Source organism: Collimonas rhizosphaerae, assembly GCF_038896935.1.
Taxonomy (GTDB): domain Bacteria; phylum Pseudomonadota; class Gammaproteobacteria; order Burkholderiales; family Burkholderiaceae_D; genus Collimonas; species Collimonas rhizosphaerae.
Map to the genome: position 1 here is coordinate 227,284 of NZ_JBANDC010000002.1, position 57,671 is coordinate 284,954.

43 protein-coding genes (2 of these 43 only partly in view) are annotated in these 57,671 nt (G+C 60.8%); 17 read left to right on the top strand and 26 right to left on the bottom strand.

What is annotated here, in order from left to right; all coding sequences use genetic code 11:
• Together kdpA and kdpF are read right to left on the bottom strand one after the other, a co-directional pair.
• Window positions 1-54, bottom strand: partial view of a potassium-transporting ATPase subunit KdpA gene (gene kdpA / locus V8G57_RS03530; protein ID WP_342828213.1) — the start only. Its footprint begins 1,779 nt before the window's first position; the window shows 54 of its 1,833 coding nt (coding positions 1-54); it begins with the start codon at window positions 52-54; the stop codon falls past the left edge of the window.
• A 1-nt stretch (window position 55) separates the two neighbouring features.
• Window positions 56-145, bottom strand: coding sequence for a K(+)-transporting ATPase subunit F (gene kdpF, locus V8G57_RS03535; protein ID WP_092396424.1), 90 nt, complete (start codon window positions 143-145; stop codon window positions 56-58).
• A gap of 341 nt (window positions 146-486) precedes the next feature.
• Here kdpF and V8G57_RS03540 point away from each other — a divergent pair, with 341 nt between their 5' ends.
• On the top strand, window positions 487-2,679 hold the full coding sequence (locus V8G57_RS03540) for an FUSC family membrane protein (RefSeq protein ID WP_342828215.1): 2,193 nt from the start codon (window positions 487-489) through the stop codon (window positions 2,677-2,679).
• A 165-nt stretch (window positions 2,680-2,844) separates the two neighbouring features.
• The gene (locus tag V8G57_RS03545) at window positions 2,845-3,234 is read left to right on the top strand and encodes a hypothetical protein (RefSeq protein WP_342828216.1); all 390 of its coding nucleotides are present in this window, start codon (window positions 2,845-2,847) and stop codon (window positions 3,232-3,234) included.
• A 2-nt stretch (window positions 3,235-3,236) separates the two neighbouring features.
• Here the strand turns inward: V8G57_RS03545 and V8G57_RS03550 are convergent, their stop codons facing one another.
• Window positions 3,237-4,133: an SMP-30/gluconolactonase/LRE family protein gene (locus V8G57_RS03550; RefSeq protein ID WP_092396418.1), complete on the bottom strand. Its 897-nt coding sequence runs from the start codon at window positions 4,131-4,133 to the stop codon at window positions 3,237-3,239.
• Window positions 4,134-4,221: 88 nt separating this feature from the next.
• Window positions 4,222-5,295 carry a porin gene (locus tag V8G57_RS03555; RefSeq protein ID WP_092396416.1) on the bottom strand — a complete coding sequence of 358 codons (1,074 nt, stop codon included), beginning with the start codon at window positions 5,293-5,295 and terminating at the stop codon, window positions 4,222-4,224.
• A 235-nt stretch (window positions 5,296-5,530) separates the two neighbouring features.
• On the opposite strand from V8G57_RS03555, the gene V8G57_RS03560 reads away from it, so the two are divergent.
• Together V8G57_RS03560 and V8G57_RS03565 are read left to right on the top strand one after the other, a co-directional pair.
• Window positions 5,531-6,472, top strand: coding sequence for a LysR family transcriptional regulator (locus tag V8G57_RS03560; RefSeq protein WP_092396532.1), 942 nt, complete (start codon window positions 5,531-5,533; stop codon window positions 6,470-6,472).
• A gap of 254 nt (window positions 6,473-6,726) precedes the next feature.
• Window positions 6,727-7,389 (top strand): c-type cytochrome, encoded by a 663-nt coding sequence (locus tag V8G57_RS03565; RefSeq protein WP_342828217.1) that lies wholly within the window; start codon window positions 6,727-6,729, stop codon window positions 7,387-7,389.
• 14 nt (window positions 7,390-7,403) lie between these two features.
• On the opposite strand, the gene V8G57_RS03570 is transcribed toward V8G57_RS03565, so the two are convergent.
• The 8 genes from V8G57_RS03570 to V8G57_RS03605 form a co-directional block, all read right to left on the bottom strand.
• Window positions 7,404-8,186, bottom strand: a complete 783-nt coding sequence (locus V8G57_RS03570; RefSeq protein WP_092396412.1) for an SDR family NAD(P)-dependent oxidoreductase — start codon at window positions 8,184-8,186, stop codon at window positions 7,404-7,406.
• A gap of 32 nt (window positions 8,187-8,218) precedes the next feature.
• Complete coding sequence (locus V8G57_RS03575; protein WP_342828218.1) at window positions 8,219-9,796, bottom strand: aldehyde dehydrogenase (NADP(+)); 1,578 nt, start codon at window positions 9,794-9,796, stop codon at window positions 8,219-8,221.
• A 56-nt stretch (window positions 9,797-9,852) separates the two neighbouring features.
• On the bottom strand, window positions 9,853-10,848 hold the full coding sequence (gene araD1 / locus V8G57_RS03580; RefSeq protein ID WP_342828219.1) for an AraD1 family protein: 996 nt from the start codon (window positions 10,846-10,848) through the stop codon (window positions 9,853-9,855).
• Window positions 10,849-10,887: 39 nt separating this feature from the next.
• The gene (locus tag V8G57_RS03585; protein ID WP_342828220.1) at window positions 10,888-12,633 is read right to left on the bottom strand and encodes an IlvD/Edd family dehydratase; all 1,746 of its coding nucleotides are present in this window, start codon (window positions 12,631-12,633) and stop codon (window positions 10,888-10,890) included.
• A gap of 117 nt (window positions 12,634-12,750) precedes the next feature.
• On the bottom strand, window positions 12,751-13,968 hold the full coding sequence (mmsB, locus tag V8G57_RS03590) for a multiple monosaccharide ABC transporter permease (protein WP_092396404.1): 1,218 nt from the start codon (window positions 13,966-13,968) through the stop codon (window positions 12,751-12,753).
• A gap of 1 nt (window position 13,969) precedes the next feature.
• A complete protein-coding gene (mmsA, locus tag V8G57_RS03595; protein ID WP_342828221.1) occupies window positions 13,970-15,508 on the bottom strand; it encodes a multiple monosaccharide ABC transporter ATP-binding protein in 1,539 nt (512 codons plus the stop codon).
• A 292-nt stretch (window positions 15,509-15,800) separates the two neighbouring features.
• Window positions 15,801-16,859 (bottom strand): multiple monosaccharide ABC transporter substrate-binding protein, encoded by a 1,059-nt coding sequence (chvE, locus tag V8G57_RS03600; RefSeq protein ID WP_371326574.1) that lies wholly within the window; start codon window positions 16,857-16,859, stop codon window positions 15,801-15,803.
• 376 nt (window positions 16,860-17,235) lie between these two features.
• Entirely contained in the window at window positions 17,236-18,126 is an 891-nt protein-coding gene (locus tag V8G57_RS03605) for a LysR family transcriptional regulator (RefSeq protein WP_342828222.1), read from the bottom strand.
• A 174-nt stretch (window positions 18,127-18,300) separates the two neighbouring features.
• Here V8G57_RS03605 and V8G57_RS03610 point away from each other — a divergent pair, with 174 nt between their 5' ends.
• Window positions 18,301-19,371, top strand: coding sequence for a YeiH family protein (locus V8G57_RS03610; RefSeq protein ID WP_342828223.1), 1,071 nt, complete (start codon window positions 18,301-18,303; stop codon window positions 19,369-19,371).
• 79 nt (window positions 19,372-19,450) lie between these two features.
• Here the strand turns inward: V8G57_RS03610 and V8G57_RS03615 are convergent, their stop codons facing one another.
• From V8G57_RS03615 to smc, 8 genes are all read right to left on the bottom strand, one after another.
• Window positions 19,451-20,563: a porin gene (locus tag V8G57_RS03615; RefSeq protein WP_092396396.1), complete on the bottom strand. Its 1,113-nt coding sequence runs from the start codon at window positions 20,561-20,563 to the stop codon at window positions 19,451-19,453.
• Between the two features lie 471 nt (window positions 20,564-21,034).
• Window positions 21,035-21,706 carry a ribose-5-phosphate isomerase RpiA gene (rpiA, locus tag V8G57_RS03620; RefSeq protein ID WP_092396528.1) on the bottom strand — a complete coding sequence of 224 codons (672 nt, stop codon included), beginning with the start codon at window positions 21,704-21,706 and terminating at the stop codon, window positions 21,035-21,037.
• Between the two features lie 94 nt (window positions 21,707-21,800).
• Entirely contained in the window at window positions 21,801-23,567 is a 1,767-nt protein-coding gene (locus V8G57_RS03625) for a cation:proton antiporter (RefSeq protein ID WP_342828224.1), read from the bottom strand.
• 220 nt (window positions 23,568-23,787) lie between these two features.
• Window positions 23,788-24,324: a peptide deformylase gene (gene def / locus V8G57_RS03630; protein ID WP_092396392.1), complete on the bottom strand. Its 537-nt coding sequence runs from the start codon at window positions 24,322-24,324 to the stop codon at window positions 23,788-23,790.
• Window positions 24,325-24,361: 37 nt separating this feature from the next.
• Entirely contained in the window at window positions 24,362-25,237 is an 876-nt protein-coding gene (gene galU, locus V8G57_RS03635) for a UTP--glucose-1-phosphate uridylyltransferase GalU (RefSeq protein WP_092396390.1), read from the bottom strand.
• Entirely contained in the window at window positions 25,224-27,305 is a 2,082-nt protein-coding gene (ligA, locus tag V8G57_RS03640; protein WP_342828226.1) for an NAD-dependent DNA ligase LigA, read from the bottom strand. The genes galU and ligA overlap by 14 nt, the downstream gene beginning before the upstream one ends.
• Window positions 27,306-27,307: 2 nt before the next feature.
• A complete protein-coding gene (locus tag V8G57_RS03645) occupies window positions 27,308-28,426 on the bottom strand; it encodes a cell division protein ZipA C-terminal FtsZ-binding domain-containing protein (protein ID WP_144738805.1) in 1,119 nt (372 codons plus the stop codon).
• A 358-nt stretch (window positions 28,427-28,784) separates the two neighbouring features.
• On the bottom strand, window positions 28,785-32,315 hold the full coding sequence (gene smc, locus V8G57_RS03650; RefSeq protein WP_342828227.1) for a chromosome segregation protein SMC: 3,531 nt from the start codon (window positions 32,313-32,315) through the stop codon (window positions 28,785-28,787).
• A 426-nt stretch (window positions 32,316-32,741) separates the two neighbouring features.
• Between smc and dapC the strand changes: the two genes are divergently transcribed.
• The 11 genes from dapC to V8G57_RS03705 all read left to right on the top strand — a co-directional run bounded on the left by dapC (window position 32,742) and on the right by V8G57_RS03705 (window position 43,717).
• On the top strand, window positions 32,742-33,956 hold the full coding sequence (gene dapC / locus V8G57_RS03655) for a succinyldiaminopimelate transaminase (RefSeq protein ID WP_092396382.1): 1,215 nt from the start codon (window positions 32,742-32,744) through the stop codon (window positions 33,954-33,956).
• Between the two features lie 106 nt (window positions 33,957-34,062).
• Window positions 34,063-34,890, top strand: a complete 828-nt coding sequence (dapD, locus tag V8G57_RS03660; protein WP_092396380.1) for a 2,3,4,5-tetrahydropyridine-2,6-dicarboxylate N-succinyltransferase — start codon at window positions 34,063-34,065, stop codon at window positions 34,888-34,890.
• 93 nt (window positions 34,891-34,983) lie between these two features.
• Complete coding sequence (locus V8G57_RS03665) at window positions 34,984-36,129, top strand: PilT/PilU family type 4a pilus ATPase (protein ID WP_342828228.1); 1,146 nt, start codon at window positions 34,984-34,986, stop codon at window positions 36,127-36,129.
• Between the two features lie 23 nt (window positions 36,130-36,152).
• The gene (locus tag V8G57_RS03670; RefSeq protein ID WP_092396376.1) at window positions 36,153-36,506 is read left to right on the top strand and encodes an ArsC family reductase; all 354 of its coding nucleotides are present in this window, start codon (window positions 36,153-36,155) and stop codon (window positions 36,504-36,506) included.
• A gap of 67 nt (window positions 36,507-36,573) precedes the next feature.
• The gene (gene dapE / locus V8G57_RS03675) at window positions 36,574-37,722 is read left to right on the top strand and encodes a succinyl-diaminopimelate desuccinylase (RefSeq protein ID WP_342828229.1); all 1,149 of its coding nucleotides are present in this window, start codon (window positions 36,574-36,576) and stop codon (window positions 37,720-37,722) included.
• Between the two features lie 74 nt (window positions 37,723-37,796).
• Complete coding sequence (locus V8G57_RS26215; protein ID WP_425458225.1) at window positions 37,797-37,946, top strand: hypothetical protein; 150 nt, start codon at window positions 37,797-37,799, stop codon at window positions 37,944-37,946.
• Between the two features lie 136 nt (window positions 37,947-38,082).
• Complete coding sequence (gene prmB, locus V8G57_RS03685) at window positions 38,083-38,967, top strand: 50S ribosomal protein L3 N(5)-glutamine methyltransferase (protein WP_342828231.1); 885 nt, start codon at window positions 38,083-38,085, stop codon at window positions 38,965-38,967.
• Window positions 38,968-39,088: 121 nt separating this feature from the next.
• Window positions 39,089-41,095 carry an ATP-binding cassette domain-containing protein gene (locus V8G57_RS03690; protein ID WP_342828233.1) on the top strand — a complete coding sequence of 669 codons (2,007 nt, stop codon included), beginning with the start codon at window positions 39,089-39,091 and terminating at the stop codon, window positions 41,093-41,095.
• Complete coding sequence (locus tag V8G57_RS03695) at window positions 41,053-41,958, top strand: Rossmann-like and DUF2520 domain-containing protein (RefSeq protein WP_342828234.1); 906 nt, start codon at window positions 41,053-41,055, stop codon at window positions 41,956-41,958. The genes V8G57_RS03690 and V8G57_RS03695 overlap by 43 nt, the downstream gene beginning before the upstream one ends.
• A 156-nt stretch (window positions 41,959-42,114) precedes the next feature.
• Window positions 42,115-42,918: a cystine ABC transporter substrate-binding protein gene (locus V8G57_RS03700; protein WP_092396364.1), complete on the top strand. Its 804-nt coding sequence runs from the start codon at window positions 42,115-42,117 to the stop codon at window positions 42,916-42,918.
• Window positions 42,919-43,054: 136 nt separating this feature from the next.
• On the top strand, window positions 43,055-43,717 hold the full coding sequence (locus V8G57_RS03705) for an amino acid ABC transporter permease (protein WP_092396362.1): 663 nt from the start codon (window positions 43,055-43,057) through the stop codon (window positions 43,715-43,717).
• Window positions 43,718-43,726: 9 nt separating this feature from the next.
• Here the strand turns inward: V8G57_RS03705 and ppk1 are convergent, their stop codons facing one another.
• From ppk1 to V8G57_RS03735, 6 genes are all read right to left on the bottom strand, one after another.
• Window positions 43,727-45,781, bottom strand: a complete 2,055-nt coding sequence (ppk1, locus tag V8G57_RS03710; protein WP_342828235.1) for a polyphosphate kinase 1 — start codon at window positions 45,779-45,781, stop codon at window positions 43,727-43,729.
• 230 nt (window positions 45,782-46,011) lie between these two features.
• Complete coding sequence (locus V8G57_RS03715; RefSeq protein ID WP_342828236.1) at window positions 46,012-51,588, bottom strand: autotransporter domain-containing protein; 5,577 nt, start codon at window positions 51,586-51,588, stop codon at window positions 46,012-46,014.
• Window positions 51,589-52,592: 1,004 nt separating this feature from the next.
• On the bottom strand, window positions 52,593-53,945 hold the full coding sequence (locus V8G57_RS03720) for a GntP family permease (protein ID WP_092396358.1): 1,353 nt from the start codon (window positions 53,943-53,945) through the stop codon (window positions 52,593-52,595).
• A 138-nt stretch (window positions 53,946-54,083) separates the two neighbouring features.
• The gene (locus tag V8G57_RS03725) at window positions 54,084-54,467 is read right to left on the bottom strand and encodes a RidA family protein (protein WP_014005262.1); all 384 of its coding nucleotides are present in this window, start codon (window positions 54,465-54,467) and stop codon (window positions 54,084-54,086) included.
• A gap of 26 nt (window positions 54,468-54,493) precedes the next feature.
• The gene (locus V8G57_RS03730) at window positions 54,494-56,035 is read right to left on the bottom strand and encodes an N-acyl-D-amino-acid deacylase family protein (protein ID WP_342828237.1); all 1,542 of its coding nucleotides are present in this window, start codon (window positions 56,033-56,035) and stop codon (window positions 54,494-54,496) included.
• A 1-nt stretch (window position 56,036) separates the two neighbouring features.
• Entirely contained in the window at window positions 56,037-56,918 is an 882-nt protein-coding gene (locus V8G57_RS03735) for a MurR/RpiR family transcriptional regulator (RefSeq protein ID WP_092396354.1), read from the bottom strand.
• A gap of 174 nt (window positions 56,919-57,092) precedes the next feature.
• Between V8G57_RS03735 and V8G57_RS03740 the strand changes: the two genes are divergently transcribed.
• Window positions 57,093-57,671 carry the 5' portion of an amino acid deaminase gene (locus tag V8G57_RS03740; protein ID WP_342828238.1) on the top strand. 738 nt of this gene lie beyond the right edge of the window, so only the first 579 of its 1,317 coding nucleotides appear in the window; the start codon lies at window positions 57,093-57,095; its stop codon lies beyond the right edge, outside the window.

A 57,671-nucleotide genomic window follows, 5' to 3' on the forward strand; every position in this document is an offset into this window, starting at 1 on the left:
CAACAGCAGCACGGCCAGGAAAGCGACCAGCAACATGGTGGATTGGGAGGTCATGTCAGAAGTCCTCCGCTTTTATCAAGGCCACCACCAGGTACACCAGCAGCGCCACGGTGACCAGCGCACCGAGTACATAAAACGGGTTCATTGCTTATCCTCCAGCTTCTTGCATCCCACCGCCAGCGCCCAGGTGACGACAAACATCGCCACCACCGCGCCGACATAAATTCCATCCATTACCAGCTCCATCATTACCCTCGTTACAGATTAGTTGCGGTACCGACAGGCTATAGAGAAGCTTCTAAAAATGTCGTAAAGAGACGTGGCGGGGGTGTAAACAAAGTGTAAAAAAGCCGTAAAAATCCGCAGGAAAACCCTGGCGCCCGGAGCCCTGCCCGGCCTCATGCCTTTTTTGCACCTTCCGGCCCGATTTCCTGTTGCAAACGCGGTACACTTTCAGCCTTGCCGGCTACCGCAAAGACACTCCTCATGCACTACGCTCTAGATCTGCGCACCTTTATTTTTAGTCATTATTTCTATACGGGTTTGCGGATCGCCACGGGCGTGGTGGGGCTGACCTTGCTGGTGCTGCAGTTCAGCGACCTGCCGACCGCGATGACGGTCTGCATCGGCGCCCTGTCGACCAGCCTGATGGACCTGCCGAGCACGCTGCGCCACAAGTTCAACGAAATGCTGTCCAGCGTGCTGCTGTGCACCGTGGTCACCCTGGTGATCAGCCTGTGCGCGCCGTTCCACTGGCTGCTGAGCCTGATGCTGGTGGTGGTCACCTTCCTCGCCAGCATGATGGTGGTGTATGGCAAAAAAGCCATGCCCCTGCAGTTTTCCGCGCTGTTCGTGATGACCCTGTCGATGGAAAACGCGATGAACGTGGAGCAGGCTTTTTTCCATGCCGGCCTGTTCCTGGGCGGCGGCCTGGCTTACCTGGCTTATTCGATGACCGTGTCGTGGTTCCTGCGCAGCCGCATCAAGCAGCAGGTGCTGGCCGAAGCCTTGTTCGAACTGGCGCGCTATATCAACATCAAGGCCGATTTCTACGACATGCACGTCGACCTCAACAGCCAGTTCAATACGCTGGTGCGCCAGCAGATCGTGCTGGCCGAGAAGCAGCAGGCTTCGCGCGACCTGATCCTGCGCGACCCGAAAAACCAGGAAGATGCGATCCTGGTGCAGGTCCACTTCGGCATGTTCGACCTGTATGAGCACATCCTGTCGACCCATACCGACTACGTCATCCTGCGCCGCCACCTGGCCGACGCCGAAGTCCTGACCTACCTGCGCGACATGGTCAGCAAGGCGGCCAAGGATATCGAAACCATCGCCTACGCCATCACCCGCAAGCGCGCTTCGTTCGCCAGCATCAGCTACAAGGCCGAGATGCGTTCCATCGAAAGCGAACTGCAGCAGCTGCAGCAAGACAGCCTGGCCGGCAAGGTGTCCGAGGAAGCCCTGGATATCCTGCGCGCCACGTATACCAAGATCTGCGATGCGATCGACATGATCGGCCAGCTGCACCACGCCACCCAGAGCGTGCAGGGGCCGCTGCCGGTGCTGATGGGCAAGGACATGACGCCGTTCCTGACCCAGCAGAAATACCAGCTGGGCGTGCTGGTCTCCAACCTGCGCTGGCAATCGCCGACTTTCCGTTTTGCGGTGCGCGCGGCGCTGGCGATTTCTTGCGGCCTGCTGGCGGCGGATGCCTTGCCGTATGCCGGCCACGGCTACTGGATCGTGCTGACCATCGCCATCATCCTCAAGCCCAGCTTCAGCCAGACCAAACAGCGCCGCAGCGACCGCCTGGTTGGTACCCTGATAGGCTGCGTGGCGACCGCGCTGATCCTGCGTTTCGTGCACGAACCGGTAGCCCTGCTCGGCTTCCTGTTCATGGCGACCGTGGCGGCGCCGGCCTTCATCTACGTCAAGTACCGCTACACGGCGATTGCCGCCAGCATGCAGATCCTGCTGCAGATCAACTTGGTGATCCCGAGCAGCGGCCACGTCATCGGCGAGCGCCTGATCGACACCCTGATCGGCGCCGCCATCGCCACCGCGTTCAGCTTCGTCCTGCCGAGCTGGGAATACCGCACGCTGCCGCAGCTGATCCGCAATGTCTTGAAAAGCAACCAGCGCTTCCTGGAAGCCGGCAACAACCTGTTGCAAGGCAAGGTGCGCGACGACTTTATCTACCGCGTCTGCCGCAAGCGTTTCCTCGACAGCATTTCGGAACTGGTGTCGACCCTGGTGCGCATGCTCGACGAGCCGGCCAGCAAGCATCGCGCGGTGGAAAACCTGAACCAGTTCATCGTGCATAACTACCTGGTGATCGCCCACGTCGCGGCGCTGCGGATGCTGTTGCGGCGCAATGCCGAAGGCTTGCCGCAGGCAGCGGTCAACGGTGAACTGGATGCCGCCACCGCGCGCGTCAGCAAGACGCTGGGATTGGCGGAACAGGTGCTCGATCCGAACGCGCCCTTGCCGCCTTCCGAGGCGGCTCCGGCTACCGCACCGGCTACCGCGCCAGCCACTGCGCCGGCAGCGGCCGGCAACCGGGCAGAGCAATGGCCGGCCTGGCAACCGTTGCAGCAGCGGGTGGAACTGCTTTACGAGGACAGTGAAAAAATCGCCGTCAACAGCGCGGCGATCGGGCGCATCCTGGCCGCGTGACGGCAGATGCCGGATGCGGCATTCTTCCGGCAGGGAATTTTCAAGACAAGATTTATTGTTTCTCTCAATAAAGACAAGTTAAACACTGGCAACTGATATTTCCATGTAGTACCATTTCTTCATGGAAATTTATTTGCGGGTTTTACTATCTTTAAAAAGGTAACAATGAACATTCTCCTGTTAAAACTCGCCGCCGCATCCGCCCTGCTGTCCCTGGCCTCAGGCGCCATGGCCAGCGCCAACGGCGGCGTCATCCACTTCACCGGCAACATCGTCGAGCCGCCTTGCAGCACCGGCAGCTTCGATGCCGGAAAACTTGATATTCACTGCGACAAACGCAGCGCCGTCGCGGTGTCATTCCAGCGCGTCGGTCCTGCCGCCAGTTCGGCCGCGGCGATTGTTACCTTGACGCGCGACGGCAAGGTGCTGGGAAGCCAGGAAGCCACCGCCTACCGCATGGCCTTGCAAGGCGACAGCCAACTCGGCCTGCGCGTTGCGCCCCAGGCCGCCGGCGCCATCATCAGCCCGGTGCTCATGACCATCAGCTATCTGTAAAGTCAGCCGCCGAAGCGGGCTTCCGGCAAACCGCGCACACCGGGCAAGCGCAGCTGGAATACGCCGCCCGCTGCCGGCTCGGCCAGCAAGGCTGCCGCCGACAGCGATTCGCGCGCGCTGGTCACGTACAGGGTATCCAGGCCTGCTCCGCCGAACGCCACGCAACTGGGCTGCGCTACCGGGACCCGCACCATGCGCTCAATGCTGCCGTCCGGCGCAAAACGCAGCACACGATGGCCGCCCCATTGGGCATTCCACAGGTAACCCTCGCTATCGACGGTTGAACCGTCAGGCTCGCCCGGCTGCTGGTGCAGGCTGGCGAACTGGCGGTCATTGCTGATCGTGCCGGCCGCGGTGTCGTAGTCGCAGCAGCGTATCGTCTTGCTCGGCGAATCGCAGTAATACATGGTGCGGCCGTCGGGGCTGAAGCATATGCTGTTGCTGATCGCCACCTGCGGCAACGCCAGGCGTTCCAGCGTCAGGTCGGCGTTGAGCCGGTAGAAACTGCAGCAGCGCGCCAGGCCGGGAGCATCGTTCTTAGTGCCGAACACGAAGCGGCCGAAGCGATCGCAGCGGCCGTCGTTCAGCCGCGTGTGCGGCAGGTCGGCTTCGACCGCGCAAATCGGCGTCACTGCATTATTGGAAAAACTGAACCAGGCCAGCTGCGAGGCCAGCCCCAGCAGCAGGCGGTCGTCGTCTTCGGTCAAGGCAAACGTCGCCAGCCGCTCCGGCATCGGCCAGCTGCGGGTGGCGCCTGCGGCCGGATCGTGGCACCACAGGCTGGCGCCGAGGATATCGGTCCAGAACAAGCGTTGCGTGCGGTCGCACCACAGCACGCCCTCTCCCAGCAGATGCTTGCCGTCGAACAGCAGGCTGGCGGCGGCTATCTCGGTGGTCATGTCTCCATCCTCCTTGAAATGCAAACGAGGTCTTGAAGACCTCGTTGCGATACTACGCAGAACCGATAGCTTACCTCAAAGCCGCGCCCTAGAAAGAATGGCTGACGCCCAGGTAGCCGCCATTCTGGCTATGTCCGGCCAGCGGATTGTCGCCGCTCATTTCGACCGAGAAATTGGCGTTGCCCTTGTTGCGCACGGTGCCCACGCTGGCGTACAGCAAGGTGCGCTTGGACAGATTGTAGTTGGCGCCCAGCATGAACAGGTTGCCGCTGCCGCCGTCGTTGTTGAGCTTGGCGTGGAAGGCGCCGCCGATCAGGGTCAGCGCCGGCGTCAGCACGTAGTTGGCGCCGATCCAGTAATGCTGGATCTTGTCGGGACTGCCGGCGACGCTGTCCGGCGCCGAAACGTTTTCGTAGGCAGCGAACAGCTTCAAGGCGTCGATAGTGTAAGTGCCGCCCACGATCAAGTCCTTGGACGCCGCATAGATATCGCTGTACTTGCCATTGACGTCGCGGATCACGTCATAGATGGCGCGCAGTTCCAGCCCGGCGTTGGTGTACACCAGCGACACGCCGTCGCTGCGGCCGTTGCGGGTCGAGCCTGCCTGCTCGCCCAGGCTGGTTTGCACGGTAGCGTTAAAACCGCTCCAGGTCGGGGTCTGGTATTCGATCACATTGTTGGCGCCCGGCCAGTTGCGGCCCTTGACCAGGTTGGCGGTGCCGATGAATTGCTGGCCGGTCGGATCCAGGTACCAGACATCGTTGACGATGAACAGGTTCTTGCCGAACTTGATGGAACCGGCGCTGCCGCTCAGGCCGACGTAGGAACGGCGGTTGAACAATGCGCTGCCGTTGGTCTGCCCGGTCGGCGCATTGAAGCCGGACTCCAGCAGGAAGAAAGCGCCCAGCCCGCCGCCCAGGTCTTCGGTGCCTTTGAAACCGAACATGCTGGTGCCCCATTGGTTGCCGGAGGTGCCGAACTTGCTGCCGGTGGCGCCGGTCTGGTTGCCGTTGGCGTCCTTCAATGCAACGTTGCTCTGGAAATCGAGGCCGGCATCGACGCGCCCGTAAATGGTGACGTTGGTCTGCGCTTGCGCTTGACCGCAGGCGGCGGCGATCAGGCCGAACAGGCCCGCTGCGGCGAGGTTTTTGGAAAGAATCATGTTGTCGTCTCCTTGAAATTATTATGAATTCATCCACTGCCGGCCTGCCCTCCGTATCCGGGAATCGCAGACCTGCGTGAATGTGGCCTCATAGTAAGGATTCGATTGATATCGATCCAATGAATTTTTCCACTACATCAATACTGTATTTGGTATCATTTTGAGAGCTCTGCCAAATCGGGAAAATCCGGTAATGAGCAAGCAGCGTATAAAAAAACAAACCAGCGAGACGACAATGCCCACCAACGACACCAACTGGTTTCTGCGCGCGCGACTGAAAACCCGCCAGCTGCTCTTGCTGATCGCGCTCGACGAAGAACGCAATATCCACCGTGCGGCGGAAGCGCTCAACATGACGCAGCCGGCCGCCTCCAAACAGCTCAAGGACCTGGAAGACATGCTCGATGTGCAGCTGTTCGAACGGCTGCCGCGCGGCATGCGTCCGACCATCTACGGCGAAGCGATGATCCGCCATTCACGCATGGCGCTGACCAGCCTGTCGCACGCGCACGACGACATCACCGCGTTGAAGTCGGGACTCTCGGGCCAGGTCAATGTCGGCGCGATCCTGTCGCCGGGCATGGTGCTGCTGCCGCCTGCGATTGCGCGGCTCAAGCAGCAGGCGCCGATGCTGCGCATCGGGGTCGAGGTCGAGAGCAGCAACATCTTGCTGGAACGGCTGCAGCGCGGCTCGCTCGATTTCCTGGTGGCGCGCATCCTGGACCAGGAAGACAACCGCAACCTCGAATACGAAGAATTGTCGGACGAGCCGGTATGCGCGGTGGCGCGGGTCGACCATCCCTTGCGCCACGTCTCCAGTCTGCAGTTGAAGGATATCGCCGACGCCGGCTGGATCCTGCCGCCCAAGGGCAGCATCCTGCGCCACCGGGTCGACATGATGTTCCACAAGGATGGCCTGGCGCCGCCGGCCAACGTGGTCGACACCACCGCCATCCTGGTGATCAGCAGCCTGCTGCAGCAAACCGATTTCCTGCACGTGATGCCGGCCGAAGTGGCGCGCTTTTACGCCCAGGTCAATGTGCTGGCGATATTGCCGATAGAATTGCCGTGCAAGATGGATGGTTTCGGCATCATCACCCGGCGCTTGCAGATACTTTCCCCGGGCGCGAAAATACTGCAGCAAACGATTCGGGATGTCGCGGCGCAAATCTACTAGCGGACCGTAACCTTGAAGGCGGCAACAAGCATCGTGATTTGCTGCCATCGATAAAAAATCAGAAAAAACGGGGGTGCTCAATGTCAGGCAAATTAAGCAAATTGGAACAATACCGATTTCCGGCGTTTGTCGCAGCCGCCTTCTTTGTTTGTGATGTGGGCGCACAGACGGTCGTGCCAGAGGTACGGCCGCCAGCGGAATCCAGCATTCCGGCCGGCCCCAGGGGCAGCGCGATTCAGGAAGGCCGGAAACTGATGAACGAGACGCATCAGCGCCTCCCCAAAAATGTCGGGAACGGCCTCAATTGCACCAATTGCCATCTGGCCGGCGGCGCCACGGCGAATGCCTCGCCCTGGGTCGGCATCTGGGGAGTTTTCCCGGAATACCGCTCGCGCAGCGGCAAGCTGATCTCCTTGCAGGAACGGATCAACGATTGTTTCGAACGCTCGATGAATGGCAAGCCGCTGCCATATACGTCGACAGAAATGACGAATATCCTGGCATACATGCAGTGGCTGTCGACCGGCGTGCCGACTGGCGTGAGCGTGACGGGACGAGGTTTCGGAGCGATCGACCAGAAGCTCGAGGCGGATGCAAACCATGGCAAGCAGGTGTACGCAGACAAATGCGCCAGCTGTCATGGCGCGGACGGATCTGGCATGAAAAACGGCGAACACGGTTATACCTTCCCGCCGCTATGGGGAGCAGACTCCTTCAACGACGGCGCCGGCATGGCCCGCACCTACACGGCAGCGGCGTTCGTCAAGCACAATATGCCGCTGGGCCAAGGCGGCACCCTGACGGACCAGGAGGCCGTGGATGTATCGGCATTTTTCACCCATCAGCCGCGACCGGTCTACCAAGGAAAATCACATGACTGGCCGCTAGGCGACAAGCCTAAGGATGCGCGCAGCTAGGCACCCGGGCCCACTCAGGCCCAACCCGCATCAACGATGAATTCCTGCGCAGTGCACATCGCACTGTCATCCGCCGCCAGGAACAGCACCATGCGCGCCAGGTGCCAAGGCTGCAGCTTGCCAGGCAGGCACTGGTTGCGCTTGATGTCTTCCTCGCCCGCGGCGTCGAGCCACAAGGCGATCTGTCTTTCCGTCATGACCCAGCCCGGCGACACGGTATTGACGCGGATATTGTGCGGCCCGAGGTCGCGCGCCAGGCCGCGCGTCAGGCCGACCACTGCGGCCTTGGCCGTGGTGTACACCGGATAACCGCCGTTCGACAGATGCCAGCTGATCGAGCTGAGGTTGATGATTGAACCACCGCCTTTTTTCTGCATGCCGGGCGCTACGGCCTGGCAGGTAAAGAACATCGGACGCTGGTTGATGGCGATACGGTCGTTCCAGTAATCGACGGTGACGTCCTGCCACTGGTGGCGCTGGTCGTTGGCCGCATTGTTGACCAGCACATCGAAATCGCCCAGTTCTTGCGCCAGCTCCTGCATGGTCGACTGCAATGCCGCGATGTCGCGGATATCGCAATGGCGGAACAGCGGCCTGGGCAAGCCTGCGGCGGACAGCTGCTCGCACAAGGCTTCGCTGGCCGCGGTCTCGATATCGACGAAAGCCACGCGCGCGCCCTGTCCGGCAAACGCGCTGACAATCGCCGCGCCGATGCCGCTGCCGCCGCCGGTGATGAATATATTCTTGTCTTTCAGGCTGGGAAAATGCGCCAGCTGCGTATCTTTTACTGCGGACATGCCAACTCCTGAGTTATGCCGATGAACCCGGCTTATTTTTTCAATTGACCGTTGATGCGCTGCCAGATCGCCAGCGGATTGCTGTCCTGGACTGCCGCCGGCAACAAGTCTTGCGGCAGGTTCTGGTAGGAAACCGGGCGCAGGAAACGCTGGATCGCCGCCGTGCCGACCGAGGTGGCGCGGCTGTCCGATGTGGCTGGGAACGGTCCGCCGTGGACCATCGAATACGATACCTCGACTCCGGTCGGAAAACCGTTGGCCAGGATCCGGCCGACCTTGCGCTCCAGGACGGGCAGCAACCGGCGCACGGTGTCATGGTCGCCGTCCGCCATCTGCAAGGTCGCGGTCAGCTGTCCTTCCAGGTGCTCCGCCACGGCAAACATCTCGCCCATGTCGCGGCAGGCGACCAGCAACGATGCCGGCCCGAATATCTCTTCCGACAAATGCGGATCGGCCAGGAAATCCTGGGCGCTGGTGCTGAACAAGGCCGGCACGCCGCTGCCGGCGGCATCGCCGGCAACGCCCTGGCTCAGCTGGCGCACCCGGGAATTGGCGGACAGCCGGCTGACGCCATTCTGATATGCATGATGGATGCCGGCCGTCAGCATGGTAGCGGCATTGCGCTGCGCCAACTGTGCTGCGGCCGCGGCGCTGAAGCGTTCAAGATCCGGTCCTTGCAGCGCCAGCACCAGGCCGGGATTGGTGCAGAACTGGCCGACGCCCAGCACCAGCGAATCGACAAACGCCGCAGCCAGCGCTTCAGCCTTGCCGGCCAATGCCTGCGGCAGCAGGAACACGGGATTGATGCTGCTCATTTCGGCGTACACCGGGATCGGCTGCGGCCGTGCGGCGGCGGCGGCCATCAAGGCCAGGCCGCCCTGGCGCGAGCCGGTAAAACCGACTGCCTGGATCGCCGGCTGCTTGACCAGTGCGATGCCGAGTTCGTTGCCGACGCCGGTCAGCAGCGAAAACACGCCTTCCGGCAAACCCGCTGCCGCTACCGCTTGCTGGATCGCGCGGCCAACCAGTTCCGAGGTGCCGGGATGTGCCGGGTGCGCCTTGACCACAACTGGACAGCCTGCCGCCAGCGCTGCTGCGGTATCGCCGCCGGCAACTGAAAACGCCAACGGAAAATTGCTGGCGCCGAACACCGCGACCGGCCCCAGGGCAATCATGCGCAGGCGCAGGTCGACACGCGGCAGAGGCTGGCGCTCCGGCAATGCCGGATCGATGCGCGCATCCTGCCAGGAACCTTCGCGCAGCACTTCGGCAAACAGCTTGAGCTGACCCATGGTGCGGCCGCGTTCGCCTTCCAGCCGGGCGCGCGGCAAGCCGCTTTCACTCATCGCACGTTCAATCAGCTGGTCGCCGAGCGCCAGGATATTGGCAGCGATGCTTTCCAGGAAACGGGCGCGCGTTTCCGGATCGGTGGCACGATAAGAATCGAAAGCGATGCGCGCAAGATCGCAGGCGCAATCGATTTCGGCTTTGCCGGCGGTATGGAACTTCGGTTCGATGTCGCTTGCGGTAGTGGGATTGAAAGCAAAAAAGGCAGCGCCGCCGCCTTTGATGCGAGATGCGCCAATCAGGGATTCGCCTGTAATGTCCATGCTTTTCCTAAAAATGAAAGGCTGCGGTTCCGGGATGCGGAGCCGCAGCGGATAGTCTACAGCTGGCGAATCGATGGCGCCGGCAAGGTCTCGACCGCCAGCCGGTTGCGCAGCGGCGGCCCGAAGGCAGCGACATCGATCTCGAATGTTTCTCCGGGTGCGACCTGGATCCCATCCGAACAGCTCAGGGTCGCGGTGCCGAAGAAATGGATATGCACATCGCCAGGACGGCGGAACAGCGGATATTTGAAATGGTGGTACTCCAGGTTAGCCACCGTGTGCGACATGTTTTCTTCGCCGCTGACAAACGGTTTTTCCCAGCGGACCCGGCCGCTGATGTCACGGATGCGCGACATGCCTTCCACATGCGGCGGCAAATCGCCCAGCAGCAAAGCCGGGCCGACTGCGCACATCCGCAGCTTGGAATGCGCCAGGTACAGGTAATTCTGGCGTTCGGTGACGTGATCGGAAAACTCGTTGCCGATCGCGAAACCGAGCCGGCATGGCGTGCCGTCCGCCGCAATCACATACAGCGCGGCGATCTCCGGCTCTTCGCCGCCGTCCAGCGCAAAATGCGGCATCGCCAGCGCCTGTTCGCCGGCGCAGACGATGCTGCCGTCGCCTTTGTAGAACCATTCCGGCTGCACACCCGCCTGCCCCGGCTGCGGCTTGCCGCCTTCCAGGCCCATGCGGAACATTTTCATGCTGTCGGTGAGGCTGTCGACATCGCTGATTTTCTTGTGCATGGCATCGCGGCCGTCGGCGCTGCCCAGGTGGGTCAGGCCGGTGCCGGTGACGTAGCAGTGGGCGCTGTCGCTGTGGTCCAGCGGCGGCAGCAGGCGCCCCGCTTGCGCTACCTCGGCGTAATCCAGCACGGCGCCGCCAAGCGCGGCAGCGGCAAGCTCTTGCAATGACCGGCCGCCGGCAATCGCCGCTTGCGCCAGCGCATAAGTCGAGGCAAAGCCTTCCACTACATGGATTTTACGGCCGTCGTCTTCCAGTACGCCGATCCGGCGCTGGCCGTCGGCCTGCTTGAATTGAATCAACAACATGTGTTTCTCCGGTGACTGAACTGCACTTGGTGAGAATGCTTAGTGGGAATGCTTAGGTACGGCCGAACCGCGGCAGCCGACCAGGAAATCGAAATCGCAGCCTTCGTCGGCCTGCAATACGCGATCTATGTACAGGCGCTGGTATCCGCTGTGCGCCGTCACCGCTGCGGCGTTCACCGCCTCCCTTGCCACCTGGCGCTGCGCCATTTCAGCATCGCTGATATCGAGATGCAAACGCCCGCCCGCGCAATCCAGTTCTATCCAGTCGCCGTCCTGCACGATCCCCAGCGGGCCGCCGGCAGCGGCTTCCGGCGCCACGTGCAGCACCACGGTGCCGTAGGCGGTGCCGCTCATGCGGGCGTCGGAAATGCGCACCATGTCCTTGATGCCTTGCGCCAGCAGCTTCGGCGGCAAGCCCATGTTGCCGACTTCGGCCATGCCGGGATAACCCTTGGGGCCGCAATTCTTCATCACCAGCACCGAGCTGGCGTCGACCTCCAGTTCGGGATCGTTGATACGCGTCTTGTAATGCGCGAAGTCCTCGAACACCACCGCCTTGCCGCGGTGCTGCATCAGTTCGGGCGTGGCGGCAGAGGGCTTGAGCACGGCGCCGCGCGGCGCCAGGTTGCCGCGCAAGATGCAGATGCCGCCGTCGGCGATCAAAGGCTTGTCGATGACGCGGATCACTTCGTCATTGTAGATAGGCGCATCCTGGTTGTTTTCCCACAGCGACTTGCCGTTCACCGTCAATGCATCCTTGTGCGGCAGCAGGCCGGCTTCGCCCAGGCGGCGCAGCACGCCAGGCAAACCGCCGGCGTAATAAAATTCTTCCATCAGGAAACGGCCGGACGGCTGCAGGTCGACCAGGGTCGGCGTGCCGCGGCCGATGCGGGTCCAGTCCTCCAGTTCCAGCGGCACGCCGATGCGGGCGGCGATAGCCTTCAGATGGATCACAGCGTTGGTCGAGCCGCCGATCGCAGCATTGACCCGTATCGCATTTTCAAATGCCTCGCGGGTCAGGATCTTTGACAACCGCAAGTCTTCCCACACCATGTCGACAATCCGCATGCCCGACATGTGCGCCAGCACGTAACGGCGCGCATCGACCGCCGGAATCGCCGCGTTGTGCGGCAACGATGTGCCCAGCGCTTCGGCCATGCAGGCCATGGTGGAAGCCGTGCCCATGGTGTTGCAGGTGCCGGCGGAGCGCGACATGCCGGCTTCGGCTGCCAGGAACTGGTGCATGCTGATTTCGCCGCCCTTGACTGCTTCGCTCAGTTGCCAGACGGCGGTGCCGGAACCGAGGTCCTTGCCTTCGTGCTTGCCGTTCAGCATAGGGCCGCCGGTCACCACGATCGCCGGGATGTCGCAGCTGGCGGCGCCCATCAGCAAGGCCGGCGTAGTCTTGTCGCAACCGACCAGCAGCACCACCGCATCCATCGGATTGCCGCGGATCGATTCTTCCACATCCATGCTGGCCAGGTTGCGGGTCAGCATGGCGGTCGGCCGCAGGTTCGATTCGCCGTTGGAAAATACAGGGAATTCCACCGGGAACCCGCCCGCTTCCGAAATGCCGCACTTGACGTGTTCCGCGATCTTGCGGAAATGCGCATTGCATGGCGTCAGCTCCGACCAGGTATTGCAGATGCCGATGATGGGCTTGCCCTGGAACTCGTGGTCGGGAATCCCCTGGTTCTTCATCCAGCTGCGGTACATCATGCCGTTCTTGTCGTTGCTGCCGAACCATTCGGCGGAACGGAGTGGACGCTTTTTATCGACAGTCATCTTTGGCTTCCTCTTGAAATTGTCGGGGCGGCATCCATCCGCATCGAGACGGACGCCTGCTATAAAATTGGAATCTGGAAAATCGCCGGCCGCGGTTAATGACCCGCAGCCGCCTTGCTATTTGTTCTTGTTGTAGACGTCGACAAATACCGCGGCCAGCAGCACCAGGCCCTTGATCACCTGCTGGTAGTCGATGCCGATGCCCATGATCGACATGCCGTTGTTCATCACGCCCATCACGAAAGCGCCGATCACCGCTCCCATGACCTTGCCGACGCCGCCGGAAGCTGAAGCGCCGCCGATGAAGCAGGCCGCAATCACGTCCAGCTCAAAACCGGTGCCGGCCTTCGGTGTGGCAGTGTTGAGGCGGGCTGCGAAAATCAATCCTGCCAGCGCAGCCAGCATGCCCATGTTGATGAAAGTGTAGAACGAGACGCGCGAGGTCTTGATGCCGGACAGCTTGGCCGCCTTCTCGTTACCGCCGACCGCATAGATGCGGCGGCCGATCGTGGTGCGGTTGGCGACGAAGGTATACACCACCATCAACAGGAACATGATGATCAGCACATTCGGCATGCCTTTATAGGACGCCAGCAGATAGCTGAAGAAAATGATGACAGCGGCAAACACGGCGTTCTTCAAGATGAAGAACACATAAGGCTCATCCTCCATGCCGTGCTTGGCCTGCTTGTTGCGGGCGCGCACCTTGACGAAAATCATGATGGCCGCGACCACGACGCCTACCAGCAGGGAAGTGATGCGCAAATCGGTGGCGCTGAAAAGATCCGGGATGAAACCCGAGCTCAGCATCTGGAAATCGTCAGGGAACGGTCCAATCGATTGCCCCTGCAACAACGCCAGCGTCAATCCCTTGAACACCAGCATGCCGGCCAGGGTAACGATGAATGACGGGATCTTGAAAAACGCTACCCAATAGCCCTGGGCCGCGCCGATCACGGCGCCGGCCAGGATGCAGAGGATGCTGGCCAGTACGAAATTCATGTGCAGGTTGACGATCAGCACCGCCGCCAGCGCGCCGATGAAGCCGACTACCGACCCCACCGACAAGTCGATATGACCGGCCACGATGACCATCAGCATGCCCAGCGCCATGATGACGATGTAGCTGTTCTGCAGCACCAGGTTGGTCAGGTTCAGCGGCTGCATCAAGGTGCCGCTGGTCATGTACTGGAAAAACGCCATGATCGCGATCAGCGACATCAGCATGCCGTATTCGCGCATATTGTGCTTCAGGAAGCCGTTGTATTCCTTCTTTTCGGCTGCGGGCTGGGGCCGGTTTTCGCTTGCTGCCGGCGCGGTTATATCGTGGTTCATTTCAGTTGTCTCCGTTCTTCACATTCCGCACTATCGCGCGCATGATTTTTTCCTGGGATGCTTCCGCCGCCGTCATTTCGCCGACGAATTTCCCCTCGTTCATGACATAGATGCGGTCGCACATGCCCAGCAGTTCAGGCATTTCCGATGAAATCATGATGATGCATTTTCCTTCGCGGGCCAGCTGGTCGATGATGGTGTAGATCTCGTACTTGGCGCCGACGTCGATGCCGCGCGTCGGTTCGTCCAGGATCAGCACATCGGGATTGGAAAACAGCCATTTGCTGAGCACCACTTTCTGCTGGTTGCCGCCGGACAGGTTCAGCACTTTCTGGAACACGTTCGAGCAGCGGATCTTCAGCTGGCGCCGGTAATCGGCGGCAACCGAATATTCGCGCCCTTCGTCGATCACGGTCTTGTCGGCCACGCCGTCGAGGTTGGCCAGCGTAATGTTCTTCTTGATGTCCTGGTCCAGGATCAGGCCGTAGCCTTTCCGGTCTTCGGTGACATAGGCGATGCCGTTGTCGATGGCTTTCTGCACCGTGCTGACGTCGATTTCCTTGCCGCGCAAGAACACCTTGCCGCTGATGCGCTGGCCGTAGGCGCGGCCGAAAATGCTCATCGCCAATTCGGTGCGGCCGGCGCCCATCAAACCGGCGATGCCGACGATCTCGCCCTTCCTGACATTGAAGTCGACGCCCTTGATGACCTGCCGTTCCGGGTGTATCGGGTGATGCACCTGCCATTGCCTGACCTCGAAAATGGTCTCGCCGATGTCTGGCTGGCGTTTCGGATAACGGTCCGCCATCTCGCGTCCGACCATGTTCTGGATGATGCGGTCTTCGCTGATCACTTCCTTGTGGCAATCCAGGGTATCGACCGTGGAGCCGTCGCGCAGGATCGTGATCGAATCGGCGACCTTGGAAATTTCATTGAGCTTGTGGGAAATCAGGATCGAGGAAATGCCTTGCGCCTTGAGCTCCAGCAGCAAGTCCAGCAAGGCGTCGCTATCGCTTTCGTTCAGGCTTGCGGTCGGCTCGTCGAGGATCAGCAGCTTGACCTGTTTCGACAGCGCCTTGGCGATCTCGATCAGCTGCTGCTTGCCGACGCCGAGGTTGGTGATCAGCGTGCTGGGAGATTCCTTCAGGCCGACCTTGGCCAGCAGTTCCTTGGTCTTGGCGTAGGAGATTTCCCAATCGATCACGCCGTTTGTAGCTTGCTCGTTGCCGAGGAAAATATTCTCTGTAATCGACAGCAGCGGCACCAGCGCCAGCTCCTGGTGGATGATGATGATGCCGATTTTTTCACTGTCGGCGATGCCGTCGAATTGCCGCGCCATGCCCTCGAAGCGGATCTCGCCGGTATAGGAACCGTGCGGATAAACCCCGCTCAGCACTTTCATCAAGGTGGATTTTCCGGCGCCGTTTTCGCCGACCACGGCGTGGATCTCGCCGTTACGGACTGCCAGGTTGACATTGTCTAATGCTTTGACTCCCGGGAATGTCTTCCCGATCCCGCGCATTTCCAGGATGGTTTCCATCTGTTGTTACCTCACTTAGGGTCCGTTAGGGATTAAGTTGGGCATTTGGGCGGCCGTAGCTGGTGCGAAGCAAGGCGCACGACGCGCCGCAGTGCGAGCACTGCAAGCGGTGGGCAACGCAGCAGCGCGCCAGCTACGGCCAGCACAAATGTTCAACTTAATCCCTAACGGGGCCATACTCAAACCTTCGCCAGCGCCTGACTCCGGGACCTTGCAACGCGCTCGCGCGCACTGCAAGGCCCGGCCAAACAAGACTCTTTATCGCTGTGTATCGCTACGTCCCAGCCGACGCTTATTTGATCTGGGCTTCGGTGTAATAACCGCTGCCGACCAGCACCTGCTTCCAGTTGGAGGCATCGACGCTGACTGGCTTCAACAGGTAGGAAGGCACAATCTTGACGCCGTTGTTATACGTCTTGGTATCGTTGATGGCGGGCGTTTTACCGCTCAACATGGCGTCCACCATGCCGACCGTCACCTTGGCCAGTTCACGGGTGTCCTTGAACACGGTCTGGCGCTGTTCGCCGCGCACGATGGATTTCACCGACGGCACTTCAGCGTCCTGCCCGGTCACCACCGGCATCGGCGACTTCGGCGTGCCGTAGCCGACACCCTTGAGCGACGACAGGATGCCGATGCTGATGCCGTCATACGGCGACAGCACTGCATCCACATGGGCGTTGCCGTAGTAGGCGCTGAGCAGGTTGTCCATGCGCGCCTGGGCTACCGCGCCATCCCAGCGCAAGGTCGAGACCTTGTCCATGCCGGTCTGCTTGCTGCGCACCACCAGCTTGCCTTTATCGATATACGGCTGCAGCACCGACATCGCGCCGTTGTAGAAGAAGAAAGCATTGTTGTCATCGGCCGAACCGCCGAACAGTTCGATATTGAACGGTCCTTTGCCTTCCTTCAGGCCCAGTGTCTTTTCGATATAGCCGGCTTGCAGCACGCCGACCTGGAAATTGTCGAAGGTGGCATAGTAGTCGACGTTCTTGGAGCCGCGGATCAGGCGGTCATAAGCGATGACCTTGATGCCCTTGTCGGCGGCTTTTTGCAGAGCGTTGGACAAGGTAGTGCCGTCAATCGCAGCGATCACCAGCACCTTGACGCCCTTGGTCACCATGTTCTCGATCTGCGCCAGCTGGTTTGGAATGTCGTCTTCAGCGTATTGCAGGTCGGTCTTGTAGCCTTTTTCCTTGAACACCTTGACCATATTGTCGCCGTCGGCGATCCAGCGCGCGGAAGATTTGGTCGGCATCGAAATGCCGATCGGACCTTTTTCCTGTGCGCCTGCCTGGGACACCAGGCCGAACGCGCCAATCAACAATCCAACAACCGTTGTTTTAATCAATTTCACAGCTTGTCTCCTTTAGTTATTTTGATCTTGCGCCTAAACATTGTGATGCACCTGCATTGACTGCCTGCGCCGTTGCCGGGTAACAGTCAATATAGACCTTTCCTGATGAAATTCCTCACTATCTTACGAACATCATCGATATCAAACAAATGAATTTTTTCGTATTTTCGATATCGCTTTAGATATTCATACGATGTGGACGAAAATTGTATCGAAGGCTTTCCGCCACCAATCCCAAGAGAATAAATACCGAAGCCAGTGTAAAAACACTTGGCTAGTCTTACTAATCACTTTTTTATCACAACTGATATCCATTTAGATATCAATGACAGGAAGATGGCCGGCAGCGGCAGCGGCAAGCAGTACTTATTCAGGACCAGCTGCGGCAGTAAGCCAGGAACTGCATCAGCCGCAGCGACAGGATCTTGTGCTTGCTGTGGATCAGGTAGAAATGCCGGTGCAATCTCGGCAGCGATGTCTTCAGCTCCACCAATCGTCCGCTTTGCAGGAAATCGGCCACCACGGCATGCGACAGGCAGCTGATGCCGAGGCCGGCGGCGGTTGCGTGCTTGATGGCTTCCGAATTGCCGAATTCATAACTTTGGCGCAAGTAATGCAAATGCGGCAGCAAGGCTTGCTCGACCGCTTCACGCGTGCCGGAGCCCGGCTCGCGCAATAGCCATTCGGCCTCGCGCAACTGCGCCACGCCTGCTTTCTTGTCGCTGACGGCCAAGGCATGCTGCGGCGAAGCGACCACCAGCAATTCATCCACCATCCACGGCTCCACCTGCAGGTCGGCGGCGTGGCTGGGGCCTTCGATCAGGCCGACGTCGACTTCAAAATTGACCACGGCGGCGACGATGTCGGCGGTATTGGCTATCGTCACCCGCACTTGCAACTCGCCATGCTGCTGGCGGTAAGCCGCGACCAGCGAGGGCAGCAGATAACTGCCGATGGTGGTGCTGGAGCCGATCTGCAGGCTGCCGCCCTGCGCCATGCCTGGCGTCAGGAACTGCTGTTCTATGGTCTTGGCGGCATCCACCACCTGCCCCGCCTGCGGCAACAGCAGGCGCCCGTTGTCATTCAGGATCAGGCGTTTGCCGACGCGGTCGAACAGACGGCAGTCCAGCAGGTTTTCCAGCTCGTTCAGGGCGGCGCTGGCCGCCGACTGCGACAACGCGACCTGTTCGGCGGCGGCAGTGGTGCTGCCGGACTGGGCTATCGCCAGGAAAATCTGCAACTGCCTGATGGTGAGGCGCATCTTGGACCAGCCTTTGTCTGGAACAGCGAGTATCGCTGAGGGGAAATATCAACCAATCTATTATCTACTTATAAAACAGGTAGATTATACAAAATTAATCTGTTTTTCTTTTAGATATCAAATCGCTATAGTGGTTTCCATGGCGGCACGGCCGCATCTGAATTGGACATCCTGGTGAATACCCCTACATTAACCGCAACCAGCCCGGTCAAAGCGCCGTTGCCCCTGCTGGCCGGACTGGCCATGAGCGCCCTGATTGCAGCAGCAGCGATCGCCGCCGCCAGGATCGACTGGCTGCAGGCGCACGGCTTCAGCGCATTGACCCTGGCCATCGTGCTCGGCATGCTGGCCGGTAACCTCGGCTATCAACGGATCGCTCGCTCCTGCGCCGCCGGCGTCAATTTTTCCAAGCAAAACCTGCTGCGGCTGGGCATCATCCTGTACGGTTTCCGGCTGACGTTCCAGGATATCGGCCACGTCGGGCTGAGCGGCGTGCTGATCGACGCGATGGTCCTGTGCTCCACCTTCGGCATGGCGCTGCTGCTCGGCACCCGCGTGTTCAAGCTGGATCGCGAGACCGCCATGCTGATCGGCGCCGGCAGCTCGATCTGCGGCGCGGCCGCCGTGATGGCTACCGAGCCGGTGCTGCGAGCCAGGCCGGCCCAGGTGACAGTGGCCGTGGCGACCGTAGTGGTGTTCGGTTCGCTGGCGATCTTTCTTTATCCGCTGCTGTACCAGCTGAATCTGCATTGGCAATTCCTGGCCGCTTCGCCGCAAGCCTACGGCATCTATACCGGCTCGACCGTGCACGAAGTCGCCCAGGTGGTGGCCGCGGCCCGCGCTATCAGCCCCGATGCGGCCAATACGGCGGTGATCACCAAGATGGTGAGGGTGATGATGCTGGCGCCGTTCCTGATGCTGCTGTCGGCCTATCTATCCAGGAAAGGCAAGGCAGGCGGCGCCGCAAAAGGCCGCGGCCTGGCGATTCCCTGGTTTGCCTTCGGCTTTGTGGCGATCGTGGCGTTCAATTCGCTGAGCCTGCTGCCGGCTGCGCTGGTGTCGCATGTCAACGATGCCGACAATGTATTGCTGGCAATGGCGATGGCAGCGCTCGGCATATCCACCCATTTTTCCTCGCTGCGCACCGCAGGAGTGAAGCCGCTGGTTTTCGCGGCGGTATTGTTCGGCTGGCTGATCGCTGGCGGCGCCATGATCAACATGCTGGTGTTGCGCTGGCTGGCCTGATAAAAAAAGGCGGGGAAGCGCACTCGCCTCCCCGCCCATGCTGTCAGCTATTGCTGCTCAGCCGTTCATTTGCCAACGATCAGAACTTGTGGCGCAGGCCCACACGCAATACGTTCTGGCTGCTGTCGTCCGCTGGCGCGCTGCTGTATGCAGCATTGATCACGCCTGGGTTGTTGACATCGTTGGCGCGCTGGTTGGTGTACAAAGCGTACACGTCAGTGCGTTTCGACAGGAAGTAATCCACGCCCAGGTTCAGCTGGGTAGTCTTGCCCTTGGTCGGACCGGTAGTCTTGCGGCTGAGGTCGGCGCGGTCATAGATCACGCTGGCCAGCAGGTGCAGGTTGCCGGTCAGCGAATAATCGACGCCCAGGTCGAAAATGTTGGCCTTGGTCGCGGTAGTGATGTTGACCAGGCCGGTCGCTGCCAGCGCCGAAGCCAGCGGACGCTTGGTTTGCGACCATGCGCCGTAGATCTTGGCCGGGCCGGCCTGGTAGCTGGCGCCGAGGGTGAAAGTCTTGAGGTCGGTATCGCCAGCCTTGCTTGGCAGCGCATCGGCAGCCAGTTTGGTCTGGAAGTAACCGAGGCCGACGCCGAACGGGCCGTTCGCATAGTTGCCTGCCAGGCCGAACGATTGGCCTGCCGAGGTTTGGCCGGCGACTTCGCCGAAACCGTAGAACAGGCTGCCGGTGAAGCCGCTCAGGTTCGCGCTGTCATAGCGGATCGAATTATTGGCGCGGACGCCGCCGACGCGGTCCAGGTTATTGAAATGGCCGGCTTTGATGCCGTTGCTGCCGAATGTCTGCACCGACGTATATTTGCTGCCGATGTCGTCCAGGTAATCGGTCTGGCGGCCGAGGGTGACGGTGCCGAAACTGCCGGACAGGCCGACTACCGCTTTACGGTCAAACAATGTATTGGCGGTTGCGAGCGAGCCGTCGTCCGCATTGAAACCGTTTTCCAGCTGGAAAACCGCTTTCAGGCCGCCGCCCAGGTCTTCCGTCCCCCGGAAGCCGATGCGGGAAGTCGCCATGTCGCCGGAATCCAGGCTGATGCGGCTATCGTTTTTTGGACCGACTTTGCTGGTGTAAGTAAGGCCGGCATCGATCACGCCATAGATGGTGACGTTGGTTTGTGCTTGTGCATTGGCGCCGATCAGGCCGAGGGCGGCCAGTGCAAATACAGTCTTTTTCATTTCTACCCTTTGTAATATGTAAGTTGTCTTATCCCGGTGTCCTGCCTGAATATTTTGGCAACATGTATTAGCAATGTTACTAATTGTTACAAGCTGAACGGCCTAGATAATACCTATTCATACAAAAATTGCATTGATTTCCGAGGGTTTCTTAGAAAGAAAAATAAAATTTAGGTGAAGTTGACGATTTATGTTGTTTTTTAGCAGTTGTTTATGACATTTATGACTCAGCATATGCATTATTTGAGTTTACACAGGGTCATCGCCGGAATCGTGGCGCAGGATGTGGAATGGCCGGTGATGGCGCTGTTACATATATCCATTTGGAAATAAATTATCCATCCAGCATACGGCTTGCAGAATAGCGGTAGCCAGGATATTTATTTCTAAGCAACAAACTTCTGGAATTTTCTCTGCAAAAGAAAAAGGGCCCGAAACTCGGGCCCTTCTCAACACTGCACGACTGCAAGATCAGAATTTCAGCGTCTTTACGCCATCCGGCGTTCCCAGCAAGCAGACATCCGCTCCCTGCTGCGCAAACAAGCCGACCGTCACCACCCCGGTGATCTGGTTGATCTGCCGCTCCAGTTCGATCGGATCGGTGATTTTCAGGTCGACCATGTCGATGATCACGCAGCCATTGTCGGTAATCAGCGGCTTGCCGTCCTTGAAGCGCAAACGCGGTTCGCCGCCCAGCTTGATCAGCTTGCGCGCCACTACCGCCTGCGCCATCGGGATCACTTCGATCGGCAGCGGAAACTTGCCAAGCACCTTGACCAGCTTGGAGCCGTCGGCGATGCATATGAATTTCTCGGCCACCGAGGCCACGATCTTTTCACGCGTCAAGGCCGCACCGCCGCCTTTGATCATGGCGCCCTGCTCGGTGATTTCGTCGGCGCCGTCGATGTAGACGGGCATGGTCGCGACCTGGTTCAGGTCGTACACCTCGATGTCGTGCGCCCGCAGCCGCGCCGCGGTCGCTTCCGAGGAAGCCACCGCCCCCTTGATGCGGTGCTTGATCTTGGCCAGTTCATCAATGAAAAAATTGGCGGTCGAACCGGTGCCGACACCGACAATCTGGCCGTCCACCACGTATTTGATTGCTTCGCGGGCAACAGCTTGCTTGAGTTCGTCCTGGGTCATGGCAGTCATGGCTTTGTCTTGAAAAAGAAGTAAAGGCGCTATTTTAACCAAACGCAGCGGCGGATTCGGAAAACAGCACCCTGGTCCGCCGATCTCAGTGATTTTCGTCGGGCTGCTGTTCCATCGTTTCACGCAGCGCGATTTGCAGTTTCGAGTGCAGTTTCACAAACCGCTGCCATAACATCAGCACCAGCGCCGCCGCTGCCACCAGCACCAGGATCAGCAGGTTGGTCGGCGGCAGGATGCGGCTGCTGAGCGCGGCGATCATCAACATGATACCGATGATGGACACCACCGGGATCACCTCGGCAATCACGCGCCTTACCGCATGGCTGTGGGATCCGGCCCATTCGGGCCTGACGCTGATTTCCGCCAGCAGCATGCTCAGCGCATGCAGCTTGCGATAGGTGGCGATCAGGAAAGGCAATGAAACCAGCAGCGCTCCGCCCCACACTATCGCATTCTGCACCTGCGCGTCCGCCACCCAGGCCGACATGCGGCTGCCGAGCGCCTCGGCAAAATAGCCGCCGATGATGAAAATCGCCACCACCAGCGCCAGGTTCACCACCACCTGCAGCAGGATGCGGCGGATGATGCGCGACAGTTCAGCGCGATCGCCCTGCGGCTGCAAGCTGTCCAGCCAGGTTGAATACATGCCGAATACCGACGCCATTTTCCGCGGCATGGCCTGCGCCAGGCGGGTGGACAGCGGATCGGCCAGCTTGATCAGGTAGGGCGTCAGCAAGGTGGTCACGGCGGAAACCGCGACCACGGTCGGATAGAGGAAATCGCTGGTGACTTTCAGGCTGACGCCAAGCGCCGCAATGATGAAAGAAAATTCGCCGATCTGCGACAGGCCCATGCCGACCCGCATCGAAGTGCGGCCGTCATGGCCCGACAGGAAAGTTGCCAGGCCGCAGCTGACCACCTTGCCCAGCACCACGGCCACCGTGATCACTCCGATCGGCAGCCAGTACTGGGCCAGGATGGAGGGATTGAACAGCAGCCCGATGGCGACGAAAAAGATGGCGCTGAACATGTCGCGCACCGGTTCGATCAGGCGTTCAATCTGGTGCAGGTGGCGCGACTCAGCCATCACCGCGCCGATGATGAAAGCGCCCAGCGCCACGCTGTACTGCATTTTCATGACCAGCAGGCAAAAACCGAAACACAGGCCGAGCACAGTCACCAGCAACATTTCCTTGCTCTTGAAGCGAGCCACGTAATCAAGCAGGCGCGGCACCACCAGGATGCCGGCCACCAGCGACACGATCATGAACAGCACCAGCTTGCCGATGGTGACCGCGGCGTCGCCGGCATCCACCGAACCACTGGTCGCGACGCCCGACAGCAAGGCGATCATGCCGATCGCCAGCACATCCTCGACGATCAGGATGCCGAAAATCAGCTGGGCGAATTTCTCGCGTTTCATGCCCAGTTCATTGAGCGCCTTGACGATGATGGTGGTCGACGACACCGACAGCATGGCGCCGAGGAATACCGCGTCCATCGTTTTCCAGCCGAAATAGATCCCGATCTCGTAACCGACCCACAGCATCAGCGTAATCTCCGCCAGGGCTGCCACAAAAGCCGTGGCGCCGACCTTGCCAAGTTTCTTCAGGCTGAATTCCAGGCCCAGCGAAAACAGCAGGAAGATTACGCCCAGTTCGGCCAGGATCTGGATCGTGCGTTCATCCGTGATCAGGGAAAACGGCGGCGTATGCGGCCCGATGATGACGCCGGCGACGATGTAGCCAAGCACCACCGGCTGCTTGAAACGGTTGAACAGCACTGTCACGACGCCAGCGATCAGCATGATCACGGCCAGGTCCTGGATAAACGTTTCTACCGCATGGTGCATGGATGGGTTTCCGAAGTAAGCGAATTGGGGAGACGCACAGACAGCAGCGGCGGAGATGCGCCGCGATGCAAGGCTGCGATGGACCAGGCACGGCAGGCAGCAACCCCGTCGCGCTTGGTTTTCTTGCAATTATATATTGACGGCAATCGCCCGCGCCGTATCGGATTCCTCGGCATCGGATGCAGGCTTGCCGCTTACCTGTTGCGGTAAAAGCGGCGGCTCAATCGTCGTGGCCGGGATCCAGCTCGGGGAACAGCACTTCGGTGTAACCGAAGCGCGTGAAATCCTTGATCCGCATCGGATACAGGATGCCGTTCAGGTGATCGCACTCATGCTGCACGACACGCGCATGGAAACCGTCGACATCGCGGCTGATGGCGGCGCCAGACTGGTCGAAGCCTTCGTAGTGCAAACTGGTCCAGCGCGGCACCACGCCGCGCAGCCCGGGCACCGACAGGCAACCTTCCCAGCCGTCTTCGATTTCGTCGGAAAGCGGACGCAGCACCGGATTGATCAGCACCGTTTCCGGCACCGCCGGCGCATCCGGGTAGCGCACGTTGTTCTTGAAACCGAAAATCACCAGCTGCAGGTTGACGCCGATCTGCGGCGCCGCCAGGCCGGCGCCGTTGACTGCATGCATGGTGTCGAACATGTCGGCGACCAGCGCCTCCAGCTCAGGCGTGCCGAAAGCGGTGACAGGCTCGGCTTGCCGCAGCAGGCGCGGATCGCCCATTTTCAGGATTTCACGAACGGTCATGATGCAGTCTCTGGTTAGTCTGGAACGGAGGGGGGGGTTATTTAAACTGCTTCAGGTACTCGGCAAATTCGGCGCCGGTTTCCGGATGCTTCAGGCCCATCGCCAGCGTCGCTTTCAGGTAACCCAGCTTGGAGCCGCAATCATAGCGCTGGCCGGCGTAGCGATAGGCCAGCACGCGTTCCTTTTTCATCAGCGCGGCAATGCCGTCGGTCAGCTGGATCTCGCCGCCGGCGCCCTTGCCCAATCCTTCCAGGCAATCGAAAATGCCATTGGTCAGCACGTAGCGTCCGACCACCGCCAGGGTGGATGGCGCCTGGTCAGGCTGCGGTTTTTCAACGATGCTGTTGACCTTTTCCAGGTCCTTTTTATACGCATCGATGCTGACGATCCCGTATTGCTTGGTGTCGGCGCGCGGCACGTCCTGCACGGCCAGCAAGCTCGATTTTTCGGTGGCGAAGATATCGGTCATCTGCGCCAGCACAGGCTTGTGCCCGGCCGCCACGTCCATGAAATCGTCGGCCAGCAACACTGCAAACGGATCATCGCCGACCACCGGACGCGCGCACAGCACCGCGTGTCCCAGGCCCAGCATTTCCGACTGGCGGATGAAAATGCAGTTGATATGCTTGGGAATGACGTTTTGCACCAGTTCCAGCAAGCGTTCCTTGCCGGCCGCCTCCAGTTCGGTTTCCAGTTCGTAGGCTTTGTCGAAGTGATCTTCGATCGCGCGCTTGTTGCGGCCTGTAATGAACACCATGTCGGTGATGCCGGCGGCGACCGCTTCTTCCACCGCATACTGAATCAAGGGCTTGTCGACGATGGGCAGCATTTCTTTAGGCTGGGCCTTGGTGGCCGGCAGGAATCGGCTGCCCAGGCCGGCGACGGGAAATACGGCTTTTCTAATCTTGGTCATGATCGCTTTCTAAAAGAGTGCGGAATCCGTCCTCATCCAGGATAGGGATGTTCAGTTCTTCCGCTTTAGTCAGTTTGCTGCCGGCCTCGGCGCCCGCGACCACATAGCTGGTCTTCTTGGAAACCGAACCTGTCACTTTGCCGCCTGCCGCCTCAATCATGGCAGCGGCGGCATCGCGCGTCAGGGTCGGCAGGCTGCCGGTCAGCACGAAGGTCTTGCCTAACAAGAACTTGGACCCGCCGGCAGCCGGCAAGTTCTCCGGCCAGTGGATACCGGCCGCGCGCAGCTGCTCGACCAGTTCCCGGTTGAGCGGATCGGCAAAGAAAGCGAGCAATGACCGTGCCACCACAGGACCGATATCGGCAACCTCCAGCAACTGCTCTTCGGAAGCCTGCAGCAAGCCGTCGATATTGCCGAAATGCGCCGCCAGCTCTTTCGCCGTCGCCTCGCCGACATGGCGGATGCCGAGCGCATAAACGAAGCGCCCCAGCGTGGTCGACTTCGATTTTTCCAGCGCGGACATGACATTCTGCGCCGACTTGTCGGCCATGCGGTCCAGCGCCGCCAGCTTCACCAGGCCCAGCTTGTACAGGTCGGCCGCAGTATGGATGATATCGCGGTCAACCAGCTGTTCGATCAGCTGGTCGCCCAAGCCTTCGATATCCATCGCCCGGCGCGATGCAAAGTGCTGCAAGCCGCCCTTGCGCTGCGCTGCGCATTTCACCCAGCCTCCGGAACAGCGCGCGATAGCTTCATCCTCCAGCTTGACGATGGCGGAACCGCAAATCGGGCACTCGCTCGGCATGACAAACGGCTGCGCATCCGCCGGCCGCAGTTCCGGCACAAAGGACACCACTTCCGGAATCACGTCGCCGGCACGGCGCACGATCACGGTGTCGCCGATATGGATATCCTTGCGCCGCACCTCGTCTTCATTGTGCAGGGTGGCGTTGGTTACCGTGACGCCGCCGACAAACACCGGCGCCAGGCGCGCCACCGGGGTGACGGCGCCGGTACGGCCGATCTGCACTTCAATGCCTAGCACCTGAGTAGTGGCTTCTTCCGCCGGGAATTTATGCGCCAGCGCAAAACGCGGCGCGCGCGACACGAACCCCAGCGTCTGCTGCTGCAGCAAACGATTCACCTTGTAGACCACGCCGTCGATTTCGTAGGGCAGCTGCGCGCGCTTGCTGCCGATATCGCGGAAGAAGTCCAGCAGGCCGTTGGCGCCTTTGACGATGCCGCGCTCCTTGCACACCGGCAGTCCGAGCTGGCTGTACCAGTCGAGCAGCGCCGAATGCGACGGCGGCATCTCGGCGCCTTCCAGCGCGCCGATGCCGTAGGCGAAAAAGCGCAGGGTGCGTTGCGCGGTGATGCGCGAATCGAGCTGCCGTAAACTGCCGGCTGCGGCGTTGCGCGGATTGGCGAACTCTTTCATCTCCGCTTCGCGCTGGCGGGCGTTGAGTTTGGCGAAATCGTCCTTGAACATCAGCACTTCGCCGCGCACGTCCAGCACCTTCGGCGGATGCTCGGCATGCAGCCGCAGCGGAATCGCACGCACGGTGCGGATGTTGCTGGTGACGTTTTCGCCGGTGGTGCCGTCGCCGCGGGTGGCGGCTTGCACCAGCACGCCGTCTTCGTAGCGCAGGTTGATGGCGAGGCCGTCGAACTTCAGTTCGGCGGCGTACTCGATATCGCTGTCAACCTGGGTGTCGAGGCCATCCCTGACACGGCGGTCGAATTCAACGATATCGTTGTCTTCAAAGCCGTTGCCCAGGGACAGCATGGGTATCGAATGCGTCACCTGCTCAAACAGCGGCAGCGGCGCAGCGCCCACGCGCTGGGTCGGCGAATCCGGCGTATTGAGTTCCGGATGCGCCAGTTCCAGCGCCTGCAGTTCGCGGAACAGCTGGTCGTATTCGGCATCCGGAATCGAGGGATTGTCGAGCACGTAGTAAGAGTGGTTGTGGCGGTTCAGCTCGGCCGCCAGCCAGGCCGCGCGCGCACGCCATTCGGCGGCCTCGGGAGCATTTCCCGGACCGCCTGCTTGTGATGATAGTGAAGACATAGTTAACTGAATAGACGCAAAGCCCGAATCGAGCCGGCTGGAATTTCAGCGGCATCCATTTCACGGTAAAAGGCATCGACCTGGCCGGCAATCTCGGCCAGCTGGACATCGGCCAGGGGCTGGTTGCTGTCGTCGACCAGCACGCCGCCGAGGCGCGCCGCCAACGAACGTGCGCAGGCCACCATGGCGCCGTAGCCGTCGCGGTCAGGCGCAACCCGCGGCACGTCGAGCAGCAAGGTCAGGCGGCTGGTGGTTTCCGCCACCGCGCTGGCATTGGTGGACAAGGAGAACAGCAAGCCGCCCTCGCCGTCCGACATCACCATGCGGCCCTCCGGCCGAGCGTCGAACCCCTGGCGGGTCAGCGCCGCCAGCAAGGTGCTGATGGCCCACGGGGCGCCGTTGGACTGGATATTCACGCCCAGCTGGGCATCGTGTTCCACCACGAACTGATGCAGGGAACGCGCCGTGTGCATCACTTCCGACATGTCCGGCAAATCCGGCTCGGCGCCGAGGTCGTCGGCGATCTGGCGCAAACGGGTGACCAGCTCGGAATATTCGATTTCGTTCAGCGGATTGGTGCGGTTGGCCAGCTGCACGCCGGCCAGCAAGGTGCTGTAGATGCCGCCGTGCGCCACCGGCTCCCACTCGCCGTTGGCGTCTTCGCCGATGAAATGGATAGGCTTGTTGCCGACATGGCGTAGGGTTTGCAGCGCCGGCAAGGCTTTGTCGCCGCGCACCGGCGCTTCCAGCGCCAGCGGAATCGCGCAATCGATCAGTTCGTCCACCGGCAGGTCCTTGCGTGCCGCAGGCGCCGCGGCAGTTGCCGGATTGCCGAGCTGCGGCTCGATGGCCTGCTGCTCCGCGCTCTGCTCCAGGTCATCGCGCGGCAGCGCGTCGGCGTCAAGCTCGCTGTCGAACAATTTCGGTTCATGCCGGGCCGGCGCTTCACCACTGTCTTTCCCGGCGGCTTTGCCGGGGGTCATCAGGACATCGTCATGCGATCCTGAAAACGCCCGCTCGACACTCTTCTTGGCTTTGTATTCCTGCCACTTGTTATAGGAAATGACGCCGACAAGAAACGCGCCTCCGATGATAAACAGGCTTGCTTGTAAATCTGTCATTCTGCTGATGCCTTAATAGCGGACGCTGCCGAGCAAGCGGCGAACGCGCTGTGAATTCGCGATTGAAATCGAGGACTGGTCATTGATTGAATCCGAGGAAAAAACACTTCTAAAATAGTTGTCAGTGACCGCGTATATGGTTATTTCTTATTTAAAACCCAAAGTACTCCCCATCAAAACCATTTTTTCTTATAAAAACAATACAAGTATTACTGTATATACCGCCAACGTAAAAATATTGAGACAATTTTTTACAATATATTGCATTACGACCAGAAATTCAGCTTAGTGGCGTCTAAAAAAGTTGTCAAGCAGGCCAAGCTTCGATGACAGCCCGCCGGCGGCCTTGGTTTTCCGCTTAAGCTGCCACGGCGTCGCTGGCAAAACTCCTCGCCGCTTCCATGTCGACCGCCACAATCCGCGACACGCCCTGCTCCTGCATCGTCACCCCGATCAGCTGCTGCGCCATTTCCATCGCGATCTTGTTATGCGAAATGAACAGGAACTGGGTATTGGCCGACATCCGCTTCACCATGTTGCAGAAACGTTCGGTATTGGCATCGTCGAGCGGCGCATCGACCTCGTCCAGCAGGCAGAACGGCGCCGGATTCAGCTGGAACATCGAAAACACCAGGGCCGTCGCGGTGAGCGCTTTTTCACCGCCGGACAGCAGGTGGATCGTTGCATTCTTCTTGCCCGGCGGCTGCGCCATGACCTGCACGCCGGAGTCGAGGATTTCGTCGCCGGTCATGATCAGCTTGGCCTGGCCGCCGCCGAACAGGATCGGGAACAGCTCGGCGAAATGGTGGTTGACCTTGTCGAACGTATCTTGCAGCAGGTCGCGCGTTTCCTTGTCGATCTTGTGGATTGCATCCTGCAGCGTATTGATGGCTTCGGTCAGGTCGGCGTTTTGCGCATCCAGGAAATTCTTCCGCTCGGACGCCTGCGCCAGCTCATCCAGCGCCGCCAGGTTGACCGCGCCCAGGCTAGCGATGGCATTGGTCAGGCGGGTAACTTCGCCCTGCAGATACGATGGCCGCATTTCGGCGGTCAGCTTCTCGCTCAAGGCGGCTTCGTCGGCCTGCGCTTCGAGCAGCTGCTGCACGTACTGTTCCTGGTTCAGGCGCGCGGCCTGCTCTTTCAGCTGCAATTCCATGATGCGCTCGCGCTGCGGCTGCAGGCTGCGCTCGGCTTGCAAGCGTGTTTCTTCATGCTGGCGCAGGTTCTGCGACACCTGGTCCAGCTCGTGGCGGGTATCGGCCAGCGCGCGTTCCTGTTCGCTGCGCTTGTCCAGCAGATCCTGCAGGCCGGCTTGCGCCGCCTGGTCGTCCAGGCTTTCCAGTTCCAGGTGGCCCTGCTGCATGTTGGCGAACAGCTGCGCCGCCTGCTCCAGCGCGGTGGCGATGCTGCGCTTGAGTTCTTCGATCTTGTTGCGATGGGATTTTTCAGCGAACTCGGCTTCTTGCGCCGCACGCTCCATCTCGCGCAGGCGCTGGCGCGCATCGTTAAGCTGCTGTTCTTTGCCGAGGTAGTCGGTCTGCCCGTCTTCATGCTTTTCCTGCAGCTCCGCCAGTTCCATGTCCAGCTGCTCGAACTTGGCTTCCGATTCCATCTTGACCTGCTGCTGCTCGCTTTCCTGCGCGGCGATTTCAGCCAGGTCGGAAGCAATTTGCGAGCTGCGCTGGTTAAAGCGCTCCTGCAGCTCGGACAATTTCATGACATCGATCTGCAAACCGTGCACGGCCTGCGTCAGGCCGGCATGGCGCTGGCGCATTTCCTGCAAACGCTGGGTGGCTTGCGACAGCGCCGCTTCAGCGCGCACCGAACGCGAGCGGGCTTCGTCGGCCAGCATCTGCTGCGCGCGCAGCTGCTTGGTGATGTTTTCGATTTCCTGCTGGCGCGCCAGCATGCCGTCCTGCTCCGAATCGGAAGCATAGAAACGCACGCCGGTCTTGCTGATGACGTGACCCTGGCGCGTGACGAAGCTGGCTCCCAGCGGCAGTTTGCTGCGCTCGGCAAAGGCGGTCACGGTGTCGTCGGCGGCGTAGAAATTGTGGAGCCAGTCCTGCATCAATACCCGCAAACCCGGATCGTTCAGCTGCAGCAGGTTCAGGAAGGGCTTGAGGCCGGCGGGTGCTTCAATATTGCCGGCCGGCGCCACGCCGTTCGGCGAGAACAGGGCCAGTTTGGCCGGCGGCGCATCGTTGAAGAAGGCTTTGGCCCAATCCAGGTTCGACATCTCCAGCGCCGAAGTACGTTCGCGCAGCACCGATTCCAGCGCGGTTTCCCAGCCGCCGTCGATATGCAGTTTTTGCCACAGGCGCGGCAATCCTGCCAGCTCGTGCTTTTGCAGCCAAGGCTGCACCTTGCCTTCGGTCTGTACGCTTTCCTGCAATTGCTTGAGCGCCGTCAGGCGCGCTTCCAGCTGCGCGTTGTTGGCGCTTTCGGTGTTCACCTGCTGCTGCGCGTCGCGCCGCTCTTCTTCCAGGCGCGGCTGCTGTTCCTGTACTTCTTCCAGCTGCATGCTGACTTCTTCCAGCCCGGCCTGCTTCTCTTCGAGCTGCATGCGCAGGTTGGTCAGGTGCGCATTGTCCGGCAGGTTCAAGCCGTTCTTTTCCTGCGCCAGGCGTTCGCGCCGGCTGCCCAGGCCGTTCAGGATATTCGAGGCGTTGCGCTGGTGGGTGGATTCCAGTTCAATCTGCTGCTGGATCTGCATGATCTGGCCGCGCGACTCGGTGCTCTTCAGCTGCGCCTCGCGCCAGCTCTGCTCCAGCGCCGGCAGCTGGTCGTTGTGCTGCTGCGACGCTACTTGCGATTGCTCGACCCGCGCCGCCAGTTCTTCCAGGTGCATCTCGGCCTCGACCAGGTCGTCCTGGAACTGGCTGCCCTGGCGCTGCCACTGGTCGCGCTGCGCGGTCAGGGAATTGAGCTGGGACTGCAGGCGGTTGCGCGACTCGATGACAAACTTGATCTGCGCTTCCAGGCTGCCGATTTCGGAATTGGTCTGGTACAGATGGCCTTGCGCCTGGTGCATGCGGTCGCCGGCGGCATAGTGCGCCTGGCGCATGTGCTCCAGCTCGGTTTCGACATGGCGCAGCTTGGCGGTCTGCTCTTCCAGGTCGAGCTGGGCTTTTTCAATATCGCGGAAATGTTTTTCCTGCTCGGTCTTGGCCTCGTTCTTGCGCAGCAGCCACAGCAGTTTCTGCTTTTCTTCCTGGTCGCCTTGCAGCTCATGGAATTTCTGGGCGACGGCCGCCTGCGACTGCAGCTTCTCCAGGTTGGCGTTGAGCTCGCGCAGGATGTCTTCGACCCGCACCAGGTTTTCGCGGGTATCGTTGAGCCGGTTCTCGGTTTCGCGGCGGCGTTCCTTGTACTTGGAAACGCCGGCGGCCTCTTCCAGGAAAATCCGCAACTCTTCCGGACGCGCCTCGATGATGCGCGAAATCATGCCCTGGCCGATGATCGCGTAAGCGCGCGGGCCGAGGCCGGTGCCGAGGAAGATATCCTGGATGTCGCGCCGCCGCACCGCCTGGTTGTTGATGTAATAAGTGGACGTGCCGTCCCGCGTCAAGGTGCGCTTGACGGCGATTTCCGCATACTGGCTCCATTGCCCCGCGGCTTTGCCGAGGCCGTTGTCGAACACCAGCTCGACCGATGAACGGCCAGCCGGCTTGCGGTGCGACGAACCGTTGAAAATGACGTCCTGCATCGATTCGCCGCGCAGCTCGGAAGCCTTGGATTCACCCAGGACCCAGCGCACCGCATCGATGATGTTGGACTTGCCGCAGCCATTAGGTCCGACCACGCCGACCAGCTGGCCGGGGACCTGGAAATTGGTGGGATCGACGAAAGACTTGAATCCTGATAATTTAATGGAGGTTAGACGCACGTTATCGACAGTTCTTATCAAAGTCGGCGAAAAAGCAGCCGCCACACTTCACACTATAAAAACGAGGAAAAACCTCGCAGGAGGTCCACATCATAACATTCCGCCCCGCCATATATGCGATCCGATGGCCGTCATGGGCCGGAAATATGATTGTTACTTTAACGGCAAAACCTGTGCCGATTAACAGACCGCCGCACAAGAAGGATGAGTTTCCATTTTGTAGACGCAGCGCCAAAAAAGTTCAAGAAGACAATGGAAAGCCGAAAAAATCATGCGGAATCTGCTTTTCTCATTCGCAAAACCCGGCAATGCCAGCGATCAAAGCCGCACTTCTGTATATAATGCAAACAGCGCAATCCTGCCTTTTGCAGCCGTTTTTCCCTTTCCATTTTTGTTATTCATCCGTCCTTATTTGCCAACCGCCACGTGAATCCATTACTAGACCGGCTGCAGCCGTATCCGTTTGAAAAACTGCGCGCCCTATTCGCCGGCGTCACGCCTAATCCTGCGTACCAGCCCATCAGCCTGGGAATAGGCGAACCCAAGCACCCGACCCCGAAATTCATCCAGCAAGCCCTGGCCGACAACCTGAACGGCCTCGCAAGCTATCCGAGCACCATCGGCGCGGAACCCTTGCGGGCGGCGATTGCCGGCTGGCTGGAGCGCCGCTATGGCTTGCCGCCGCTCGATCCGGCCAGCCAGATTCTGCCGGTTAACGGTTCGCGCGAGGCGCTGTTCGCGCTGGCGCAGACGGTGGTCGATCCGGCCCAGCAGGATGCGCTGGTGATGTGTCCCAATCCGTTTTACCAGATCTATGAAGGCGCGGCTTACCTGGCCGGCGCCCAGCCGTATTTCGTCAATTCCGACCCGGACCGCAACTTCGCCCCGGATTATCGCGGCGTGCCGGACGATGTCTGGCCGCGCGTCAAGCTGCTGTACCTGTGCTCCCCCGGCAATCCGACCGGCGCCGTGCTGTCGCTGGAGGACTGGAAAGAACTGTTTGCGCTGTCGGACCGCCACGGTTTCGTGATCGCCGCCGACGAGTGCTATTCCGAGATTTATTTCAAGCCGGAAGCGCCGCTGGGCGGGCTGCAGGCGGCACACATGCTGGGCCGTGAGGGTTATCCGCGCCTGATCGCCTTTTCCAGCCTGTCGAAACGCTCCAACGTGCCGGGCATGCGCTCCGGTTTCGTCGCCGGCGACGCCGCCATCCTGAAGAAATTCCTGCTGTATCGTACTTATCACGGCGGCGCCATGAGCCCGCCGGTGCAAGCGGCTTCGGTCGCCGCCTGGAACGACGAAACCCACGTCGTCGAAAACCGCGCCAAATACATGGCTAAATTTCAACAAGTCACCCCCGTGCTGCAAACCGTGCTGGATGTGGCGCTGCCGGACGCCGGCTTTTACCTGTGGGCCAAGGTAGGCAGCAAGGACAACAAGTCGGCAGCAATCTCCGATACCGACTTCGCCAAGCGGCTGTATGCCGAATATAATGTAACGGTATTGCCCGGCAGCTATCTGGCGCGCGACGCCCATGGCAGCAATCCGGGCCGGCAACGCATCCGCATGGCGTTGGTGGCGGAAGTCGAGGAGTGCCTGGAGGCGGCGCAACGCATCGCAGCGTTTTGCCGAGGCCTCTAGCCTGCGGCTCTGGGCAGCCTGATCCTGCGTATTGCGCCATGGCGATGTACTTTATGCGCCGTCATGGTCAAATTCATGTTTTTAAACTTTCAATCAACGAATAATCATGACTCAATCCTTGCAAGCATTTATCGACCAAGCCTGGGAACAGCGCACCGAATTCTCGCCTAAGACAGCGCCGGCCGACGTCCGCGAAGCCGTCGCCAAGGTCATCGCCGAACTCAACCAGGGCACATTGCGCGTCGCCGAAAAAACCGACGGCAACTGGGTGGTCAACCAATGGATCAAGAAAGCCGTGCTGCTGTCGTTCCGCCTGGAAGACAACCTGCCGATGCCGGCCGGCGACAACATGCAGTTCTACGACAAGGTGCCCACCAAGTTCGCCAGCTACACCGCGGAAGATTTCGCCAAGGGCGGTTTCCGCGTGGTGCCGCCGGCGGTTGCCCGCCATGGCAGCTTCATCGGTAAGAACGTCGTGCTGATGCCGTCCTATGTCAACATCGGCGCGTATGTCGATGAAGGCACCATGGTCGACACCTGGGCTACGGTCGGATCCTGCGCCCAGATCGGCAAGAACGTCCACCTGTCCGGCGGCGTCGGCATCGGCGGCGTGCTGGAACCGATGCAGGCCAACCCGACCATCATCGAAGACAACTGCTTCATCGGCGCCCGCTCGGAAATCGTCGAAGGCGTGATCGTTGAAGAAAACTCGGTGATCTCGATGGGTGTCTACATCGGCCAGTCGACCAAGATCTATGACCGCGCCACCGGCGAAGTCACTTACGGCCGCATCCCGTCGGGTTCGGTGGTGGTGTCGGGCAGCCTGCCTTCGGCGGACGGCAAATACAGCCTGTATTGCGCGGTTATCGTCAAGCGCGTCGACGCCAAGACGCGCGCCAAGACCGGCATCAACGAACTGCTGCGCGAAGCCTGATTCAGGCAGGCCCGGGCTTGACGTAAAAATACGCAAGCCCGTTGCAATTTCATAATAATAATTTGCACTTTTCTTGCACCGAGGAGTTTTTTGATGGCAATGGATCGCTTGTTTCGTCTGATGCAGGAGAAGGAAGCATCGGACATGTTCTTGGCGCCGGGTTCGCCGATTCATCTCAAGATCAAGGGCCAGATGGTCCCGGTCAACCAGCAGACCATGGACGACAACACGATCCAGATGCTGCTGAAGGAAGTGCTGCCGGCCGACCGCCTGCAGGAACTGGAGCGCAACAACGAACTGAACCTCGGTTTGCCGGTGGCCGGCGTCGGCAGTTTCCGGCTGTCGGCGTTCCGCCAGCGCGGCAGCATCTCGGCCGTGATCCGCTATATTCCGTATGAAATCCCGCCTTTTGAAGAATTGCGCCTGCCGCCTGCCCTGACCGAGCTGATAGGCCGCAAGCGCGGCTTGCTGCTGGTGGTCGGCGCCACCGGTTCCGGCAAGTCGACCACCATCGCATCGATGCTGGACTACCGCAACAAGACCCAGGCGGGCCATATCCTGACCCTGGAAGATCCTATCGAATTCCTGTTCCAGAGCCATCGCTCGATCGTCAACCAGCGTGAAATCGGCAGCGACACCACCGACCTCAACGGCGCCCTGAAGAACGCCTTGCGGCAGGCGCCGGACTGCATCCTGATCGGCGAAATCCGCGACAAGGCCACCATGTCGGCCGCCATGGCCTACGCCCAGTCGGGCCACCTGGTGGTATCAACGCTGCATGCCAACAATACCTATCGCGCGCTGAACCGCATCATCAGTTTTTACCCGCTGGAAAACCGGCCGGCGCTGCTGGAAGACCTGGCCTCGACCCTGGCGGCGATCGTGTCGCAGCGGCTGGTCACCACCGTCACCGGCGAACGCACGCCGGCGGTGGAAATCATGCTCAACACCCGCCACGTTTCCGAACTGATCGAAGAAGACAACATCAGCCAGATCAAGGAAGCGATGGAGAAGAGCCTGGCGCCTGGCTCGCAGACCTTCGAGCAAGCGCTGATGCAACTGATCGACGACGGCATCATCACCCAGGACGAAGCGCTGGCGCACGCCGATTCGCCAAGCAACCTGTACTGGCTGATCAACAACCACACGCCAAGCTCTAAAAAGAACTCAGTGCCGGTGCTGCCGGAACCGGAGCGCGTCGAAGGAGCAACCTTCACCGAATTCACGCTCGACCTGTAAACACTTTCACCCGCACGCAATCCATGGCAATTACTCTGTACGGCATTCCCAACTGCGACACGGTCAAGAAAGCCCGCACCTGGCTCGAAGACCAAGAAATCGCGTACACGTTCCACAATTTCAAGAAAGACGGCGTCAGCGCAGAGCTGGTCGCCACCTGGCTGAAGGACATTCCCTGGGATACCCTGGTCAACCGCAAGGGCACTACCTGGCGCGGCCTGCCGGAACAGCGGCGTAACGGCATCACGGACGGCATCAGCGCCACTCCCTTGATGCTGGAACTGCCGTCCATCATCAAGCGGCCGGTGCTGTTCACCGGCAAGCAAGCGTATGTCGGCTTTTCGGATGCGCTGTACCAAGAGATATTCAGCCAATAAACGCAACGAATAAGTTCGGCCAACAAGCTCCACACAAGACACAACAGAAATGCCGCACACAACCACAATGAGCAAGCATAGCAAAACCCTGGCGCTGGCCGAACAGCTGATCGCCCTGTCGTCCGTCACGCCGCAAGACAAAGGCTGCCAGGCGCTCCTGATCGAACTGCTGGCGCCGCTCGGTTTTGCCTGCGAAACCATCCAGTCGGGCGACGTCACCAACCTGTGGGCGCGCAAGGGCACGACGCGGCCGCTGCTGGTGTTTGCCGGCCATACCGACGTGGTGCCGACCGGCCCGCGCGAACAATGGCAATCCGATCCTTTCCTGCCCAGCCACCGCGACGGCAAGCTGTACGGCCGCGGCGCCGCCGACATGAAAACCTCGATTGCAGCGATGGTGGTGGCAGTGGAAGAATTCACCCAAACCCGTCCAGGCCATTCCGGCTCCATCGCCTTCCTGATCACCAGCGATGAAGAAGGCCCGGCGACCGACGGCACCGTGGTGGTCTGCGAAAAGCTCAAGGCGCGCGGCGAACAGCTCGACTATTGCATCGTCGGCGAACCGACCTCCAGTTCGACGCTCGGCGACATGATCAAGAACGGCCGCCGCGGCACCATGTCCGGCAAGCTCACGGTGAAGGGCATACAGGGCCACATCGCCTATCCGCAGCTGGCAAAGAACCCGATCCACCTGGCGGCTCCGGCCCTGGCGGAACTGGCCGCCGAAAAATGGGACGAAGCCAACGAATATTACCTGCCGACTTCCTGGCAGATGTCGAATATCCACGGCGGCACCGGCGCCTCCAATGTGATCCCGGGCGAAGTGGTGATCGATTTCAACTTCCGCTTTTCCACCGCCAGCACCGTCGAAGGCTTGCAACAAAGAGTGCATGCGATCCTGGACAAGCACGGCCTCGAATACACCCTAGCCTGGACCGTAGGCGGCCGGCCGTTCCTGACGCCGCGCGGCGCGCTGAGCGACGCCATCGCCTCCGCCATCAAGGCCGAAACCGGCATCAATACCGAGCTGTCCACCACCGGCGGCACCTCGGATGGACGTTTCATCGCCCAGATCTGCCCGCAGGTGATCGAATTCGGGCCGCCCAACGCCAGCATCCACAAGATCGACGAACATGTTGAAGTGCAGTTCATCGATCCGCTGAAAAACATCTACCGCCGTACGCTGGAGAACCTGTTGCCGCCAGCCGCGGCATAAGAGCTCGGGCGCACGATCCGGCCCTTCCCAAACTGGACGGCAGCCATGCCCAAGCCCGGCTGGCCGGCTTTATCCTGCAACAAGAACAACAGAAAACGCTCGAATTCAAGGATAAGGACGGCTGGCGCATCGACACTCCCCACGCGCTGCGCACAGAGGCGGCCGATCATGTCCGGAATGCCTTGGACACACTCAGATATAATGCGGTCTTGACCAAATCCTGACAAGATGGCGCCGATACCCGGCTTATTAAGCCGGCCGCGCCCATCCAGCCTGGCATTTCCGTTAGAATCCGCCTGACATTTGCAAAGCGCCACGCCCAGGCGCTGCATCACCAGCCTTACTTTTACTGCCCGTGCCATGACACCACAATCCTTTACCACTATCCGCGACTTGCTGCGCTATGCAGTGACCCGTTTCAATACTGCCGGCCTGTTCTTCGGCCATGGCAGCAGCAACGCGCTGGACGAGGCGGCCTACCTGATCCTGCATACGCTGAAGCTGCCGCTGGACAAGATTGAACCGTTCTTTGACGCCCGCCTGCTGCCGTATGAAATCGACGCCGTGCTGCAGGTCATCGAAAGGCGCAGCACCGATCGCGTTCCTGCCGCCTACATCACCAATGAAGCCTGGCTGGGCGACTACCGGTTCTATGTCGACCAGCGCGTGATCGTGCCGCGCTCGTTCATCGCGGAACTGATTCCCGACCATTTCTCGCCGTGGCTGCAAGACCCCGAGGCGGTCAGCAACATACTGGAACTGTGCACCGGCTCCGGCTGCCTGCCGATCATGCTGGCGGACGCATTCCCGCAAGCGCACGTCGATACCGCGGACATCTCGGCCGATGCGCTGGCCGTGGCGCGCCGCAATGTCGATGACTACGAACTGCAGGATCGCATCACGCTGATCGAATCCGACCTCTACAGCAAGGTGCCGGCCAAAAAATACGACCTGATCGTCACCAATCCGCCGTATGTCAATTCCGATTCGATGGGCAAGCTGCCGCCGGAATACCTGCGTGAACCGCACATTGCCCTGGCCGGCGGCGACGACGGCATGGACCTGGTGCGCAAGATTGTCGCCGGCGCCAGGCAGCGCCTCACCGCAAACGGCGTGCTGGTGGTCGAAATCGGCAACGAGCGCGCCTTCGCCGAAGCGGCATTCCCGGACCTGGAAATGACCTGGGTCTCGACCAGCGCCGGCGACGACATGGTATTCCTGCTGACCGCAGACCAGCTGCCGTAAGCGGCACGGGCGCGGCGCCCCGATAACAGTCAATAAGCAACGCAAGATCATCACGACCTGCATGTCGTTTCAACCACATGCATGGCCACTCATTTAGCAAGATAGTTAGCAGATAGCAGACATGATACGTTTTCAACAAGTTTCCCTGATGCGCGGCATCAAGCCTTTGCTCGACAATGTCGACGTCACCCTCAACCCGGGCGACAAGATCGGCCTGATCGGCGCCAACGGCGCCGGCAAGTCCAGCCTGTTCGGACTGCTGCGCGGGGAACTCCATGCCGACCTGGGCGAGATCGACTTCCCGTCGAAATGGCGCATGGCCTACGTTGCCCAGGAAACCCCGGCGCTGGACCGCTCGGCGATTGAATACGCTATCGACGGCGACGTCACCCTGCGCCGGCTGGAAGAAGAACTGGCGTTCCTTGAAAGCGAACCGGAAAGCACCTCCAACGGCATCCTGATCGGCGAACTGTACAGCGCCCTGGCCGATGCCGATGCCTACACGGTGCGTTCGCGCGCCGAACAGCTGCTGACCGGCCTCGGCTTCTCGCTGGCGCAGATGGACCAGCCGGTAGCCAGCTTCTCCGGCGGCTGGCGCATGCGCCTGAACCTGGCGCAGGCGCTGATGTGCCCATCCGACCTGCTGCTGCTCGATGAACCGACCAACCACTTGGACCTGGACGCCATCATCTGGCTGGAAGACTGGCTCAAGCGCTATCCCGGCACCCTGATCATCATCTCCCATGACCGAGATTTCCTGGACGGCGTGGTGAATGTGATCGTGCATATCGATGAACGCAAGCTGAAACGCTATTCGGGCAACTATTCCTCGTTCGAACGGCAACGTTCCGCGCAGCTGGAACTGGCGGCCGGCACCCTGGAAAAGCAGATGCGCCAGCGCGCCCACCTGGAGTCGTTCATCAACCGCTTCAAGGCCCAGGCCAGCAAGGCGCGCCAGGCGCAAAGCCGGATGAAAGCCCTGGCCAAGATGGAAGAACTGGCGCCGCTGCGCGCGGCGGCCGAGTTCTCTTTTGAATTCCGCGTGCCGCTGAGCGCGCCGAACCCGCTGCTGGTGATGGAAGATGTGAGCGCCGGCTATCGCACCGAAAGCGAGACCAGCCACGACGTCACTGAAAAAGTGATCGTCTCCGGCATCAACTTCTCGCTGCAGATCGGCCAGCGCATCGGCCTGCTGGGCGTCAACGGCGCCGGCAAGTCGACCTTCATCAAGACCATCGCGGAAGAACTCAAGCCGTTGCGCGGCGACGCCCAGTTCGGCAAAGGGCTGTCGATCGGCTACTTTGCCCAGCACCAGGTGGAAATGCTGCGCCATGACGAATCGCCACTGTGGCACATGGGCAAGATCGCGCCGACGGTACGCGAGCAGGAACTGCGCAATTTCCTCGGCAGCTTCAATTTCAACGGCGCCATGGTGACCAGTTCGATCGCACCGTTTTCCGGCGGCGAGAAAGCGCGCCTGGCGCTGGCGCTGATTGTCTGGCAGCGCCCCAACCTGCTGCTGCTGGATGAGCCGACCAACCACCTGGACCTGGAAACCCGCGAGGCCCTGACCATGGCGCTGGCGCAGTTCGAGGGCACGCTGGTGCTGGTGTCGCATGATCGCCACCTGCTGCGCGCCACTACCGACCAGTTCATCATCGTCGCCGACGGCAAGGTAGCGCCGTTCGACGGCGACCTCGACGATTACAAGGACTGGCTGTTCAAGACCAAGCTGGCGGCCAAGAACAGCGCCACCGATGCTGCGCTGCCAAAAGCCAGCAGCAAGGCCACCATCGCCAGTGCGGTAGCGCCGGCAGCCGCGGCTCCCGCCGACAGCGCCGACCGCCGCGAACAGAAACGCGCCGAAGCGGAAGCCCGGCAAAAGCTGGCGGCGCAGAAAAAGCCTATCGAAGCACGCATCAAGCGCCTCGACGAACAGATCGCCAAACGCAGCGCACAGAAGCATACTGTCGATACGCGCCTGGCCGATCCGGAAATCTACGATAAAGACAAGAAAAAGGAATTGGCGACGCTGCTCGCCGATCAGGCGTTTTACACCAAGGAACTGACGCAACTGGAGGCGGAATGGCTGGAACAGCAGGAAGCGCTGGAGCAACTGGGCAGCTAGGCGCAATGCAGGGCGGCAGCGAACGCCGTCCGCCAACCCTGAGCATCATCGGCTGCGGCAAGGTCGGCCGCACCCTGGGCCGGCTATGGCACGACAGCCGCGCTTTTTCCCTGCTCGACATCCTCAACCGCACCGCCGCCAGCGCACAAGAGGCCAGCGCCTTCATCGGCGCCGGCAGCGTAGCGGCTTCCTATGGCAGCCTGCGCAGCGCTGACGTCTACCTGGTCGCCGCCGGCGACGACCAGATCGCCGCTTGCTGCAGCGCCCTCGCCGCAGCCGGAAAATTGCAGCCAGGCAGCATCGTATTCCATTGCAGCGGCGCCCTGTCGTCGCTCGAACTCGCCGCTGCTTCCGACCATGGCGCTGCAGTCGCCAGCATCCACCCCATCCGCAGCTTTGCCGTGCCACAACAGGTAGCCGAGCATTTCACCGGCACCTGGTGCGGCTGCGAAGGCGACGCCGCCGCCCTCGCCGTCCTCGGCCCGGCGTTCAGCGCCATCGGCGCCCAGCTGGTGGATATCCGGCGTGAGCAAAAAACCCTGTACCACGCTGCCGCGGTGTTCGCCTCCAACTACCAGGTGACGCTGATAGACGTGGCGCAACAGGCTTACGTTGCAGCCGGCATTGCGCCTGAACTTGCCTTGCAGCTGATCGCGCCATTGCTGTCCGAAAGTGCGGCCAATGCCTTCAGGCTCGGTCCCGCCGCCGCCCTCACCGGCCCCATCGCGCGCGGCGACATGGCTACTGTCGCCAGGCAATACCAGGCAGTCCAGGAGTGGCGGCCACAGGTTGCCGGGCTGTACCAGCAGTTCGCTGCGTTGACTGCCGACCTGGCCCTGCGCAAGAAAAACGGCAAGCCGTAGCAAGCCAGAAATTGCGCAGACCGCCGATAGCTGATATTTTTCTGAAATGCAAAGACAAAAAATGCATATCGAGCGGCAAAACGGTCATTTCACATTTGCCGGGGAAAGCGCTTAACATAGTCGTCAGCCAATGCCCACCAACCAAAAGGAAAAAAGATGGCCACCACACTGTCCAAACTCAGCAAGATTGCTGCAGCGATACTGATCACCGGCGTCACGCTCAATGCGTTCGCGGCCGACCTGCTGGATACCGTCAAATCCCGCGGCACCCTGAAAGTGGCGATGGAAGGCAACTATCCGCCGTTCAATTTCAAGGATCCGAAAAGCGGCGAACTGACCGGATTTGAAGTCGACGTCGCTAAACTGCTGGCGGCCAAGCTTGGCGTGAAGCCGGAATTCACGACCACCGAATGGAGCGGCATCCTGGCCGGCCTCGGCGCCGGCAAATACGACGTCATCCTGAACCAGGTCGGGATTACCGAAGCGCGCCAGAAAGCCTTCGATTTTTCCCAGCCATACACCCTGTCGACGGCGCAACTGATTGTGCGCAAAGACGAGAAGCGCAGCTTCCCTACTTTGGAATCGCTGAAAGGCTACAAGCTCGGCTTGGGCCAGGGCACCAACTTTGAGCAGAAAGCCAAGGCGGTTCCCGGCATCGACGTCAAGACTTATCCCGGTTCGCCGGAATACCTGGCCGACCTGGCCAGCGGCCGCATCGATGCGGCCTTGAACGACCGGCTGCTGGTCGGCTACCTGCTGAAGAGCTCCAGCCTGCCGCTGAAAGCCGGCGCCACCTTCGGCGACATCGACAAGATCGGCATCCCGTTCCAGAAAGGCAATCCGAAATTCGAAGCCGCGCTGAACAAAGCGCTCGACGAGATCCTGAAAGACGGCAGTTTCAAGCAAGCGTCCTTCAAGTGGTTCGGTTTCGATGTTAGCAAAGCACCATCAGCGCAGTGACAACGGATTGACGGCGCATTGGCAACGCATCGGTAACGCATCGGCAATTTTCGCGCTACACTCCTGACACCCACCATCCCCGCCCGCCGCGGGGATGTTTTTTTAACCTGGGAAGTCCGGATTTAACAGAGACCTTATGGAATTACTGGATTTGCTGCAGCAGGCGGCGCCGACCCTGTTCCGGGGCCTGGGCTACACCCTGGTGTTTGCGGTAGCCTCGATGCTGGGCGGACTGCTGCTCGGTTTTCCTTTGGCGATTGCGCGGATCCTGCCGTCGCGCCTGGCGCGCTGGCCGGCCAGCATATACGTCAGCCTGATGCGCGGCACGCCGCTGCTGGTGCAGATCTTCGTGATTTATTACGGCCTGCCCAGCATCGGCATCAGTTTCTCGCCGCTGACCGCGGGCATCCTGGCCTTGAGCCTGAATGCCGGCGCCTATTTGTCGGAGAGCCTGCGCGGCGCCATTCTTGGGGTGCATGCAGGACAATGGTCGGCCAGCTACAGCATCGGCCTGGACTATTGGCAGACGCTGCGCTACATCGTGATCCCGCAGGCGGTCCGGATTGCGGTGCCGTCGATGAGCAATACGCTGATCAGCCTGATCAAGGATACCTCGCTGGTATCGGTCATCACGGTGACCGAACTGATGCTGGCCACCAAGGAAATCATCGCGGTGACGTTCCGTCCGCTGCCGCTATACCTGGCCGCCGCGGCGATCTACTGGTGCCTGAGCCTGTGCTTCGAACGTTTGCAAAGCCGCCTCGAAAGCAAGCTGGGACAGGCCCACAAATCGAACTAAAAACGCAAATCAAAAACGCGACAGCAGATCGATCTGGCTGACCAGGGGCGTGGCTTCGCCAGGGTCGGCCCTATGGTAGCTGCCGTCGCTGTCCATGTCCCAGGCCGACGCATTGTCCTGCAAATGCACCAGCAAACTCTCTTCGATCACGCGCCGCTTGAGCTTGCCGTCGAGGATAGGGAATGCGGTTTCGATGCGGCGGAACAGGTTGCGGTCCATCCAGTCGGCGCTGGACAGCATCACGTGTTCCTCGCCGTCGGCATAGAAATAGAAAACCCGGTGATGCTCAAGAAAGCGCCCGATGACCGAACGCACCTTGATGTTTTCCGACAAGCCCGGCACGCCGGGCTGCAAGGCGCATACGCCGCGGATCAGCAGCTGGATCTTGACGCCGGCCTGTGACGCCAGGTACAAGGCTTCGATCACCGTCGGCTCCAGCAAGGCATTCATCTTGGCGATGATGTAGCCCTGCTTGCCGGCCTTGGCGGCGTCGACTTCTTTCTGGATCGCATGCAGCACATTCGCGTGCAGGGTGAACGGCGATTGCCACAAGCGCTTGAGCGCTACCTGCTTGCCGAAACCGGTCAGCTGCTGGAACACGTTGTGCACGTCTTCGCAAATCTTGTCGTCGTTGGTCATCAAGCCGAAGTCAGTGTACAGGCGCGCGGTTTTCGGATGGTAGTTGCCGGTGCCGAGATGCACGTAACGCTTCAACCTCATATGCTTGGCGTGGCGCTTGCGGCGCACGATCAGCAGCATCTTGGCATGCGTCTTGTAGCCGAACACGCCATACACCACATGGGCGCCGACAGCTTCCAGCTTGGCCGCCCAGCCGATATTGGTTTCTTCGTCGAAGCGCGCCATCAGTTCCAGCACCACCGTGACTTCCTTGCCGTTCTTGGCCGCCTGCATCAACGCGCTCATCAGCGGTGAATCGTTGCCGGTGCGGTAAATGGTTTGCTTGATGGCCAGCACATCGGGATCGATCGCCGCCTGCTGCAGCAGCTCCAGCACCGGCTGGAAACTTTCGTAGGGATGATGCAGCAGCACGTCCTGCTGGTCGATGATGTCGAACACCGAAGCGCCGGTAACAAAGGCTTTCGGCAGCACCGGCGCATGCGGCGTGAATTTCAGGTCAGGCCGGTCGACCAGGTCCGGCAAGGGCATCAGGCGCACCAGGTTGACCGCACCGTTGACCCGGTAGCAATCGCCAGGCGCCAGGCCGTTCTGGTTGAGCAGGCGCTGCACCAGCGAGGCCGGCGTGCCGTCCGCCACTTCCAGGCGCACCGCATTGCCCAGCTGGCGGGTCGGCAGCTCGCCTTGCAGCGCCAGCCGCAGGTCGGTGACTTCGTCCTCGTCGACAAACAGGTCGCTGTTGCGCGTCACGCGGAATTGATAACAGCCGCCGATGGACAAGCCTGGAAACAGCTCGCCGACAAAACGCTGCATGAAACTGCTCAGCAGCACAAAACCGTAAGCGTGCGCCGATAGATGCTCCGGCATCCGGACCAGGCGCGGCAGCACTCGCGGCGCCTGCACGATAGCCAGTTCGGTCTCGCGGCCGAAGGCGTCCTTGCCGCTCAGCTTGACCGCGAAATTCAGGCTCTTGTTGAGCACCCGCGGGAACGGATGGGCCGGATCGAGGCCGATAGGCGTCAGCACCGGCAACAGCTCAGTCTTGAAAAATTCATGCGCCCAGGCGGTCTGCTCTTCGTTCCACTCGGATTCCTGGTAGAAAGCGATGCCCTCTGCGTTCAGCGCCGGCAGCAGCACATCGTTGAACAAGGCATACTGGCGCGCCACCAGTTTCTGGGCGCGCTCGCTGATGGTGCTGTACGCATGCTGCAGCGACATGCCGTCCGGCGTCACGCCATCCACCGCCACCCGGATCTGCTCCTGCAGGCCGGACATGCGAATCTCGGAAAACTCATCCAGGTTGCTGCTGGTGATACAGACAAAACGCAGCCGTTCCAGTAAAGGGACCGCAGGGTCTTCGGCTTGCGCCAGGACCCGCTCGTTAAAGGCAAGCACGCCGAGTTCGCGATTGAGCAATGGGAAAGTCATGGTCTGGTCAGAAAATGGTCGGGGGAAAGGACACGGGCGGATTTTTCAGCAATTACCAATATGGCAATCCCGATTGTAAGGATGGAATGTGACGCGGGAATGACAAGGAGAAAGCCCGGCAGGCAGGCCTGGAGGCTGGCAGACGATCGCCTTGCAGATGCGGCTGTCCCGGTGTTTCCGAGATGAAGCCGCAAATGCAAGGCTGTTTTCAGCTACGCAAAATCACGCCATCAGAATTTCCATGCGATGTTTGCCTTGATGGCGTTATCCCTTACCTTGTCGCCGAACTGGCCCGAATATCCCAGGCCCAGCGTTGCGCTCTTGCTGATGCTGACGTCGATCCCCGCTTCCACCAGCATGGCGTCGCGCGCTACCGGTACGCCGGTCACCGCGAACGACGCCGCGGCGTTGCTCTTGAACGCCAGGTCCGCGGTCGGCGTTACGCCGCCGAATGCGTGGCGCCAGCCGACCGTGCCGCGCGCAGTGACGCTTGAGCCCGGAGCGCCGAGACGGGTTGCAGCCCTGACGCCCAGCGTGGAGAAGGTCACGTCCTGGCTATCGCTCTTGCCGCTCAAGGCCGCGGCGCCGCCGTTTTCACTGAAGCCGTCGGTATGCAGGTTGACATACGCCAGGCCGGCAAACGGTTCCAGCGCTACCTGGCCTGCCGCGACGGCGTAGCCCAGTTCGCCGAAAACCTGGGTGGTGTGGGCATCGTAGCTGGACTTGGCGCTGTCCGAGAACCCTGGGAATACGATGGTGCGGTCGGTATCCAGCTTGTTCCAGGTATACGCCGTTCCCAGCCGTACGCCGAGTGCGCCGAACTGGGCATCGCCGTATAGCGCCAGGTGGTAGCTGTCGACTGAACCCGAGCCGTTGGAGCGGCTGGTGTCGAACGAGGTGTGGCCGATACCGCCGGCGACGCCGGCCCGCCAGGTATCGTTCAGCGGCGTATCGACGCCGACAATGAAGCCGCCGCTGCTGCGATTCACATTGGCGACGCCGTTTTCTCCATCCAGGTTGCTCTTGGCGCCATACACCTGGCCCCACACAACCCGCGCATTGCGCCGGTCGTCGTTGCACGCATTATCGGCGCGCAGCTGGTCGTTCTGCCGGGTCGCGCTGTCTGCCGTGCAGGTGGCTGAGCCGCCGCCGGAGAGTGCCGACAAGGTGCCTGAACGCGCAGCCGAACCCTGGCGAGCCCGGGCCGTGACCGCGTCCCTGATGTAGCGGCTGTCTTCCAGGAAGACGCTGCGCGCGCTGGCGTGAAGCTCGCCGGACAGGCTGTCGAACGCCGCTTGCGCGGATGCCAGGCCAAGCGAGGTGATGGTGTCGTAAATCGTGTTGCCGCCGCCGAGGATGGTGACGGCGTTTGCCACGCTTTGCTGGTTCGGCGTAGCGGCCGCCTGCTGGAACGACACATTGTTACGCAACAGCTGCAGGAATACATTATTGGCGTCGTAGCTCAGGCTGGGGGTCAGGAATACCAGGTTCGACGTCACCCCGGAAAATGCGCCGCTGAGGCCGCCTGCGGCTGTAAGAATCGTGTAGTTGCTGGTCGGCTTGTAGTCTCCGATCGCCGCCAGCACCTGCACCGTGCCGCCGCTCAAGGTGGTGCTGCCGCCGACGCTGATCAGGTCGCTCTGTTGTGGCGTGGCCTTTACCTGGTAAATCGATCCGGGCGCAAAGGCTGCGTTGCCGGCGACAGTCAGGCTGCCGATAGGCTGGCCGGCGCCTGCAATGGCGGCGGTGCCGCCGCTATTGACCAGCAGTCCGCCGATGGTCCCCGGCCCCTGTACGGTTGCGCCGCTGTTCACCGTGACAGTCGAGTTGGCGATCGACCCGCTTACCGCCAACGTGCCGCCATTCACCGTGGTTGGCTCGCTGTAAGTGCTGGCGCCGCTCAAATCCAGCACCCCCGCGCCCAGCTTGACTACGCTGCCGGTGCCGCTGATCACGCCGCCGTAAGTGATATTGTCGGAGCGGTTGAAAGCCAGCGTGCCGTTGTCGACCACGTTGCCGGCGATGCTGCCTGTGGTGCCGCCGTTCCCGACCTGCAATGTGCCGGCATTGATGGTGGTGCCGCCGGTGTAGGTGCTGGCGCCGGTCAGGGTTTCAGTACCGGTACCCTGCTTGATCAGGCCACCCGTGCCGCCAATCGCGCCGCCGAAGGTCTGGTTGGTTGCATCGCCGAAGGTCAGTGTGTTGGCGCCCAAAGCTACCGTACTGCCTGCCACACCTGCCAGCGAACCGATGGTCTGGTTGCCGCCTGCAGAAATATCCAGGCCGGCGCCAGCCGCTGCAACGTTGACCGCCACGGTCGGCGCCAGGCTGCCACCCGCGCCGAGGGCCAGCGTGCCGGCGTTGATCGTGGCGCTGCCGGTAAAGGTATTGGCAGCCGTCAGGGTTTCAGTGCCTGTACCCTGCTTGACCAAGCCGCCTGTGCCGCCGATGACGCCACCGAAAGTCTGGTTGGTGGCGTCGCCGAAGGTCAGTGTGTTGGCGCCCAAGGCTACCGCGCTGCCTGTCACGCCGGCCAGCGAACCGATGGTCTGGTTGCCGCCCGCGGAAATATCCAGGCCGGCGCCAGCTGCGGCGACGTTGACTGCCACGGTCGGCGCCAGGCTGCCGCCTGCGCCCAATGCCAGCGTGCCGGCATTGATCGTGGCGCCGCCGGTGAACGTATTGGCGCCGGTCAGGGTTTCCGTGCCGGCACCTTGCTTGATCAAGCCGCCGCTGCCGCTGATCGCGCCGCCAAAGGTTTGATTGGCGGCGTCGCCGAAGGTCAGCGTGTTGGCGCCTAAAGCCACCGTGCTGCCGGCCACGCCAGCGAGCGAACCAATGGTCTGGTTGCCGCCGGCGGAAATATCGAAACCGGCGCCGGCGCCGGCAACATTGACCGCCACGGTCGGCACCAGGCTGCCGCCTGCGCCCAGGGCCAGCGTGCCGGCGTTGATGGTGGCGCCGCCGGTAAAGGTGTTGGCGCCGGTCAAGGTCTCGGTGCCGGCTCCTTGCTTGATCAAACCGCCCGTGCCGCCAATCGCGCCGCCGAAGGTCTGGCTGGTCGCATCGCCGAAGGTCAATGTGTTGGCGCCCAAGGCCACCGTGCTGCCTGCCACGCCAGCCAGCGAGCCGATAGTCTGGTTGCCGCCCGCGGAAATATCCAAGGCGGCGCCGGCCCCGGCAACATTGACTGCCACGGTCGGCGCCAGGCTGCCGCCCGCGCCTAATGCCAGCGTGCCGGCGTTGATCGTGGCGCCGCCGGTAAAGGTATTGGCGGCCGTCAGGGTTTCAGTCCCTGTACCCTGCTTAACCAAGCCGCCCGTGCCGCCGATGAGGCCACCAAAAATCTGGTTAGTCGCGTCGCCGAAGGTTAGCGTGTTGGCGCCCAAGCCCACTGTGCTGCCCGCCACACCGGCCAGCGAGCCGATGGTCTGGTTGCCGCCCGCGGAAATGTCCAGGCCGGCGCCAGCTGCGGCGACGATGACTGCTACGGTCGGCGCCAGGCTGCCGCCTGCGCCAATGGCCAGCGTACCGGCATTGATCGTGGCGCCGCCGGTAAATGTGTTTGCTCCCGTCAGGGTTTCCGTGCCGGCGCCTTGCTTGATCAAACCACCCGTGCCGCCGATGGCTCCGCCAAAGGTTTGATTAGTCGCATCGCCGAAGGTCAGCGTATTCGCCCCCAAGGCCATCGTGCTGCCCGCTGCGCCAGCCAGCGAACCAATGGTCTGGTTGCCGCCTGCGGAAATATCCAGGCCCGCACCGGCACCTGCAACGTTGACTGCCACGGTCGGCGCCAGGCTGCCGCCGGCGCCAATGGCCAGCGTGCCGGCGTTGATGGTGGCGCCGCCGGTGAACGTATTGGCGCCGGTCAGGGTTTCAGTGCCGGCGCCCTGCTTGATCAAGCCGCCCGTGCCGCCGATCACGCCGCCATAGGTTTGATTGGTGGCGTCGCCGAAGGTCAGGTTATTCGCGCCCAGGGCCACCGTGCTGCCTGCCACGCCAGCCAGCGAGCCGATGGTCTGGTTGCCGCCCGCGGAAATATCGAAACCGGCGCCGGCGCCTGCAACGTTGACTGCCACGGTCGGCGCCAGGCTGCCGCCGGCGCCAATGGCCAGCGTGCCGGCATTGATCGTGGCGCCGCCGGTGAAGGTATTGGCGCCGGTCAGCGTGGTAGTGGTGCTGCCATTTTTCACAATGCCGCCGGCGCCGGAAATGACGCCGCTCAAGCCAAGGTTATTGCTGCCCGCCAGGGTCAGGTCGGCTCCGCCTGCCAGGCTGATGTTATTACCCAGCGTCAGTCCGATGCTGGTATCCAGTGTCGCATTGCCTCCCACGGCCAGGGTCCCGCTACCGATGGCCGTCGCGTTCGCCAGGGCCAGCCCGCCGGCGTTGAGGTTGGTGTTGCCGCTATAGGTATTGGCGCCGGACAAGGTCAGCGTCCCGCTATCGTTCTTGGTCAATCCGCCGGCGCCCGAAATGATGCCCGATATGGTCAGCCCGCTGGCGCCCTGGACCGTGAGTCCGCTGCCTTGCAGGTTGAAGGTGTTGCCGAGGTTGAGCCCGCCGGCAGTAGCCTGGATCGCGCCGCCGTTCACCGAAACTGCACCGGTGCCGAAGGATGCCGAATTGTCGAACAACGCGAGGCCGCCGTTCAGCGTCGCATCCTGGAATGTCTGCGCTCCGCTCAGCGTCCAGCTGCCGCTGTTGAGCCCGAGGTGCTGGAAGTTGATATAGGTGCCGCTGGTAATGGTGCCCGAGCCGGTGCTGCCGCTGCCGGTGCCGGTTGCCGAATTTTGCAGGAGCAAGGTATTGTTGCCGCCGGCGCCGCCGTCGATTGTCCCGGTTGCGGCAAACCCGAGATTCAGGCCGGCCACGCTCAGCAGGTTGAGGCCCAGGCTGCCGCCTGAATCGACAACGGAGCCGGTCACCGCGGTAAAGGTATTGCTGCTGTTGGCGCCCATCGATACGCTGCCGCTGATGGTCCCGGAATTGATGAATGTATTGCCGGTGCCGGCCGTGCCCGAAGCCTCGAACGCAACCCGGCCGTTGATGGTCCCGGTGTTGACGAAGTTGACCTGGCCGCCGCCGTAGGCTGCGACCACCGGCGCATCGGATGCCAGCACCGAAACGCCCAGCAGCGGCGAACTGCCGATGGTGCCGGTATTGGAGAGATTGCTGACGCCGCCGGTGCCGTTCTGCACCGCCAGCGCGACACCGTTCAAATTGCTCAGGCTCACCCCCAGCAAGCCGCTGGTGCCCTTCATGGTGCCGCTGTTGTTAACGGTAACCGTGCTGGCCGCTGCATTGCCGATCACGGTGCCGGTCGATAACAGGCTGGCCGCTCCCAGCAGCGACGGATCTATGGTGCCGGCGTTATTCAGCGTGACATTGTTGCCGGTCAAATTCATGGCCGTGCCAAGCAGGCCCAGCAACACACCGGCGCTGGCGCCGGTGTTCACGTTCACTGTCAGGTTATTGGCGGCGCTGCTGAACGAAGGCGCCAGCAGCGATGCGGCGCCGGAGCAGGTGACCGTGGCTCCGGCGGCCGGATTGGCTGGGGTGCAGTTGGCCCAGGCCGCCGAACCGTTCAAGGCAAAAAAGCCGCTGGTCGCCAATGCCAGCAGCGCCGGCAAACGCCTCAGCTGCGGAACTGCGTCGTCGTGGTCGGACAGGTCGCCGGCGGCGCCGGCCGGAGCAGTCGACAGCAGCAGGTTGGAAGCTCCCTTGCCATTGGCCTTGGCAAGCTCCGATGTCACTACCAGCGCACCTTGTGTTTTGCTCCATACCAAACGATAGGTCTTGCTCATCACGTTCTCCGGGAAAATACAAAAAAACAGGCAAAAAGGAGCCCTCAACGCCTGGAACAGTCCGTGGCGAAGAAAATCGGCGTAAAAACAGGGATGTAGCCTCAGTCTGGATTGAGACCAAGCATGCCTAGTGCAGCGTTGCCCGTTTGGCTAAGCACTGCCGGCGATGCTTTTGAGGCGGCTCATCCCCAGCGCATTGCAGCGGCAACAAAGCTTTCTATGAGGCTGCACCTTGCCTGGATGACGAAGTACGCATGGGGGAAAGAGATATTTTCTGTGAGCGGGTAAATCCGTGTTGCCATGGCTGACTCCAATTGCTAGTCCAGGAACCTCTGGCTCAATTTCCGCGGCGGCAGCTACATCAGGAAAATGAGATGCAAGAAACCGACATGCTTGCCGCATCGTTGCAAGCGCATGATGCTACGCGATGCATCAGGCCCGGAACGACGCTGAATATCCGAAATCGTACTTTCCACACAAAAACAATTCCATATGGAAATTAATTGTCATTTTAGACGTATTTCAAAGATATTGAATATGAAAGTAATGTTTATTTTGTTAGTTAACAATAATTAACGTTTAATTTTCATTAATTAACATTCAAAGAATGTTTTTACAATTTTATATGGCAAATAAATGGCGTCCCTGCGCTCGGGTTTTACCCGATCCGGAACCACAAGGTGCAAGCACGACGCAATAGCTGCCTATATACGACGACGTTTAGATAACGCTAAATCCCGTTTATTTCCTGATCGGTCCGGATCAGGCACTACCTTATTTTGTTAAATAAAAATATTTCTAGAATTAACAAAATAATGTTTCAAAAATACAACATTACAGAGTCATCTTTAAATGCGCGATCGCCATAGGCGCTGGATACAAGGCTAGATACAAGACTAGATACAAGGCGAAAAAAAACGGTTTGCAGAATGATGTTCTGCAAACCGTTTTGACGGCGATCGTTCCGCCCGCCGCGGTATTTGAAATACTGGCCTTCAGGCGGATCAGATCACTGTAGCCAATCCCAGGGTCAGCAACAGCGCCACTACCGAAATGATGGTCTCGGCCACGGTCCAGGTCTTGAAGGTTTCCGTCACGGTCATGTTGAAGTACTCCTTGACCAGCCAGAACCCGCCGTCGTTGACGTGCGACAGGATCAGCGAACCGGCGCCGGTGGCCAGCACCATCAGCTCCGGCCTGACGGTGACGCCGGCGGCGGTGACGATAGGCGCGACGATGCCGCAGGCGGTAGTCATCGCCACGGTGGCCGAACCGGTGGCAACCCGGATCAGCGCCGCCACGAACCAGCCCAGCAGCAACGGCGACAAATGCGCATTGTTGGCAAGTTCGACAATTGCCTTGGACACGCCGCCATCGATCAGGATCCGGCCAAAACCGGCGCCCGCGCCAACGATCAGCGTGATGCCGGCGATAGGCGCCAGGCACTCGGTAGTAAACTTCAGGATTGCCGCACGATCAAAGCCGCGCGCCTTGCCGAAGGTATAAAAACTTACCAGCGTCGCAATCAGCAGCGCAATCACCGAGTTGCCAATCAGGCGCAGGAAATCGTTGGCAAAGGTTTTAGGAGTGAAAAACACATCGGCCCAGCTACCGATCAGCATCAGCGCCACCGGCAACAGGATGGTCGCAATGGTGATGCCAAAACCCGGCAGTTCGCGGTTCTTGTCTTCTTCCACGAACTGGGCGATCAATGGATTGTCCGGATTCGGCACGACGAAGCGGCTGATCAGCTTGGCAAACAGCGGGCCGGCGATGATCGCGGTAGGAATGCCGACAATCAGCGCATACATGATGGTGCGGCCGATATCAGCGTTGTAAGCGGTCACGGCGAACAGCGCGGCCGGATGCGGCGGGATCAGGCCGTGGACGACAGAGAGGCCGGCCACCATCGGGATCCCGACCATGATCATCGACGTCCCGGTACGCTTGGCGACGTTGAATGCGATCGGGATCAGCAGCACGAAACCGACTTCAAAGAACACCGGCAAACCGACAATCAGCGCCACCACCATCATGGCCCAGTGCACCCGCTTGGGGCCGAATACGCCGATCAAGGTGTTGGCCACGCGCTCGGCGCCGCCAGATTCGGCCATCATCTTGCCGAACATGGTGCCCAGCCCGACCACCAGCGCGATATGTCCCAAAGCGCCGCCGACACCGGTTTCGTAGGACTTGACGATGCTGGCCATCGGCATGCCGACCACCAGGCCCAAGATCACCGACACCACGATCAGCACGATGAACGGATTCATCTTTAACTTTGCGATCAGCACCACCAGTGCGATCACGGCAATCACTGCATAGAGCAGCAACATATTTCCCTGAACCATCTCCATCAAATCCTCCTAAAGTCCGATTTATTTTTTGACACCGCCACATGTCCGCTGCCGGCCTCGGCGCCGCAAATCCATGACGGCGCCATTTTGCAACTATTCCCTACCGGTTGCCAGTCTATTCGCCAGCCTGGACCCGGTTTATTTTTTATATGCGATGCAATCTACTTCCACCTTGCAATCGACCACCATGCTCGACTGCACGCAAGCGCGTGCCGGCGGGTTGGCGCCGAAATACTCCTTGAAGACCCGGTTGAACGACTGGAAATCGCGCGTATCATCGAGCCAGACGCCGCAACGCACCACGTGTTCCGGGCCGTAGCCGGCTTCTTTCAGGATCGCCAGCACATTCTGGATGGTCTTGTGCGACTGGGCGACGATGCCGCCGTCGATCACTTCGCCGTCCACCATCGCCACCTGGCCGGATACATACAGCCAGCCATCGGCTTCCACCGCCCGCGCGAACGGCAGATGCTGGCCGCCGGTTCCCGAACCACCTTCAACACCATATCGTTTGATTGTCATGACTACTCCTCAGTAAAAAACAAGATTCAACCAGCAAGACTGCCGCTGACGCCGGCCCGCCGCGCCAGGAAACGCCCCGCCCGCAACTCGGTCGGCGCTTTTTGCGCGCCGCCCAGGTAAGACAAGGCGCCATTCACCCATACCGCTTCGATGCCTTCGGCCGGCTGCATCGGATCGGCAAACGTGGCGGCGTCGCGCACGGTCTCGGCATCGAACAGCACCAGGTCGGCCCAATAACCTTCGCGCACCAGGCCGCGCTCGGTCAGGCCGAAACGCTCAGCCGACAAGCCGGTCATCTTGCGGATCGCCACGGCCAGCGGGAACAGCTTCTGTTCGCGGCTGTAATAGCCAAGCACACGCGGGAATGCGCCCCACAGGCGCGGATGCGGCAAGGGATCGTTAGGCAGGCCGTCCGAGCCGACCACGCTGGCCGGATGGCTCAAGATGCGGTTGACGTCGTCGTCCTGCATGCAGTGATAGACGGCGCCGGCCGGCTGCAGGCGCCGCGCCGCCGCCATCAGGTCGACCTGCCATTCGGCGGCGATCTCGGCCAGCAGCTTGCCGCCCATGGCCGGCTCGGGTTCGGACCAGGTCACCATGATGTCGATGGTGTCGGTCACCTGTTTCAGGTCCAGGGTGGATGAGCTGGCGGTATAGGGATAGCAGTCGCAGCCGACCGGCTGGTAGCGCTGCGCCTGCTCCAGCGCTTCCAGCACTTCGGCGCTGCGGCCCCAGTTTTCGACGCCGGCGCATTTCAGGTGCGAAATCACCACCGGCACCCTGGCGTGCTTGCCTATGCGGAATGCTTCATCCATGGCTTCCAGGATGTCGGCGAATTCGCTGCGCAAATGGGTCGCGTAAATCGCGCCTGCCTCGGCCAGCGGTTCCGCCAGCGCCAGCACTTCGGCGGTCGGCGCATTGATTGCATTGCCGTAGGCCAGGCCGGTGCTGAGCCCGAGCGCGCCATGCGCCAGCGCTTCGCGCAGCTGTGCGCACATGGCGGCGATTTCCGTTTCAGTGGCGGCGCGGTCCAGCCGGTCCATCTGGTTGCTGCGCAAAGCGGTATGGCCGATCAGCGCGGCGACGTTGATCGCCGGCCGGGCCTCGGTCACGGCTGCGACATAGGATGCAAACGTCGGATAGCTGAAAGCGCTGGCTTCGCCCAGCAGGTTCATCGGATCCGGCGGTTCCGCCTTGAGGCTGACCGGCGCGGCGCTGATGCCGCAATTGCCGACCACCACGGTAGTGACGCCCTGCGACAGTTTCGGCAGCATGCTCGGCGTGCGGATCACGTTGGTATCGTCGTGCGTGTGGACATCGATGAAGCCGGGACTCAGGACCTTGCCGCTGCCGTCCACCACCTGCCCGGCCTGCCAGCCGGAAAGCGCGCCGGCGCGGGCTTCGCTGTGCGGTTCGATATGCAGGATGCGGCCGCCGGCCAGCGCGACGTCGGCGACATAGGCCGGGCTGCCGCTGCCGTCGATCACCGATACGTTGCGGATCAGGGTGTCGCAGCTTAGGTCGCCGCCCGGCGCAGGCAATGCATTTGAATGTGAATCAGTGCTCATCTCAATCTCCCAACGGCTCGCGATTGCCGCCGCCGCGATGTGTATCCAGTGTGAATTTCAGGCGCCGCAGCAACTCCTGGCTGCGATCTTTTTGCAGCAATGCCAACTCTGTCATCAGCACGTCCAGCGCCATCATCATGGCGTAGCGCGATGATGATGGCTTGAAAATGAAATCGGTTTCCAGCGACTTCAGCGGCAGCAGCACATCGGCCATTGCCGCCAGCGGCGAGCCGAGGGCGGTGATCGCCACCAGCCGCACTCCGTACTCCTTGGCGATGGCGCAGCTGGCGTTGAGTTCGGGCACGTTGCCGGTAGTCGACAAGGCCAGGATGACGTCGTCCTTGTCAAGCGTCGCCGCCACCATTTTCTGCAGCATGGCGTCGTGGTAGGTGGCCACCGGGCGCCCCAGGCGCACCAGCCGATAGCGCGCCTCATCCGACAGCATAGTCGAGCCGCCGCCCATGCCAAAGGCGTAAATCATGCGCGCCCGCAGCAGCGCCTGCGCCGCCTGCAGCAGGTTGTCCTGGCTCAGCAGGCTGCGGTTGACCTCCAGCGATTTGTGGATATCGGCATAGACAATGTCGACGATTTGCGGAAGTTGGTTTTCAGCAATGGAATTCTCTACTCGCAAAAACCGTTGGCCGATCGCCGCCGCCTGGGCCAGGCGCATCTTCAGTTCGCGCACATCGCGGCAGCCGATAGCCTTGGCAAAACGCGTCACGCTGGCTTCGCTGACGCCGGCCTGCCTGGCCAGGGTCTGGATGCTGGCGCTTGCCGCAAACGGCAGGTCGCCCAGGATTGCCTGCGCCACTTTTTGCTCAGCCAGGCGCAGCTGGCTGCTGCGTTCGGCGATGCGCGAGACAATATCGAATAATTGGGTCATCGGCTTAGGTCATCCGCTGCTAATCCAGCAACACGGGTGGAATGGCAATAAAAGCGCAGCATCCCGGCAACGGACACGGCAGGAAGAAAACGGCATGTTACTTTGTAACATACTTTTAATATAGTAAATTCAAGGATATGATTACGTCAAATGAATTCTGAAGGAGGAGATTTGATGACTAATGTTATTAACTATCACAGCGACTATCATAGCGATTACGAAAATCCGGTAATCGATCCCTTGAACAAAGGCTTGGGTGCATTCGAGCAGGGATTACCCGCCGCCGAGGTCAAGGCGCGCAACTGGAACCTGCTGCGGGAAGACCTGAGCCTGCCTGCGGCCGTTCTCTCCGACGAGCGCATGACGCACAACTTGCAGTGGATGCAGCAGTTCGTCACGGAATACGGCGTCAAGCTGGCGCCACACGGCAAAACCACGATGGCGCCAAAGCTGTTTGCGCGCCAGCTGGCCGGAGGCGCATGGGGTATTACCCTGGCGACCGCCCACCAGACCCTGGTCGCCTACCGGCACGGCGTGCGGCGCGTGATCATGGCCAACCAGCTGGTCGGCAAGCAGAACATGGCGCTCATTTCCGATTTGCTGGCTGACCCGTCCTTTGAATTCTGCTGCCTGGTCGATTCGGCCGACGGCGTCGACCAGCTGGGCGCGTTCTTCCAGGCGCGCAAGCAAAAGCTGCATGTGCTGCTGGAACTGGGGCCGGACGGCGGCCGCACCGGCATCCGCAATGCGCAG

Bases quoted from the DNA above. Each gene is read 5' to 3' on its own strand.
- mmsB (WP_092396404.1), bottom strand. From the start codon at position 13,968: ATGAACCACGATATAACCGCGCCGGCAGCAAGCGAAAACCGGCCCCAG.
- dapD (WP_092396380.1), top strand. From the start codon at position 34,063: ATGACTCAATCCTTGCAAGCATTTATCGACCAAGCCTGGGAACAGCGC.
- V8G57_RS03585 (WP_342828220.1), bottom strand. From the start codon at position 12,633: ATGACTGTCGATAAAAAGCGTCCACTCCGTTCCGCCGAATGGTTCGGC.
- V8G57_RS03560 (WP_092396532.1), top strand. From the start codon at position 5,531: ATGCCCACCAACGACACCAACTGGTTTCTGCGCGCGCGACTGAAAACC.
- araD1 (WP_342828219.1), bottom strand. From the start codon at position 10,848: ATGTTGTTGATTCAATTCAAGCAGGCCGACGGCCAGCGCCGGATCGGC.
- V8G57_RS03705 (WP_092396362.1), top strand. From the start codon at position 43,055: ATGGAATTACTGGATTTGCTGCAGCAGGCGGCGCCGACCCTGTTCCGG.
- V8G57_RS03690 (WP_342828233.1), top strand. From the start codon at position 39,089: ATGATACGTTTTCAACAAGTTTCCCTGATGCGCGGCATCAAGCCTTTG.
- kdpF (WP_092396424.1), bottom strand. From the start codon at position 145: ATGAACCCGTTTTATGTACTCGGTGCGCTGGTCACCGTGGCGCTGCTG.
- V8G57_RS03695 (WP_342828234.1), top strand. From the start codon at position 41,053: ATGGCTGGAACAGCAGGAAGCGCTGGAGCAACTGGGCAGCTAGGCGCA.
- V8G57_RS03550 (WP_092396418.1), bottom strand. From the start codon at position 4,133: ATGACCACCGAGATAGCCGCCGCCAGCCTGCTGTTCGACGGCAAGCAT.
- mmsA (WP_342828221.1), bottom strand. From the start codon at position 15,508: ATGGAAACCATCCTGGAAATGCGCGGGATCGGGAAGACATTCCCGGGA.
- V8G57_RS03545 (WP_342828216.1), top strand. From the start codon at position 2,845: ATGAACATTCTCCTGTTAAAACTCGCCGCCGCATCCGCCCTGCTGTCC.
- V8G57_RS03605 (WP_342828222.1), bottom strand. From the start codon at position 18,126: ATGCGCCTCACCATCAGGCAGTTGCAGATTTTCCTGGCGATAGCCCAG.
- def (WP_092396392.1), bottom strand. From the start codon at position 24,324: ATGACCGTTCGTGAAATCCTGAAAATGGGCGATCCGCGCCTGCTGCGG.
- V8G57_RS03575 (WP_342828218.1), bottom strand. From the start codon at position 9,796: ATGGACATTACAGGCGAATCCCTGATTGGCGCATCTCGCATCAAAGGC.
- prmB (WP_342828231.1), top strand. From the start codon at position 38,083: ATGACACCACAATCCTTTACCACTATCCGCGACTTGCTGCGCTATGCA.
- ligA (WP_342828226.1), bottom strand. From the start codon at position 27,305: ATGTCTTCACTATCATCACAAGCAGGCGGTCCGGGAAATGCTCCCGAG.
- galU (WP_092396390.1), bottom strand. From the start codon at position 25,237: ATGACCAAGATTAGAAAAGCCGTATTTCCCGTCGCCGGCCTGGGCAGC.
- V8G57_RS03670 (WP_092396376.1), top strand. From the start codon at position 36,153: ATGGCAATTACTCTGTACGGCATTCCCAACTGCGACACGGTCAAGAAA.
- V8G57_RS03540 (WP_342828215.1), top strand. From the start codon at position 487: ATGCACTACGCTCTAGATCTGCGCACCTTTATTTTTAGTCATTATTTC.
- V8G57_RS03735 (WP_092396354.1), bottom strand. From the start codon at position 56,918: ATGACCCAATTATTCGATATTGTCTCGCGCATCGCCGAACGCAGCAGC.
- V8G57_RS03730 (WP_342828237.1), bottom strand. From the start codon at position 56,035: ATGAGCACTGATTCACATTCAAATGCATTGCCTGCGCCGGGCGGCGAC.
- V8G57_RS03665 (WP_342828228.1), top strand. From the start codon at position 34,984: ATGGCAATGGATCGCTTGTTTCGTCTGATGCAGGAGAAGGAAGCATCG.
- V8G57_RS03645 (WP_144738805.1), bottom strand. From the start codon at position 28,426: ATGACAGATTTACAAGCAAGCCTGTTTATCATCGGAGGCGCGTTTCTT.
- V8G57_RS03715 (WP_342828236.1), bottom strand. From the start codon at position 51,588: ATGAGCAAGACCTATCGTTTGGTATGGAGCAAAACACAAGGTGCGCTG.
- V8G57_RS03700 (WP_092396364.1), top strand. From the start codon at position 42,115: ATGGCCACCACACTGTCCAAACTCAGCAAGATTGCTGCAGCGATACTG.
- V8G57_RS03615 (WP_092396396.1), bottom strand. From the start codon at position 20,563: ATGAAAAAGACTGTATTTGCACTGGCCGCCCTCGGCCTGATCGGCGCC.
- V8G57_RS03725 (WP_014005262.1), bottom strand. From the start codon at position 54,467: ATGACAATCAAACGATATGGTGTTGAAGGTGGTTCGGGAACCGGCGGC.
- rpiA (WP_092396528.1), bottom strand. From the start codon at position 21,706: ATGACCCAGGACGAACTCAAGCAAGCTGTTGCCCGCGAAGCAATCAAA.
- ppk1 (WP_342828235.1), bottom strand. From the start codon at position 45,781: ATGACTTTCCCATTGCTCAATCGCGAACTCGGCGTGCTTGCCTTTAAC.
- V8G57_RS03570 (WP_092396412.1), bottom strand. From the start codon at position 8,186: ATGTCCGCAGTAAAAGATACGCAGCTGGCGCATTTTCCCAGCCTGAAA.
- V8G57_RS03555 (WP_092396416.1), bottom strand. From the start codon at position 5,295: ATGATTCTTTCCAAAAACCTCGCCGCAGCGGGCCTGTTCGGCCTGATC.
- V8G57_RS03625 (WP_342828224.1), bottom strand. From the start codon at position 23,567: ATGCACCATGCGGTAGAAACGTTTATCCAGGACCTGGCCGTGATCATG.
- V8G57_RS03565 (WP_342828217.1), top strand. From the start codon at position 6,727: ATGAACGAGACGCATCAGCGCCTCCCCAAAAATGTCGGGAACGGCCTC.
- dapE (WP_342828229.1), top strand. From the start codon at position 36,574: ATGAGCAAGCATAGCAAAACCCTGGCGCTGGCCGAACAGCTGATCGCC.
- V8G57_RS03720 (WP_092396358.1), bottom strand. From the start codon at position 53,945: ATGGAGATGGTTCAGGGAAATATGTTGCTGCTCTATGCAGTGATTGCC.